At 63.9% G+C, this 55,484-nt stretch carries 54 protein-coding genes, 1 tRNA gene and 1 pseudogene (1 of these 56 running past the window's edge); 25 read left to right on the forward strand and 31 right to left on the reverse strand.

What is annotated here, in order from left to right; all coding sequences use genetic code 11:
- Positions 1–866 (reverse strand): ABC transporter permease (locus tag AC1DJB_RS19290; protein WP_476910735.1); only part of this gene is annotated, 866 nt, incomplete at its 3' end.
- Positions 867–936: 70 nt separating this feature from the next.
- Positions 937–1,932: a substrate-binding domain-containing protein gene (locus tag AC1DJB_RS19295; RefSeq protein ID WP_284754399.1), complete on the reverse strand. Its 996-nt coding sequence runs from the start codon at positions 1,930–1,932 to the stop codon at positions 937–939.
- A gap of 256 nt (positions 1,933–2,188) precedes the next feature.
- On the opposite strand from AC1DJB_RS19295, the gene AC1DJB_RS19300 reads away from it, so the two are divergent.
- Positions 2,189–3,049: a sugar phosphate isomerase/epimerase family protein gene (locus AC1DJB_RS19300; protein ID WP_476910736.1), complete on the forward strand. Its 861-nt coding sequence runs from the start codon at positions 2,189–2,191 to the stop codon at positions 3,047–3,049.
- A 181-nt stretch (positions 3,050–3,230) separates the two neighbouring features.
- Entirely contained in the window at positions 3,231–4,325 is a 1,095-nt protein-coding gene (locus AC1DJB_RS19305) for an FUSC family protein (RefSeq protein ID WP_476910737.1), read from the forward strand.
- Here the strand turns inward: AC1DJB_RS19305 and AC1DJB_RS19310 are convergent.
- On the reverse strand, positions 4,273–5,067 hold the full coding sequence (locus AC1DJB_RS19310; RefSeq protein WP_307053844.1) for an SDR family NAD(P)-dependent oxidoreductase: 795 nt from the start codon (positions 5,065–5,067) through the stop codon (positions 4,273–4,275). The genes AC1DJB_RS19305 and AC1DJB_RS19310 overlap by 53 nt on opposite strands.
- 18 nt (positions 5,068–5,085) lie before the next feature.
- Here AC1DJB_RS19310 and AC1DJB_RS19315 point away from each other — a divergent pair, with 18 nt between their 5' ends.
- Positions 5,086–5,577, forward strand: a complete 492-nt coding sequence (locus tag AC1DJB_RS19315) for a hypothetical protein (RefSeq protein ID WP_476910738.1) — start codon at positions 5,086–5,088, stop codon at positions 5,575–5,577.
- A gap of 208 nt (positions 5,578–5,785) precedes the next feature.
- On the opposite strand, the gene AC1DJB_RS19320 is transcribed toward AC1DJB_RS19315, so the two are convergent.
- The 4 genes from AC1DJB_RS19320 to AC1DJB_RS19335 form a co-directional block, all read right to left on the reverse strand.
- The gene (locus AC1DJB_RS19320) at positions 5,786–6,142 is read right to left on the reverse strand and encodes a GNAT family N-acetyltransferase (protein ID WP_059388386.1); all 357 of its coding nucleotides are present in this window, start codon (positions 6,140–6,142) and stop codon (positions 5,786–5,788) included.
- Positions 6,139–7,485, reverse strand: coding sequence for an acyltransferase family protein (locus tag AC1DJB_RS19325; protein WP_476910739.1), 1,347 nt, complete (start codon positions 7,483–7,485; stop codon positions 6,139–6,141). Before AC1DJB_RS19325 ends, AC1DJB_RS19320 begins: the two co-directional genes overlap by 4 nt.
- 240 nt (positions 7,486–7,725) lie before the next feature.
- On the reverse strand, positions 7,726–8,925 hold the full coding sequence (locus AC1DJB_RS19330; RefSeq protein ID WP_476910740.1) for an amidohydrolase: 1,200 nt from the start codon (positions 8,923–8,925) through the stop codon (positions 7,726–7,728).
- Between the two features lie 31 nt (positions 8,926–8,956).
- The gene (locus AC1DJB_RS19335) at positions 8,957–10,387 is read right to left on the reverse strand and encodes an MFS transporter (RefSeq protein WP_476910741.1); all 1,431 of its coding nucleotides are present in this window, start codon (positions 10,385–10,387) and stop codon (positions 8,957–8,959) included.
- 146 nt (positions 10,388–10,533) lie between these two features.
- On the opposite strand from AC1DJB_RS19335, the gene AC1DJB_RS19340 reads away from it, so the two are divergent.
- Positions 10,534–11,535, forward strand: a complete 1,002-nt coding sequence (locus AC1DJB_RS19340) for an Lrp/AsnC family transcriptional regulator (RefSeq protein WP_441433736.1) — start codon at positions 10,534–10,536, stop codon at positions 11,533–11,535.
- 205 nt (positions 11,536–11,740) lie between these two features.
- On the forward strand, positions 11,741–14,623 hold the full coding sequence (locus AC1DJB_RS19345; protein ID WP_476910742.1) for an aminotransferase class I/II-fold pyridoxal phosphate-dependent enzyme: 2,883 nt from the start codon (positions 11,741–11,743) through the stop codon (positions 14,621–14,623).
- Between the two features lie 104 nt (positions 14,624–14,727).
- On the opposite strand, the gene AC1DJB_RS19350 is transcribed toward AC1DJB_RS19345, so the two are convergent.
- The 5 genes and pseudogenes from AC1DJB_RS19350 to AC1DJB_RS19370 form a co-directional block, all read right to left on the reverse strand.
- Complete coding sequence (locus AC1DJB_RS19350) at positions 14,728–15,120, reverse strand: DUF1304 domain-containing protein (RefSeq protein ID WP_476910743.1); 393 nt, start codon at positions 15,118–15,120, stop codon at positions 14,728–14,730.
- A gap of 73 nt (positions 15,121–15,193) precedes the next feature.
- Positions 15,194–16,069, reverse strand: coding sequence for a class II fructose-bisphosphate aldolase (locus AC1DJB_RS19355; protein WP_476910744.1), 876 nt, complete (start codon positions 16,067–16,069; stop codon positions 15,194–15,196).
- A complete protein-coding gene (locus AC1DJB_RS19360; RefSeq protein ID WP_059388381.1) occupies positions 16,069–17,535 on the reverse strand; it encodes a GntP family transporter in 1,467 nt (488 codons plus the stop codon). Before AC1DJB_RS19360 ends, AC1DJB_RS19355 begins: the two co-directional genes overlap by 1 nt.
- 42 nt (positions 17,536–17,577) lie before the next feature.
- A pseudogene (locus AC1DJB_RS19365) lies at positions 17,578–18,456 on the reverse strand (NAD(P)-dependent oxidoreductase); the annotation flags it as partial.
- Between the two features lie 45 nt (positions 18,457–18,501).
- Positions 18,502–19,989, reverse strand: a complete 1,488-nt coding sequence (locus AC1DJB_RS19370; RefSeq protein ID WP_476910745.1) for a four-carbon acid sugar kinase family protein — start codon at positions 19,987–19,989, stop codon at positions 18,502–18,504.
- A 119-nt stretch (positions 19,990–20,108) separates the two neighbouring features.
- Here AC1DJB_RS19370 and AC1DJB_RS19375 point away from each other — a divergent pair, with 119 nt between their 5' ends.
- A complete protein-coding gene (locus AC1DJB_RS19375) occupies positions 20,109–20,936 on the forward strand; it encodes an alpha/beta fold hydrolase (RefSeq protein ID WP_441438112.1) in 828 nt (275 codons plus the stop codon).
- A gap of 28 nt (positions 20,937–20,964) precedes the next feature.
- On the forward strand, positions 20,965–21,666 hold the full coding sequence (locus tag AC1DJB_RS19380) for a FadR/GntR family transcriptional regulator (protein ID WP_059388380.1): 702 nt from the start codon (positions 20,965–20,967) through the stop codon (positions 21,664–21,666).
- A 138-nt stretch (positions 21,667–21,804) separates the two neighbouring features.
- Here AC1DJB_RS19380 and mmuM read toward each other — a convergent pair whose 3' ends face one another.
- Complete coding sequence (mmuM, locus tag AC1DJB_RS19385) at positions 21,805–22,755, reverse strand: homocysteine S-methyltransferase (protein WP_441438113.1); 951 nt, start codon at positions 22,753–22,755, stop codon at positions 21,805–21,807.
- Positions 22,756–22,947: 192 nt separating this feature from the next.
- On the opposite strand from mmuM, the gene AC1DJB_RS19390 reads away from it, so the two are divergent.
- Genes AC1DJB_RS19390 through AC1DJB_RS19400 form a run of 3 tightly spaced genes read left to right on the forward strand, consistent with a single transcriptional unit; the run spans position 22,948 to position 24,943 of the window.
- Positions 22,948–23,385 (forward strand): YqfO family protein, encoded by a 438-nt coding sequence (locus tag AC1DJB_RS19390; RefSeq protein WP_306972647.1) that lies wholly within the window; start codon positions 22,948–22,950, stop codon positions 23,383–23,385.
- A complete protein-coding gene (locus tag AC1DJB_RS19395) occupies positions 23,382–24,134 on the forward strand; it encodes a cyclase family protein (RefSeq protein WP_332602606.1) in 753 nt (250 codons plus the stop codon). The genes AC1DJB_RS19390 and AC1DJB_RS19395 overlap by 4 nt, the downstream gene beginning before the upstream one ends.
- A 32-nt stretch (positions 24,135–24,166) precedes the next feature.
- A complete protein-coding gene (locus tag AC1DJB_RS19400; protein ID WP_059388378.1) occupies positions 24,167–24,943 on the forward strand; it encodes an IclR family transcriptional regulator in 777 nt (258 codons plus the stop codon).
- On the opposite strand, the gene AC1DJB_RS19405 is transcribed toward AC1DJB_RS19400, so the two are convergent.
- The 3 genes from AC1DJB_RS19405 to AC1DJB_RS19415 form a co-directional block, all read right to left on the reverse strand.
- Positions 24,940–25,740, reverse strand: coding sequence for an IclR family transcriptional regulator (locus AC1DJB_RS19405; RefSeq protein WP_059388377.1), 801 nt, complete (start codon positions 25,738–25,740; stop codon positions 24,940–24,942). The genes AC1DJB_RS19400 and AC1DJB_RS19405 overlap by 4 nt on opposite strands.
- Positions 25,741–25,777: 37 nt before the next feature.
- Positions 25,778–26,179, reverse strand: a complete 402-nt coding sequence (locus tag AC1DJB_RS19410) for an alanine racemase C-terminal domain-containing protein (RefSeq protein WP_332602607.1) — start codon at positions 26,177–26,179, stop codon at positions 25,778–25,780.
- A gap of 96 nt (positions 26,180–26,275) precedes the next feature.
- On the reverse strand, positions 26,276–27,727 hold the full coding sequence (locus AC1DJB_RS19415) for an amino acid permease (protein WP_332602608.1): 1,452 nt from the start codon (positions 27,725–27,727) through the stop codon (positions 26,276–26,278).
- A gap of 317 nt (positions 27,728–28,044) precedes the next feature.
- On the opposite strand from AC1DJB_RS19415, the gene AC1DJB_RS19420 reads away from it, so the two are divergent.
- Genes AC1DJB_RS19420 through AC1DJB_RS19430 form a run of 3 tightly spaced genes read left to right on the forward strand, consistent with a single transcriptional unit; the run spans position 28,045 to position 31,925 of the window.
- Positions 28,045–29,097: a homoserine dehydrogenase gene (locus tag AC1DJB_RS19420; protein ID WP_441433744.1), complete on the forward strand. Its 1,053-nt coding sequence runs from the start codon at positions 28,045–28,047 to the stop codon at positions 29,095–29,097.
- Complete coding sequence (locus AC1DJB_RS19425; RefSeq protein WP_441433745.1) at positions 29,090–30,511, forward strand: aldehyde dehydrogenase family protein; 1,422 nt, start codon at positions 29,090–29,092, stop codon at positions 30,509–30,511. Before AC1DJB_RS19420 ends, AC1DJB_RS19425 begins: the two co-directional genes overlap by 8 nt.
- A gap of 4 nt (positions 30,512–30,515) precedes the next feature.
- Positions 30,516–31,925 carry an aspartate ammonia-lyase gene (locus AC1DJB_RS19430; protein WP_059388372.1) on the forward strand — a complete coding sequence of 470 codons (1,410 nt, stop codon included), beginning with the start codon at positions 30,516–30,518 and terminating at the stop codon, positions 31,923–31,925.
- A gap of 11 nt (positions 31,926–31,936) precedes the next feature.
- Here the strand turns inward: AC1DJB_RS19430 and AC1DJB_RS19435 are convergent, their stop codons facing one another.
- Complete coding sequence (locus AC1DJB_RS19435) at positions 31,937–32,395, reverse strand: Lrp/AsnC family transcriptional regulator (RefSeq protein ID WP_059388371.1); 459 nt, start codon at positions 32,393–32,395, stop codon at positions 31,937–31,939.
- A 75-nt stretch (positions 32,396–32,470) separates the two neighbouring features.
- Between AC1DJB_RS19435 and AC1DJB_RS19440 the strand changes: the two genes are divergently transcribed.
- Together AC1DJB_RS19440 and AC1DJB_RS19445 are read left to right on the forward strand one after the other, a co-directional pair.
- Complete coding sequence (locus AC1DJB_RS19440) at positions 32,471–33,193, forward strand: HAD hydrolase-like protein (protein ID WP_441433746.1); 723 nt, start codon at positions 32,471–32,473, stop codon at positions 33,191–33,193.
- A 146-nt stretch (positions 33,194–33,339) separates the two neighbouring features.
- Entirely contained in the window at positions 33,340–33,549 is a 210-nt protein-coding gene (locus tag AC1DJB_RS19445; protein WP_059388369.1) for a dodecin, read from the forward strand.
- Between the two features lie 82 nt (positions 33,550–33,631).
- On the opposite strand, the gene AC1DJB_RS19450 is transcribed toward AC1DJB_RS19445, so the two are convergent.
- From AC1DJB_RS19450 to AC1DJB_RS19460, 3 genes are all read right to left on the reverse strand, one after another.
- Positions 33,632–33,904, reverse strand: a complete 273-nt coding sequence (locus AC1DJB_RS19450) for a hypothetical protein (protein WP_059388368.1) — start codon at positions 33,902–33,904, stop codon at positions 33,632–33,634.
- Complete coding sequence (locus AC1DJB_RS19455) at positions 33,901–34,107, reverse strand: hypothetical protein (RefSeq protein ID WP_441433747.1); 207 nt, start codon at positions 34,105–34,107, stop codon at positions 33,901–33,903. Before AC1DJB_RS19455 ends, AC1DJB_RS19450 begins: the two co-directional genes overlap by 4 nt.
- A 145-nt stretch (positions 34,108–34,252) precedes the next feature.
- Positions 34,253–35,173 (reverse strand): helix-turn-helix transcriptional regulator, encoded by a 921-nt coding sequence (locus tag AC1DJB_RS19460; RefSeq protein WP_284990830.1) that lies wholly within the window; start codon positions 35,171–35,173, stop codon positions 34,253–34,255.
- A 164-nt stretch (positions 35,174–35,337) separates the two neighbouring features.
- On the opposite strand from AC1DJB_RS19460, the gene AC1DJB_RS19465 reads away from it, so the two are divergent.
- The 5 genes from AC1DJB_RS19465 to AC1DJB_RS19485 are packed head-to-tail and all read left to right on the forward strand — an operon-like array spanning position 35,338 to position 40,137.
- The gene (locus tag AC1DJB_RS19465; RefSeq protein ID WP_441433748.1) at positions 35,338–36,183 is read left to right on the forward strand and encodes an aldo/keto reductase; all 846 of its coding nucleotides are present in this window, start codon (positions 35,338–35,340) and stop codon (positions 36,181–36,183) included.
- 28 nt (positions 36,184–36,211) lie between these two features.
- Positions 36,212–37,183: an aldo/keto reductase gene (locus AC1DJB_RS19470; RefSeq protein ID WP_441433749.1), complete on the forward strand. Its 972-nt coding sequence runs from the start codon at positions 36,212–36,214 to the stop codon at positions 37,181–37,183.
- On the forward strand, positions 37,180–38,184 hold the full coding sequence (locus AC1DJB_RS19475; protein WP_332602617.1) for an SDR family oxidoreductase: 1,005 nt from the start codon (positions 37,180–37,182) through the stop codon (positions 38,182–38,184). The genes AC1DJB_RS19470 and AC1DJB_RS19475 overlap by 4 nt, the downstream gene beginning before the upstream one ends.
- Before the next feature lie 19 nt (positions 38,185–38,203).
- The gene (locus tag AC1DJB_RS19480) at positions 38,204–39,034 is read left to right on the forward strand and encodes an aldo/keto reductase (protein WP_059388362.1); all 831 of its coding nucleotides are present in this window, start codon (positions 38,204–38,206) and stop codon (positions 39,032–39,034) included.
- A gap of 32 nt (positions 39,035–39,066) precedes the next feature.
- Positions 39,067–40,137, forward strand: a complete 1,071-nt coding sequence (locus AC1DJB_RS19485) for a lactonase family protein (protein WP_441433750.1) — start codon at positions 39,067–39,069, stop codon at positions 40,135–40,137.
- Between the two features lie 153 nt (positions 40,138–40,290).
- Here AC1DJB_RS19485 and malQ read toward each other — a convergent pair whose 3' ends face one another.
- Positions 40,291–42,483, reverse strand: a complete 2,193-nt coding sequence (gene malQ / locus AC1DJB_RS19490) for a 4-alpha-glucanotransferase (RefSeq protein ID WP_441433751.1) — start codon at positions 42,481–42,483, stop codon at positions 40,291–40,293.
- Between the two features lie 324 nt (positions 42,484–42,807).
- Here malQ and AC1DJB_RS19495 point away from each other — a divergent pair, with 324 nt between their 5' ends.
- Positions 42,808–43,833 (forward strand): PHP domain-containing protein, encoded by a 1,026-nt coding sequence (locus tag AC1DJB_RS19495; protein ID WP_441433752.1) that lies wholly within the window; start codon positions 42,808–42,810, stop codon positions 43,831–43,833.
- Here the strand turns inward: AC1DJB_RS19495 and AC1DJB_RS19500 are convergent.
- The 9 genes from AC1DJB_RS19500 to AC1DJB_RS19540 form a co-directional block, all read right to left on the reverse strand.
- Positions 43,830–44,873, reverse strand: a complete 1,044-nt coding sequence (locus AC1DJB_RS19500; protein ID WP_441438120.1) for a HoxN/HupN/NixA family nickel/cobalt transporter — start codon at positions 44,871–44,873, stop codon at positions 43,830–43,832. The genes AC1DJB_RS19495 and AC1DJB_RS19500 overlap by 4 nt on opposite strands.
- Entirely contained in the window at positions 44,873–45,688 is an 816-nt protein-coding gene (locus AC1DJB_RS19505) for an urease accessory protein UreD (protein ID WP_441433767.1), read from the reverse strand. The genes AC1DJB_RS19500 and AC1DJB_RS19505 overlap by 1 nt, the downstream gene beginning before the upstream one ends.
- Before the next feature lie 218 nt (positions 45,689–45,906).
- Positions 45,907–46,524, reverse strand: a complete 618-nt coding sequence (gene ureG / locus AC1DJB_RS19510) for an urease accessory protein UreG (protein WP_441433753.1) — start codon at positions 46,522–46,524, stop codon at positions 45,907–45,909.
- A 16-nt stretch (positions 46,525–46,540) separates the two neighbouring features.
- Positions 46,541–47,209 (reverse strand): urease accessory protein UreF, encoded by a 669-nt coding sequence (locus AC1DJB_RS19515; RefSeq protein ID WP_441433754.1) that lies wholly within the window; start codon positions 47,207–47,209, stop codon positions 46,541–46,543.
- 135 nt (positions 47,210–47,344) lie between these two features.
- Positions 47,345–47,830: an urease accessory protein UreE gene (gene ureE, locus AC1DJB_RS19520; protein WP_307053820.1), complete on the reverse strand. Its 486-nt coding sequence runs from the start codon at positions 47,828–47,830 to the stop codon at positions 47,345–47,347.
- A 20-nt stretch (positions 47,831–47,850) separates the two neighbouring features.
- The gene (gene ureC, locus AC1DJB_RS19525) at positions 47,851–49,596 is read right to left on the reverse strand and encodes an urease subunit alpha (RefSeq protein WP_332602622.1); all 1,746 of its coding nucleotides are present in this window, start codon (positions 49,594–49,596) and stop codon (positions 47,851–47,853) included.
- Positions 49,593–49,979 (reverse strand): urease subunit beta, encoded by a 387-nt coding sequence (locus AC1DJB_RS19530; RefSeq protein ID WP_307053818.1) that lies wholly within the window; start codon positions 49,977–49,979, stop codon positions 49,593–49,595. Before AC1DJB_RS19530 ends, ureC begins: the two co-directional genes overlap by 4 nt.
- A gap of 9 nt (positions 49,980–49,988) precedes the next feature.
- Complete coding sequence (locus AC1DJB_RS19535; protein ID WP_284990846.1) at positions 49,989–50,291, reverse strand: urease subunit gamma; 303 nt, start codon at positions 50,289–50,291, stop codon at positions 49,989–49,991.
- Between the two features lie 204 nt (positions 50,292–50,495).
- Positions 50,496–51,104 carry a DedA family protein gene (locus AC1DJB_RS19540; protein ID WP_059388356.1) on the reverse strand — a complete coding sequence of 203 codons (609 nt, stop codon included), beginning with the start codon at positions 51,102–51,104 and terminating at the stop codon, positions 50,496–50,498.
- Between the two features lie 96 nt (positions 51,105–51,200).
- Here AC1DJB_RS19540 and AC1DJB_RS19545 point away from each other — a divergent pair, with 96 nt between their 5' ends.
- A complete protein-coding gene (locus tag AC1DJB_RS19545; protein WP_476910746.1) occupies positions 51,201–52,592 on the forward strand; it encodes a CoA transferase in 1,392 nt (463 codons plus the stop codon).
- A 54-nt stretch (positions 52,593–52,646) separates the two neighbouring features.
- On the opposite strand, the gene AC1DJB_RS19550 is transcribed toward AC1DJB_RS19545, so the two are convergent.
- A tRNA-Lys gene (locus AC1DJB_RS19550) sits at positions 52,647–52,719 on the reverse strand.
- 243 nt (positions 52,720–52,962) lie between these two features.
- Here AC1DJB_RS19550 and AC1DJB_RS19555 point away from each other — a divergent pair.
- From AC1DJB_RS19555 to AC1DJB_RS19565, 3 genes are all read left to right on the forward strand, one after another.
- Positions 52,963–53,622 (forward strand): hypothetical protein, encoded by a 660-nt coding sequence (locus AC1DJB_RS19555; RefSeq protein WP_078106945.1) that lies wholly within the window; start codon positions 52,963–52,965, stop codon positions 53,620–53,622.
- 238 nt (positions 53,623–53,860) lie between these two features.
- The gene (locus AC1DJB_RS19560; protein WP_078106946.1) at positions 53,861–54,478 is read left to right on the forward strand and encodes a DUF47 domain-containing protein; all 618 of its coding nucleotides are present in this window, start codon (positions 53,861–53,863) and stop codon (positions 54,476–54,478) included.
- A 1-nt stretch (position 54,479) separates the two neighbouring features.
- Positions 54,480–55,484 carry the 5' portion of an inorganic phosphate transporter gene (locus AC1DJB_RS19565; RefSeq protein WP_441438122.1) on the forward strand. It continues 9 nt past the right edge of the window, so the window shows 1,005 of its 1,014 coding nt (coding positions 1–1,005); its start codon is at positions 54,480–54,482; its stop codon lies beyond the right edge, outside the window.

The following is a 55,484-nucleotide window of genomic DNA, read 5'->3' on the forward strand; positions in this document are numbered from 1 at the left end:
AGGCAGCCGCCGATCACCGCGGCAATGATGTACAGGAACTCGTTGCCCACGCCCTCACCGGACTGCACCGCGTCGAACGCGAAAAGGTTGTGCATGCCCAGGACCCAGCCGCAGAACCCCACCGCCATGAACAAGCCGATCTTGGTCTTCGTCACCGGGACACCCACCGCACGGGCAGCGTTCGCGTCACCGCCGGCGGCGAAGATCCAGTTGCCCACCTTCGTGCGCAGCAGCACCCAGGACGCGATCGCGACCAGGATGATCCAGAAGAACACCGTGATCTTCACCTCGACCCCGCCGATGCTGACCGAGGACGCGAACACCGCATGCGCCGACTCGAACCCGTCCAGCTTGGAAATCGACGGCGAGGACACGGACCCGCCGATCAGCCGGGTCAGGGCCAGGTTCAGGCCCGTGAGCATCAGGAACGTCGCCAGCGTCACGATGAAGGACGGCAGCTTCGTCTTGACCAGGATCCAGCCGTTGATGAAGCCGATCGTCAGGGACACCAGCAGTGCAATCACCACTCCGACCCATGCGTTCATCGAGAAATACCAGCTGAACAGGGAAGCGGTGAGCGCCGAGGAGATCACGGCCACGCCGGTGGAGAGGTCGAACTCGCCGCCGATCATCAACAGCGACACCCCCACCGCCATGATCCCGATCGTGGAAGACCCATACAGGATCGTTGCCAAAGCATTCGGCTGGGTGAATGTCCCGGACACCGAAGCGAAGAAAATGAAGAGAACAACGGCCCCCACCAGGGCGCCGACTTCAGGACGGGCCATCAACTTGCTCAACGGGCTCCGCTTCGCGACCCGCTCATCCGCGGCAGTTTTGGGTGCCGGGGCAGTAACTAAAGCCATGAAATACCTTTCTTCTCGATCAGCTCGCGCGGCAAGGAAATCGTGCCGCGCGAGCCGAGCGGTCATCGGATTAGCGGATGCCCTGCTGAACGAACTTCAGAACGTCGGAAATGTTGGACTTGTCCACGATCGTCGGGCCCGTGAGGACAGGCTGCCCGCCACCGACCTTGAAACCACCAAGCTTGTTCTGCCAGATCGAGTCAATGGACAAGTAGCCCTGGAGCCACGGCTGCTGGTCCACCGTGAACAGGACCTTGCCATCGTTGATCGCCTGCGCCAGTGCGGGGTTCAGGTCGAAGCTGGCCACCTTGATGGGGCTGTTGGCATCTGCCACGGCTTTGAGAATGGTCAAGGTGAAGGGAGCGCCCAACCCGATGATCACGTCCGCATCCTTGCTGGCCTGCAGTTTCGCCGTCGCAGTGGACTGCACTGCCGTCATATCAGCCCCGTTGACATAGAGGATCTCGGTCCCGGGCACCTTCGTCTTCACGCCTGCGCACCGCTGTTCGAGTTGCACCTGTCCCTGTGACATGATCACGCAGATGGGGTGCTTGTAGCCCTGCGAAGCCAGCTTGGCGCCCACCGCTTCGCCAGCCAGGGTCTCATTGGAACCGAAATGGGTGAACGCCCCCATCTGCGCGGAGACGTCACCGCCAGCGTTGAAGCTCACCACCGGGATGCCGGCGTCGGTGGCCTTCTTCAGCACGTCCTTCATTGCGCCCGGGTTGGCGATGGTGACGGCGATGCCGTCAACCTTCTGGTCGATGGCCTGCTGCACCAACTGGGACTGGCGCCCCGCGTCGGCGTCGCTCGTATAAAGAACCTCGACATTGTCCTTCGCGGCCGCCGCCTCCGCGCCTTTGCGGACGATGTCCCAGAACGTGTCCCCAGCCTCGGCGTGGGTGATGAGCGCTACCTTGATCCGGGGAGTGCTGGCGGCTTGTCCGCCACCGGCGGCGTTGGCGGTGTCAGCCGGCTTCCCGCCTCCGCTGGAACATGCTGCCAGGGCCAGAAGCGGTACTACGGCCAGCGCCACTGCGCCCCGCCGCCAATTGAGCTTTGCCACGTGAAATCTCCTTTGATGTCGCGTACTTCGACCGTCGACCCCGTATCTGTGCCGTCGAAGGCAGGGGACGCCGGAACCATCTAGGTATGAACGGATGTGATCCACTTTTCGCGATGTGATTCAGATCGCTTTGTGGAACGCTCCAACGCTAAATCAAGGCTTGACCAATTGTCAATGGAGCGTTCCAATTAGATTGTGACTGGGTATCCACGCCCTCACCTGCCGTAACTAGCCGCGCACTGTCGCGAGGAGAACGATGATGTACTCAAGCACACCCGAACTAATCGCGACCTGCTGGACCAGCGCAGGAGACGTTGCGCCTTTGACCATTCCCGAGACAAGCCCGGTCCCCCTGGGCGAGCGACTGGAAGCCATCGCCTCTACCGGATGGGCAGGGTTCGGATTGGCGTACGACGACCTGGTGGCCGCAAGCGACACCATCGGCTTCTCCGGGCTCAGGAAACTCATCGATCAAGCAGGCCTCCGCCACGTTGAAGTCGAGCTTCTCAGCAACTGGTGGGACGAATCCCGCTCCCACGAATGGAAGCCGCAATTCGAACTGCTGCTCGAGGCGGCCGAAACACTGGGCGCGCGCTTCATCAAGATAGGAACGGCGTTCGGTGAGCCCCTGGATGATCTCGAATTCCTGGTGGAACCGCTGCGGCACCTGACAAAGGAAGCCTCACAACGAGGGACCCGCATTGCGCTCGAGCCAATGCCGTTTTCGATGGTCGGTTCGATGCCGGCGGCGGCCGAGCTCATGCGATCTGTCGATATGCCGGACTGCGGTTTGGTGGTTGATTACTGGCATGTCTTCCGGGCGGGAACAAGCTTGGATGAACTGTCCCGCAGCCTCACCGCCGAACAGATTTTCGGCGTCGAGCTCAATGACGCTGATGCGGAAATCAAGGGGACGCTCTTCGAGGACACCCGCGACAATCGCCGCCTTTGCGGAGAGGGCGACCAAGACGTCGCGGGGTTCATCACAACGCTCCAGGCCATCGGCTTCAACGGGCCGTGGGGTGTGGAAATCCTCTCCGAACAACACCGCAAACGTCCCGTTCGCGAAGCGCTGGAATCCGCCCGCTCGACGGCGTTGCGATGCTTCCCGGCCTGACTCGCCTCCCGCCACACCCAACTGACTCGCAGTAGTTGTCGTTTCCGCGCCCCAAAACGACAACAACTGCGAGCTAGTTGGGTGGGGACGCACAAGGAAACGTTGTGACCCAGCTAATGGCGCGGATCGTGGGGTGCTGATAACTTCCCAATGATCGGCTGAGTTGATTGGTGGTGTCCCGTTGCGATCAATCATTGCCCATGCCCGTGCGCTTCATACCGTTCCACCGGCAAGCAACGATCACCTGGCTGCCGTCCGCGTCGCACTGAGCGTCGCCGTGCCGGCCCTTGTGCTTCTTGCGATTGGCCGGGCGGACCTCATCATCTACGCCGTGTTCGGCGCCCTGACCGGCATGTACGGTCGTGCCGAATCGCACCAACTGCGGCTCAAACACCAGGCCCAGGCCGCCGCCGTGCTCCTGGCCGGCGTTTCCGTGGGCACGTTCTTGTCCGTCTCCCATATCCACTCATGGGGATTGGTGGTGATCGAAGGGCTCCTGGCGGGTGTGGGCTCGCTGTTCTCGGACAAGGTGCGGCTCAAACCCAATGGCCCGTTCTTCGGAATCCTGGCCCTCGGAGCATGCGCTTCTGTTCCAGCGCACATCCCGTTCCTTGCTGCGGTCCTGATCTGTGCGGCATCGGCAGCGTTTTCGATGGTGGTGGGTTTTGCCGGCTGGCTTCGGTACCGGGTGTGGGAACGTGGCGCCGTCCGGGACATTCCTGCATCCTCGGCGCGGCTGCGCCAAGCAGCCGGACTCCACGCGGCCCGGTATGTGCTCGCCGTCGGCGCGGCAGGTGCTTGCGGAGTGCTCACGGGCAGCGGGCATCCGCACTGGGCGATGGCCGCGGCCGCCGTTCCGCTGGCCGGAGCCGATGTGCCGAGCCGCCTGCACCGCGGCATTCACCGTATCGTGGGGACGTTCCTCGGATTGGCGATTGTCGCCGTCGTGCTCTTTCCAGGACCGCTGTCCCCGCTGCACTATTTCCCCGGGCAAACCACCCTCATCCTTGCCCTGCTGGTGATCGGGTTCCAGTTCCCCACCGAGTTGTTCATGGCCCGGCATTACGGCTGGGCCATGGTGTTCTTCACTCCGGTCATTTTGCTCATGACTCAGTTGGCTGCGCCCGCGGATCCCGGCGTGCTCGTCCTGGAACGCGGGGTGGAGACGTTCGTGGGAGCCGTGATCGGGATCGCGGTGGCGGTGCTGGTCCAGGCGCCCCGGCCTACTTCGCGGACCCGGATTGCTTCGCGGCGAGGCGGGGCGGACCCGACGTAAGCTTCGCCGGCAGGAAGCGCATGACGGCGGTGATCGCTTTGTAGCGCTTCGACGGAATGGAAATCCCTTTGCCCTTGGCGTTGTCTTCCAACCCTTCCCGGACAACGCGCTCGGCGTTAAGCCACAAAAAGCGCGGAGCCACCGACTTGTCCATGCCCATGCGATCGTGGAACTCCGTGTGGGTGAAGCCCGGGCACACCGCGGTGACTTTCACGCCGCTGCCGGCATACGCGGTGTTCGCCCAACGGCTGAAGCTGACCTGCCAAGCCTTGGCCGCCGAATAGCTTCCCCGGTTCGCGAATGCCGCAACGCTCGCAACGTTGATGATCCTGCCCGACTTGCGTGCCAACATCACCCCCAACGCCGCGTGGCACAGCTCCATGGGCGTCTGGACATGCAGCCGCAAATGCCGCTTTTCGTCTTCCACATCGTTCTTCTCGAAAGAATTCAGCAAACCGATTCCGGCATTGTTGACCAGCACGTCCACCGGCCGCGAAGCGTCCCGCAGCCTGGCCACGACAGCCGCAACCCCGACGTCGGAGGTCAAGTCGGCGGGCAGCACCTCCACAGAGATACTGAAGTCCCGTTCAAGCACCTCGGCGCTTGACCTCAGCCGGGTTTCGTCGCGGGCCACGAGGACCAGGTGGTGGCCGGATTCGGCCAGCTGACGGGCGAATTGCGCACCGAGCCCGGCAGTGGCACCGGTGACCAGGGCGGTGAGTTCGTTGGCACGAGTTGTCATGCGCCCAGACTAGCGCCGTTGACGCTCCGTGTGGTGATGCACGTCCCGGCCGTCAAATGCCATCTCGACGGCGGTACTCGTACGTTTTCGGTGCTCGCGGTAGAGTGCCTCAAAAGTGCGCCTTTCGAGCCTCTGTGGGGGCCACGGCACACCAACCGGGAGGAACAGACCATGGACGAGGCTCATGGCAGGATTGAATTCCGCGAAATCGACGAGCACGGGAATGCGCTGGAGCATCACCTAGGCGCGGTCGAGGTACCTCAGCGGAGGGCCGCGGTGAATCCGTTCATCATCGGGCTATGGGTGCTCGAGCTGGCGCTCATCATAGGCATCATGGTGATCATCAATGAGGCGATGGCCCCGCTCACCCCCACTCCGGGAAATACGATGCCGTTCCCGTTCATCCTGATGAACATGACCCCGCAGCTTCTCCAAGCCACCGCTCTGATCCTGGCGACGCTTCTGTTCTGGCACGCCTGGCAATGGCAGAAAAGGAAGGCACAAAAGTAGGCACCTACACCGCGACGGTGGCCCGCCCGGGGCGGCAGTTCGGCCCGATTACAGCAAAGACGGAAAGTGGCGTGCGGCTGGGGGTGTGAATCGTGTCGCGAACTTCGCAAATTGTTTCCGAATCAGAGATCGGCTGGCTCAATGCCGGGGCCATGACTTAGTCAGCAGGGTGGTCTTCCGGCGTTTTCTAAGGCAAAACCGCGTCTGGCTAATCGTTGTCCGGTTCCCCTACCGGAGGTTCCGGCGGCCAATCGACGTCGAGCTCGTATCCCTCATGCCTGCGCAGATAGGCGGCGATGAATGGGCAATGCGGGATGATCCGCTTGCCGGAGGCGACGACGTCGTCCAAGGCAAAATGGGCCAGGACCTTCGCCAGCCCGCGGCCCTTGAACTGCGGGCGCGTCTCAGTGTGGAGGAAGTCGATGTGGCCGGGTTTGTCCATAAACTGCGAGATCACGGCTACTTCACCATCGACAAGAAGCTCGTAGCGGTGGAATTTGTCGTTCCTGACCGTTGTCACGTCCGGGCTGAACGACTCTGCGGTTGAATCCGTGAACTCAGTCATGAGTCGAGATTCGCACGTAAACCGGGCTCTGGCAATGGCCCCGCAGGGGCATCGGGAACGGCCGCGGACGGGAGTCCGGCGGGTATCCGTCCCAGGAGCAACACTCCCAGCGCGAAGCACGCCGCTCCCCCACCCAGAAGGGTCAGCGTGAGTCCGTTGAACGCGGCGTCCACCACTGGAATGAAGACCACGACGCCGGCAGTCACCACCGCGACGTGCGTCCTGCCGCGCGCGTGGCTGGCCGCCGTCGGGCGCTCTTCAAGCCTTCCGCACAGCAGCAGGACCGGAAGCAAGAGCAGGAGGACGCCCAGCAGCACCAGCGGGCGGGCCCACCACCATTCGGCCGTACCTGCCGCTGGCTTGGGGAAGTCCGTAAGCAGAAGCAGCCCGGACATGGCTGCGAGCAGCGGCAAATGCCACAAGTAGACCGTCATGGACCGTCGGCCCGCCACGGCCACCATCCAACGGATCCAGCGCACGCCGGCCGCCCAGGCAAGAGCGGGGCGGAGCAATTGGAGGGTTGCAGCCTGGGACAAACCCAGAAGCAGCATGCAGAAGTTGGGCGGGTTCAGGTCCACGATCATGTTTCCTGAGTAGACCCCGATTCCAGTCACGAACCCCAAGAGCAGGTTGCTGCCCACGATCAACCCCGCGAACCAGCCCCGGCTGCGTCCAGCGAAGATGCCGTCAGCGATGAAGAAGCCGAATTGCTGGACCGCGCACCACACGAAGAGCATGTTGACGAAGGCGAGCATCGGGAACGCCCCGCGCAAGGAGTCCAGGGTGATCACGGCGGCAACGAGCCCGCCGAGGGTCAACCACGGGGAATGTCCGTGCAGCCGGGCCAGCACGGGAACGCTCAGTTGGGTGGCGAGGTAGGCGGCCAGGAACCACAAGGGCATGCCCGCGCCGGTCGCGATGAGCTGGACCACTTCCGGGTCGACGCCAAGCAGGCTCGCGGCCCAGAGCCCCACGAACATCGACGCCAGCAGCGCAGTTGCCGGACGGATGAGGCGCAGGAGCCGCAGTTGCGCGTAGTCGATGCCGGATCCTCCGCGCGCACGCAATCGACGCCACGATTCCAGTCCCGTGATCCCGCCAAGGACGAAGAACAGCGGCATCACCTGGAACACCCACAGGACGGGTTCGAACCAGTGCTGTTCCATGAGTGTGTTTTCGGTGGTGACGGTGCCGTCCGGGTGCAGGACCGGGCTGACCATCATGCAGTGCGAGAGCACCACCAGAACGAGGCAGAAGAACCGGGCGAGATCGATCACGGGATCACGAGGGCGGCCAAATGCGGCCATGCCCGGCGCCGTCTTTTGTTGCCTCGAGAATCCCATTGCACTCCTTCGCGAACTGCTGAGATCATTGTCCGCCCGCTCGACGGCGGGAACCAGAGCGGGCGACGGGGTGAATTCGTGGGTGCGGCCCGCCCTCCCCGACGCTCGCTCACCTATGACCCGAATATCCCCGACGCTCGCTCACCTATGACTGAAAGCCCCGGGACCGTCGCTCAGATGATCTGAGCGAGGGATCCCGATTTTGGCATCATAAGTGAGCGAGCGTCCCTGCAGGGGAGTTCAGTTGGTTCGGCGGGTTAGCAGCCGTTCCCGTTGCCGCGGATCGCTGGCCGCCGCGCAGGCAGCCAAGGCCAGGCCGAACGCGCCGTCCAAGACCGCCCGGTCCGCGGAGGCCGACGAGCCGTAGGCAGCGAACTCGGCGGTGTGGTGGGCGGCCCCGCCGACGTCGTAGCCGAGCAGCGGATGGATGCTCGGGACCAGTTGCGAGACGTTGCCCATATCTGTGGAAGCTACTGAATCTTCGTTGAACTCAACAGCCCTCCCCCGGGTGGACATTGCTGTCCGGTACGCCTCGGAAAGGTACCGGTCCTGCCTGAGTTCAGCGTAGGCATTGCCCGTGGGGGTGACCTTGAGCGTGCTTCCGCTGGCAAGTGCACCCGCTTCCAGGCAGCGCCGCACGCGTTCCTCGATGACGCGAAGATTCTTGATGCTGGGTGAGCGCATTTCGACGCTCGCCCGTGCCCGCTCGGGTATGACGTTGACGGCGCTCCCGCCTTCGGTCACGATCAGCGAAACAACCGAGCCGGGCGGAAGTTGCTGCCGGGCCAAGGCAATCGCCGTCTGTGCGATCACGAGGGCGTCGAGGGCATTGACACCCTCTGACGGAGCGGCGGCGGCGTGCGCAGGCCGCCCTTCATAAAGCACGTCCCACATACCCATGGCCAAGGATGAGCCGCCGATGACGTCCTCGGCACCGGCATGGGCCATCATCGCCAGAGACACGTCCTCGAAGAAGCCCTCACCAATGAGATCGACCTTGCCGCCATTTGTCTCTTCCGCAGGAGTGCCGAGGACCTTGACGGTGATCCCGAGCTCGTCGGCGACGGAAGCGAGCGCGAGTGCCGCCCCCACGGCGCAGGCGGCGTTCACATTGTGTCCGCAGGCATGCCCGATGGTCGGCAAGGCGTCGTATTCGACGCACAGCGCGACCACCAGCTCACCCGTCCCGAACCTCGCGCTGAAAGAAGCCGGGAGCACAGGCTGCGGATCGTCAAAGCTGAAGCCCGCGCTCCGGAGCAGCCGGCTAACCCGCTTGGCGGCCCGGAACTCCTGCCCGCTGAGCTCGGGATCGGCGTGGATCGCGTGGCTCAGGCCGAGGATTTCCGGCTCCCAGCGTTCCAGCGCTGCGGAGATGGAGCGCCCGACGGCGGCCGAAGAGGTCGTGACGGGCGTTGCGGTTTCGAGGGAGGCGGCTTTCATACGGCGACCCCTGCAGTTGTCGCCGCGGCTTTCATACGGCGACCCCTGCAGTTGTCGCCGCGGCTTTGCGCTTCGGGTAGCGGGCGGCAGCTGCCGCGGCGACCAAGGCCGCGATGGCCAGGGCAATCCAGATCGACAGGAGCCCGCCCTCGCTGATGTGCCCGGACTGGACTGAAGACGAGGAGATGAGCTTCACGACGGCGGCGCCCACCGCGATGCCAACGGACAGCGCCAGTTCGTTGAGGCCGGCCGCCGTCGAAGTTTCCTCCAGCGGAACACCCTCAACAGACAGTGCCCGGGTTCCTGCCTGATACATGCCAAGGCTCAAGTTGAACATGGCGAATCCGGTGCAGTAGCCGGCCAGGGAGCCGTGCGCAGCCGCCATGACCAGGAAGCCGCCCGCCAGGAGGAGACCGGCGAACACCAGGGTGGCCCGTTCGCCAAACAGACTGAGCGCCTTTGAGGTCAGAAGCGAGGAGAACAGCGAGAGCACCGATGCGGCAGCTAGGACGATTGCGATGATGAGGGGGCTCAGCGCGAAGCCGTAGCCGGTCTTGTCCGGGTTTGAGTACAGGAAGATCCCGTTGGTGCCGAAGTAGCTGATGGAGGCAAAACCGAAGAAGAAGGTGGCCAGCGAGACCGTCCGGATCCGCGGGATGGCAAGCATCCGCAGGTCCATGAAGCGCTTCCCGTTGACGCGTCGAGCGTCCAGGACCACCCAATAAGCCAACAGCGCGAGCCCGATGATTCCGGATCCCAGGGTCTTGGCATCCAACCAGCCCCAGTCCGGGCCCATCGAAAGCGCCACCACGAAGCCGATGAGTCCTAGGGAACATGCCATGAGCGGCACCAGGGCGAGTCCCTCGCCCGTGGGGGTTCCGGCGTCGGGCAGGACGAAGGAGCAAAGCAGCCCGGCAACCGCGAACGGCACCGCAACCCAGAAACCGAGGGTGGGATCGTCGACGCCGATGATCCCGGCAAGCAGGCCGCCTGCGCCGACCATGATCATGAGCATGCCGATCATCACGCTGACCCCGGTGCGGGTCTGCGCCGGGCTGCTCACGCGCAGGATGCCCATCATCAGAGGGATGAAACCAACCACGCACGTGAGCATGACTACGCCGATCGTCACCGTCCACGGCGACGGCCACATCGCCATCATGACGACGCCGGCCGCGACTACCGCCGTCGACCAGCGCAGGACGAGCCTGTAGCCGTAGCTGTCGCCGAGCCGCGAGATGATCGGCGTGAGCACCGCGAAACTCACGTTCGAGATGAGGAAAATACCGTTGATGGTGGGGTCGTCGATCGAAAAGGCCGGCCCCAAGGCGGGGAGGATGGGGTTCAGGTATCCCTGGGTGACTCCGCTGAGGGATTCGATCAGGGCCATCGCCACGATCATGCCGGTGATCGTCCGGCGGGCGACGGCCGCAGTCGCCGGAGGTGCTGTCTTGCTTGCCATGTGCTTCCTTGAGTGTTGGGGGCTTCGTTGCCTGGGTCTTCGGATGCGAGCGGGTGATGCGAGTCACAACGTTAGGTCCGCCGTCTACACTGGCTAGGAATTTGTTTGAAATCATCTGAGAACCGCGAATTTTGAAGGAATCAGCCATGATCTCCGAAACTGACCTTGAAATCGTCAATGCCCTTCAGATCAATCCCCGTGCCGACTGGAGCCGCGTGGGGGATGTCCTGGGCTTGTCCGGGCCAACCGTCGCGCGCCGCTGGAACTCTCTTGCGGAGCAGGGACTGGCATGGATCACCCCGGCCCCGGGTCCGCGCTACCTGAGCGCGGGGTGGTCTGCGTTCATCAGCCTTTCGTCGCTGCCAAGCGAGAACGAAGCCCTGGTCCACAAGCTGTGCGCGGAGCCGGCCTTCGGCACCGTTTCGCTGGTGTCCGGCTCGCACGATCTCTTCATCGACTGCTTCGCCTCAAGCCACGAAGAGCTCATGGAGATCGTCACCGGCTCTTTTGCAGGCCTCCCCGGAGTGACCCACCGGGAGGTCGTTTTCGTCACCAAGCTGTACCGGCAGGCCTCCGACTGGCGCAGCGGCACCCTCGAACCGGCGCGGGCCCGGCTCATGTCGGCGGAACCCCTGCCCGCCCCGACCGCCTACGCTCCCGACCGGCTCGACGCATCCCTCTTGGAGGAACTAGCACGGGACGGGCGGGCCAGTTGGGCGGAACTGGGCGCCGCCTGCGGCGTCGCTCCGCAAACGGCACGACGGCGGGTGGAGCGCTTCCTCGCGTCCGGCTACATGACGCTGAGGTGCGATACGTCCGCTTCAGCCCAACAAGGACTCAGGGAAGTGAGCCTGATCCTCAACGTGCCCGCCCACCACGTTGACGCCGTCGGGCGCTATTTCGCGGCCCTCCCGAATTGCAGGCTCAGCGCCCAGGTTCTGGGCGCTCAGAATCTGCTCGTGACGCTGTGGGTGCGCGACTACCTCGAAGTCCAAAGCCACGAGCGCGAACTGGCGGAGCGAGCGCCAGGAAGCGCCGTCATCTCCCGGCAAGCCGTGGTCCGCAACTACAAACGCCTCGGGCACGTGTTGGACGAGTCCGGACGCAGCCGCAGCGTGGTTCCGTTGCCCCTGTGGCGCGAAGGCTAGCCGCCCAACCCTCGCTCACGTATGACGGCAAATCCCCCGACGCCCGCTCACGTATGACGGCAAATCCCCCGACGCTCGCTCACATATGACGGGAAGTGCGGCTCCCATCTGGAAACCCAGACGGCAACCCGAACATTTGCCGTACACCGCGACGGCGCGCGGCGTTTAGTAGAGAGTGCTATCAATCCATGACAAAGGAGTCATCGTGGCACGCGCCGATTTCGCGACAGTGCAGTCAGCCCCATTTCCCTTCGCTCCAGCCGGCCTTGCCAGCGGTCAAGCGCTTGGCCCCGGTTCGGCGACGAGGCCAAACGCCGACGACGATTCCGGGTCCGGCGGCGAGGTCCCCAGCAGCGCGTGGCGGGTGCGCGCCGACGCTTGGGAGTTCCTTGGCTACGCCGTCAAACAGCTGGCCGCCGCCCGGTCTCTCACGGGCGCCGGCCGGCCGCCGCGGGAACTGCCAAGGGACGTCCGAAGGTTGTTGCCGCTGCTGGAATCCCTCGAAATGTATTGGGCGTCTCCGGGGCAGCAATATGTCACGGAAATGCGGCGAATCCTGGAGGCTGGAGAATACCTTGAGGCGCTAAGCCTCATCGAACCGGTCGCGCGACGAGTTGCCGGCCACAACCACCACGCCCAGGAACCCGCACAGGACCCGGAACGCGAATCGGAACGGGTGGAAGAACCCGCCGAGTCGCGCAAGCGGTTCGAGGTCCTCGTGATCGATGACGTCTCCAGCGCCGACCGTGAAGCCCTTCAAACAGAACTGCATAGCCAGCGCCGTCCCGCCGACTCCTTCAACTACGAGCTCGTGTTCGTGCCGAGCTTCGAGGACGCCATCGTAGCTGTCCTGCTCAACCCCGACATCCAGGCGTGCGTACTGCGGCCAGGCTTCGTCCCCAACACCAAGCAGCGCCTGGGCCGGGATGTGCGCAGCTTCCTGGACAGGTTCCTGGGGCAGTCGCTCCCCCAGCGACCCCTGGACCGCATCCTGAGCTTGGCGGAGAAGCTGGGCCAACTCCGGCCCGAGCTTGATCTCTACCTTGTGGCGGGCGTGGGGATCGAAGAACTCGCCGGTTCCTTGACCCGCCAATTCCGCCGGATCTTCCGCCGCCAGGATGGGCTGGAGCTCCATTTGTCCTTGCTCGCCGGCATCGCGGAACGGTATGAGGCGCCGTTCTTCCACGCGGTCCAGCAATACAGCCGCAAACCTGCCGGCGTTTTCCATGCCTTGCCCGTGTCCCGGGGCGGATCGGTCATCCATTCCAAGTGGATCAACGATCTGGGTGAGTTCTATGGCCTGAACCTGCTCCTCGCGGAAACCTCGGCCACGTCCGGCGGGCTCGATTCGCTCCTGGATCCGCACGGCTCCCTCAAGCAGGCCCAGAAGCTAGCGGCCCGGGCATTCGGCGCCCAGAAATCGCTCTTTGTCACCAATGGAACGTCGACAGCCAACAAGATCGTGCACCAATCGATCCTGGCTCCCGGCGACGTGGTTCTGGTGGACCGAAACTGCCACAAGTCGCACCACTACGCCCTCATGCTGGCCGGCGCGCAGGTCTCGTATTTGGACGCCTACCCTCTGGACGATTTCTCCTTCTACGGCGCCGTTCCTTTGGAAAGCATCAAGCGGATGCTCCTGGATTACCGCCGGGCAGGCCGGCTCCACGAGGTCAAGATGCTCGCCCTCACCAACTGCACGTTCGACGGCATCGTGTACGACGTCGAACGAGTGATGGAGGAGTGCCTCGCCATCAAGCCGGACCTGGTGTTCCTGTGGGACGAGGCCTGGTTCGCCTTCGCGGGCTTCCACCACATCTACCGCCGCCGTACGGCCATGGCTTCGGCCCGGTCCCTCGAGGCAAAGTTCGCGGATCCGGCCTACGCCCGGCGGCACGCCGAACAGCTTCGCGCGCTGGGCGGTGGGGCGGCCGGCGGTTACGACGGCGGCGGCGAGCCCGACGACGGCGGGCCGGGTTCCGGCGTCGGGCACGTCAGCGATGAGCTGCTCCTGAAGACACGACTGCTGCCCGATCCGGCGAAGGCCCGCGTGAGGGTCTACTCAACGCAGTCGACGCACAAGACCCTGACGTCGCTCCGGCAGGGGTCCATGATCCATATCCATGACCAGGACTTCGGCCAGTTGAACGAGGAGAGCTTCCGGGAGGCGTACATGACGCACACCTCCACGTCCCCCAACTACCAGATCCTGGCGTCCTTGGACATGGGACGGCGGCAGGTCGAGTTCGAAGGATACGAACTGGTGCAACGGCAGGCAGATCTCGCGGTCAGCATCGCCCAGGCCGTGGCGAGGCATCCCTTGTTGAAGAAGTACTTCCGCGTCCTCGGCACCAAGGACCTCATACCGCCTCAGTACCGCGAAACGAGCCGGCAAATGCCGCTTCGCGACGGGCTCGCGGCCATGTCGGAAGCCTGGGAGCGCGACGAATTCGTTGTTGATCCGAGCCGTTTGACCCTGCATATCGGCCTCACCGGCGTGGACGGCGATACCTTCAAGCACGACTTCCTGATGGACAAGTACGGGATCCAGGTCAACAAGACGTCGAGGAACAGCGTTCTCTTCATGACCAACATCGGCACCTCGCGGAGTGCCGTCGCCTACCTCGTTGAGGTCCTGGTCAAGCTGGCCGAAACCTTTGAAGATGAGCAATCCGGCCTGAGCGGTCTGGGTCAGCGAGCGCGCCTTGCCCGTGTCGCCGCGCTGACCAGCACACCGCCACCCCTGCCGGACTTCAGCCGCTTCGCCGAACGATTCCGGGTAGATGCGCAGACGCCGGACGGCAACATGCGGGACGCCTACTTCGAGAGCTACAAAGCCGGATCCTGCGAATATTTCAGCACGGCAGAACTTTTGCGAAGGGTCGCGGCAGGAGAGGAAATGGTCTCGGCGTCCTTCGTCACCCCCTACCCTCCCGGATTCCCTGTCTTGGTTCCCGGGCAGGTGATCACGGAGGAGATCCTGGCCTTCATGTCGGCACTGGACACGCGGGAGATCCACGGATTCAACCCCGAATTGGGGTTCAGGGTTTTGACGGGTGAGCTAGCGTCACGCCAAAAGCCCGTATAAGTGAGCGAGCGACTGGCCTGGAGGGCACACATGTGAGCGAGCGTTTGCCTCGTAGGACGCTCGCTCACATCTCACGCCATTTTCGCCAACGCTCGCTCATATCTTTAGCCGAGCGCCACGGCAAGGATGCCGAGCACGACGGCGAGCAGCGGCGTCGTGCCCTGAAGAACCGCGGGGCGGAGGTACTTCTTGCCGCTCAAGGCGAGCACGATTGCCGCCAGCAGCATGGAGCCGCACGAGCTGAAGACGAGGGTCCAGCCCACCTGCGGATGACCAAGAGCGACGAAGACGATCCCGGCGAGCGCCCCGATGGCAAGGAAGAGGTTGTAGAAACCCTGGTTGTAGGCGAGGCCCTTGGTGGTTTCCGCGTCGGACTGGGAAGCGACGCTAAAGCGCTTCCACGTGGCCGGACGGGTCCAGGTGATGGACTCCATGCTGAAGATGTAGACGTGCAGCAAGCCGGCAAGGAGGGCAAAAATCAGGGAGGCTACGATCATGTGCTGATCCTAGCCTCCCTGCGTTGCGCGGAGGCGCGGCGGCGTGGCGGCGTGGCCGCCCCGCGAGCCGCGCCTAGCGACTCAGCATGTCCAGTGTTGCTCCGGCGAACGCCCCTGCCGAGGAACTCCAGCGCCCCAGCAGGCCCTGGAGGTTCTCGCCGTCGGCCCGGTGCGGGGTTGTCTCGGCTTCGAGCGTGGCGAGGATGCCGGTGCGGAGCTCCGTGTTGAAGTTCACCTTGCCCACGCGCATTGACGTGGCCTTGACCAGGTCTGCCGCGGGAATGCCCGACGCGCCGTGGAGCACGAGCGGAAGCTCAGTGCGCGATGCAATGTCCTCCAGCACATCCCAGTGCAGCCTGGGCTCGCCGGCGTAACGGCCATGCGCATTCCCCACGGCAACGGCCAGGAGCTGGGCACCAGTGCGGTATACGAATTCCAGTACCTGGCCCGGGTCGGTCAGGCCCGCCGGATGGTCACTGGCCGGATGAGCGTGAAGGTCAGCACCGAAGGCCTTGTCCTCGTCGCCCGCCAGCCCGCCAAGTTCCGCTTCGATGACGATGTCCGAAGCACCGGCGTCTAGCACGACCTCATGTACGGAGCGGACCAAAGCGATGTTTTCCTCGAATGGGAGGGACGAACCGTCGGCCAGCACGGCGTCGGCACCGGCTGCCACCGAATCACGGATGACCTCGAGGTCCGAGGCGTGGTCCAGCTGCACCGAGACCGGCACGCGGGCGTCGTCGGCCAAGGCGCGCAATGCCCCAATGAGCCGCAAGCCGGACGGGGTGGCCGCGGTCTTCGGAGCAACCAGCAGAATGATTCCGCGGCCGGACTCCTCTGCTGCGGCCACCACCGCGAGGGCGGTGGTGAAGTCGTAGCAGGTGAAGGCCGGAACCGCGGCTCCTCGCTCCAGCGCGGAGCCTACAAGGTCGTCAAGGCGTACATGCATCAGTGGGCCAGGCCTCCCACCAGGATCCAGGCGACATAGCTGAGCAGGAAGCCCGCGACGCCCAGGATGGTGGTGAGCACGGTCCAGGTCTTGAGGCCGTCGGACACCGTGAGGCCGTAGTAGCGCACCACCACCCAGAAACCGGCGTCGGTCACGTGGGACAGGCCCAGTCCGCCGAAGCCGATCGCGATCACGATGACGGCGATCTGCGCGGGGGTGTAGCCGCCTTGGGCGACGGCAGCCGAGAGGAGGCCGGTGGTGGTGACGATGGCGACCGTGGCCGATCCCTGTGCGGCACGCAGTGCCAGGGAAATGATGAAGCCGAGGAGGATGATCGGCACGCCCAGGGAGTCCAGCGTCTGGGACAAGGCCGCGCCGATCCCGGAGACCTGCAGGACGCCGCCGAACACGCCGCCGGCAGCAACCACCATGAGGATCGAGGCGATGGGAGGCAACGCGCCTTCGAAGATTTCGCCGGTTTCCTTGAGTGACCACTGGCGGCGGACCGCCAGCAGGAAGAACGCGAGCGCAACGGCCACCAGCAGGGCGAAGAACGGGTTGCCCACGAAAGACGCGACGCCGTACCAGTAGTCCTTCTTGTTGATCAGGAGGGTACCGGCTGTGCCGAGCAGGATCTGGACGATCGGGGCGGCGATGAGGAACATGATCAGGCCCGGACGCGGCGGAGCGACTGCGCTGGCACCGGGACCGTCGTGGCCGACGCGCACCAAGGAATCGGAGCCGAATTCTTCGATCTGGTCGCGGACGCCCGGGAGCAGTTCGTAGTCCTTGCGGTTCATGATGCTGGCAACCCAGTAGGACAGGAAACCGAGCGGCACGCAGATGATGAGCGAAATCATCGCGATCAGTCCGATGTCGGCACCCATGACGCCTGCCCCGGCAACGATGCCCGGGTGGGGAGGAACGGCGACGTGGATCGAGAGCATAATGCCGGCCATGGGAAGGCCGAACTTGATGGGGTGCAGCTTGGCGATCTTCGCGAAGGCGTAGACGATCGGCACCAGGACGATGATGCCTACTTCGAAGAACACCGGAATGGCAACGAGGAAGCCGACGGCGGTCAGTGCCACGGCGACGCGCTTGGCACCGAGCTTCTCGGTGAAGTGGTTGGCCAGCGATTGCACGCCGCCGGACACCTCGATCATGCGGCCCAACACGGCGCCGAGGGCAATCAGCAATGCGACTTTGCCCATGGTTCCGCCCACGCCGTTGGCCACGACGGTGAATACGTCCGCCAAGGGGATCTGCGCGGCAACGGCCACCAGGATGCTCACGGCCAGCAATGCCACGAAGGCCTGGATCTTGAAGCGGATGATCATGAGCAACAGCAGCGCGACGCCCGCAACTGCAATGGTCAGCAGCAGCGGGGTCCCAAGGGCTACGGACGGTTTGATGGCGGGGGCATCAGCTGCCCGGACCGCCAAGGAATTGATGAGGGGAATCATCAGGGGTGTCTCCTTTGACAGAGCCGGCCTGGACTCGAGGCCGGCGAGAGGGGCGACGACGGCGGAGGGGGGACCGCCGTCGTCGCCCTGGGCCTGGCCGAGGAGGTAGAGCTGTTCGGCAGCGGCGGCGACCGGGGCGGCGAGGCCGGCGGCACGCGTCGCCTTGCCGACGATGCCCATGTCCTTCACGAAGATGTCCAGACGGCTGAGGACCTCGGGGCCATCCTCGGTGTAAGCCTCGAGGATTCGTGGGCCGCGGTTGGACAGCATGAAGGAGCCAGCGGCACCTGCTTCCAGCGCCGCGAGGGTCTTCGCCTGGTCGAGTCCGAGGGCGTCCGCGAGTGCCATGGCTTCGGCTGCAGCAGCGATGTGCACGCCGCACAAGAGCTGATTGACGGTCTTGAGGGCCTGGCCGTCGCCGGGCTTGTCGCCAACAACGGTGAGCGTGGAGGCCAGCAGTTCGAGCGCGGGGCGGGCCTTTTCCTGGGCCGCCGGCGTCGCGCCAACCACGATCAGGAGGTCCCCTTCGCCGGCACGCTTGGGGCCGCCGGAGAGCGGCGCGTCCACGAGTTCGACGCCGTATTCGGCCAGGCGGGCCACGGCGGCCGGAATAGCCTCGGTACCGACTGTGCTACCGAGGATCACGACGGCGCCCGGCTTGAGCACGGGAGCGACGCCGTTCTCGCCGAAGAGGACGGCGTCGAGCTGTTCGCCGTTGCGCACGGCAAGGAGCAGGGCGTCGGCGCCTTCCGAGGCTTCGCGCGCCGACGCGAAGGTGCGGATCCCGGCGTCGGCGGCGAGCTTCAGGCGCGGCTCGGCGATATCGAAGCCGTGGACGGTGAGCTGGGTCGCCAGGCGGGTAGCCATCGGCAGGCCCATGGCGCCCAGGCCGAGGACGGCGACGGTGTAATTGCTGGTCATGGTGTTCTCCATTGAATGCTGGGGTTGCGTTAGGAAGAGGATCGGCTAGAAGGTGTTGCTGAGTTTGCGCGTGACGTGCGCGAGGGATTCGTCGTCGCCCACGTTGCCGGCGAAGACGATGTACGGGATGCCCTTCGCGGGCCCGTCCACCGGCTCCCACAGCGAGACGATGCCGGGCAACATGGGGCCGCGGACTATCGCGTGGCGGATTTCCAGGCCGTGCGCTGCCACGTCCGAGGACGTGATGCCGCCCTTGGCGATGACGAAGCGCGGCGGGAAGGTCTTGAGCGTCCGGTTCACGATCGCGACGACGGCGGCAGAGACGGTGCGGGCAATCTTCAGGCTCGCCGCGGCGTCGTCGGTCTTGATGAGCAGGCGGCTCGTGTGGACGATGACGTCTCCATTGCGGAGGGCAATGACGACGGCGGCGACCGTCTCGTCCAAGTAGGCCTCCGCGCCGCTAGCGAGCAGTTTCTCGACGTCGATCTCGATGATCCGGGCGGCGCCATGCTGGGCCGTCAGGGCATTGAGCTGGCGCGTGGTGACGCCGACGTGCGAACCAACAACGATGAGGCCACCGGCTGTGGAGGGAGTGTTGCCTTCGTAGGCTTCCTCGCCGCTGAGCGCCTCACGGATTTCCTGGCCGATGCGGCCGCGGACGAAGGGCGGACCCACACGGTAGAGCAGCTTCTTGCCGCGGCGTTCGGCTTCTTCAAGCCCGAGGGCCAGTGCCCGGAAGTCATTCTCGGTGACGATGTCCGCGACGATCGGCGTGGAGTTCGTGGCGGGTTCGATCGCGTCTGCAATGGCCTTGGCGGAAATGGCAGGGTCCTGGGCTGAGGCCCCGGCACGGATGATGTTCAGGTCCAGGACGATCACATCGCTTGCCTGGAACCGGCCCTGCGACTTCTCCTCCACATACCTGGCCATCTCGGAGTTGGCGAAGCCGAAGCTCGCATCCTTGGCGAACTCGGTCTCGGCAACCGGGGTGAGCTTGCCGGCGTCGTGCCCGGTGCCACGCATGTAGTGCACGCCGCCAACGGTGACCCGCCCGGCGTCGGGAAACGCCGGGACGATCACGACGCCGTCGGTCGCCTCGCCGGTCACGTCCGCGACAGTGGCGGCAATGACGTCCGGTTCCAGCGGGTAGTGGCCACGGAGGGTGGAGTCGGAGCGGCTGACGAATCCCAAGCGCAGCTGGGAGCCGGCGGCGGCGAGCGCGTTCCGCACGATTTCCTCGTTGCGGGCAGCGGCCTCAACCGGGTCCAGGCTGCGCGTGTTGGTCAGCACGTAGACGGCAGGCTGAGAATGGCTTTCCGCGATGTGGGCGAACGCCCACGTGAAATCGGCGACCTCCCAGCGGGTGAGGACCGGCAGGTTGGCGACCGACTGGGTGCCGGTGGGGTCGTCGTCGAGGACTACCAGGATGCGGGGCGAGGTTGCGGAAGACGCTGCTACGGCGTCGGCAACCAGCTGAGCGGGGATCTGGACTTCAGCCGGGAAGGCAGCCAGGACATCGGCTTCAAGGGTCACTGTGCACTCCATCGTGGTTTTGAAGGTAAATGTAAGATGTCAGACATCTAATATTTGAATGCTAGTGTGACACACCCGCTTTCGGCTGTGCAAGTGTCAGTCGTCACTATGCTTGGCGCATGCTTCAAGAGCCTCCCGCCGTCGCGGCATTACACGTGGACATGCGCCTCCCGGCGGCCGCCGTTAAGGCAGACTTTCCGCCCCAAACTCCCGTTCTGTTGGTGCACGGCTGGGCGTCGACGTCCGCCTATTGGGAGCCACTCGCCACCGAGTTGCTCGACGCCGGACGAACCGTCTGGATCGTCGATTTGCCTGGGTATCACCGCGGGGACATGTTGCCTCCGGGCTTCCAGTGGACTCTGGAATCAGCTGCCGATTCCGTCGCTGCCGTTGCTGCCGTTGCTGCCAGGAACGCGGCACCGGTCCACATTGCCGGCCATTCGATGGGCGGAAGCGTGGCGCTGGCACTGGCCGCGCGGCACTCGGGGCTCGTGGCCAGCGTGGCCTTGATCGGCATGGTTCCGGCCCCGCCGAACGAAGGCTTCAAATCGATGCTCGAATCCCAGCTGCGGCAAGGCTTCATTGACGACGCGACGCGCGCCAAGTGCATGAAGGCCTGGTTCGGGGCGTTGTCGCCGGAGGACAATCGCTTGCTGAGCCGAGGATTTGAGCTGCCTTTCGAGGTCCTTGGCCCCAGCGGCCTCGCGGCGATGGCCGGAGTGGCTGCCGATGTCCCCGAAAAGGTGACCGCACCGACGCTGGTGATTGCCGGCGTCGGGGACCGATTACGTTCGCTGGACCAAGCGGAAGCCTTCGTGGCAGCCAGCCCGCTGCGGAGGCTCGTGGCAATACCCGACGCCGGGCACAGCGTCCATTGGGAGCAGCCGCATGCTTGCGCCGTGGCGCTCGGCGCGTTTTGGAACGAAAGCCGGCAGCCGCCAGCGTAAGATGTCAGACATCTAGGAACGGAGCACCATGGCACGCAAGTCGCTGGTCGGCGTCGTCGCTGACGAGCTGCTGGACCGCATCGTCGCGGGCGAATTTCCGCCGGGCACAGTGGTTCCCGGCGAACTCGAACTGAGCGCCAAGCATGAAGTCAGCCGCATGACGGTCCGCGAGGCCATGAAGACCCTCGAGGCCCAGAGAATCCTGAGCGTGGAGCGCGGCCGGGGGACTTTCGTCAACCCACTGAACCGCTGGGCTTCCCTCGAAGCTGTGCTGCGTGCGGCTTCGGAAGGAAAGAACGACGCCGCGGCGGCCGTCCAGCTCATCGAGCTGCGCCGCATGCTCGAGACCGGTGCCTGCGAACTGGCCGCCTCACGGGTCTCCCCCGAAGAAATCGACCAGCTGCAGGTTCACGTGTCCGCCATGCAGAAGGCCCACGATTCCAACGATGTGAGCGCGTTCGTCGAGGCGGACCTGGGCTTCCACGATGTCATCCTCCACGCCTCCGGCAACGTCTTCGTCGCTGTGCTCTTCGAGCCCCTGCACCGCGTCTTGGAAACCCGGCGCACCCAGACCTCGCAAATCCCCGATATCCAGCGGCACGCGATCGGACATCACCGGGCCATCCTCAAAGCCCTCGAAGCCGGCGACGCCCCCCGGGCCCGCGAGGCCATGGACGCGCACATGCAGCAGACCCTCGACGATCTCAGGACATACGTCCTGGAGGCCTAGGCAGGCCCGGCTCCCCCGCCCCCCGACTTCCAGGACGCCCGCTCACATATCAACGGTCGCGGGCGGACCCTCGCTCACATATCAACGGTCGCGGGCGGACCCTCGCTCACATATCAACGGTCGCGGGCGGACTCCCGCTCACATATATCGACCGATCCCAGCAATATCCTGCGGTGTCGTCCTGCAGCACCCTCCAATAAGCCGAGCGCCAAGTTCTTGCCAGATGCCGGCTCCTTCCGCAATGCTTGCAGGTTGCTTGCCATCAGCACCGCCCACGGCCGGGCCGGGCGTCCAGGTCTTGGTTAGAGCGTCATAGCTTTCGCCGGAATTCGGATACGCGATCAACGGGATTGAGGTGACTTTGCGGAGGGCTCGAAGCGACGGAGAGACCAGTTCCAGAGGCACGCAATTTACGCCGATCGCGACGACGCGCGGCTGCGTTGCACAGAGCCTTGCGACGTTGGCCAGCGTTGTGCCGTCGCTGATGTGCTCCCCGTCCCGTAGCGTGAAGGAGAACCATGCTTCGACGTTGAACTCTTCTACGAGTGCCAACAGTGCCTTCGTCTCCGAAACCGAAGGCAACGTCTCACATGCCAGCAGGTCCACTCCCGCCTCCACCAGCGCCGCGATCCGGGGCCTGTGGAATTCCATGAACTCGATCCGGCTGAGGGTGTAGTCCCCGCGGTATTCCGAACCGTCAGCGAGGTAGGCGCCATAAGGGCCTACTGATCCGGCAATCAGCAGGGGTCCCGCTTCCGGGTTTTCAGCCAAGTATTCGCGCCTCGCGTCGTCGGCCAGGCGTACGCTCAATGCCACCAGCCCCAAGGCTTCCGCTTCGCCGATGCCGCGCTGTCTGAAGCCTCGCGGCGTGGCCTGGTAGCTCGCAGTGATGGCTACCGTGGCTCCTGCATCGAAATAGTCGCGGTGCACTTGCTTGATCAGCTGCGGTTGTTCCAGAAGCACCTTGGCCGACCAAAGTGGGTCCTCCAGATTGCAGCCCCGCGCCTCGAGCTCAGTGGCGAGTGCGCCGTCCAGCGTCAGCTTCGAGCCGGCGTCGAGCATGCGGGACAGCGTGATCTTACTGGGCATCGTTCGGGGCTCCAAGCAGTTGGTCTTCATTCGTGCCTATGTGGGGACGAGATGGTCCAGCGTGACCACCCTCTCACTATATTGGTCATTATGAGCATTTGAAAATGCTTGTAATGATCAGGCCAGTTATGCCACCATGGCAGTCAAGCAATCGGCGCCAAGCGCAGGGAAGAGGACCCCTTGAAGATAGAAATGAAATCAGTGCGCAAGCTGCGCGTACATTGGCCTATCGCGTCCGAGACTTTCGCTGGGCTCGCTGAGGGCGAGGCCGGTGCGTTCCGGAATGACCACGGCATTACGGCACTGCTTCAGGCCTTGGCGGACTCCCCGGAGTTGGGGGACTTTGGAAACTACAGGCACGTTTTCGAGTCCGGCGTGGGATTCGAAGGATTCACCGTGGCTGAAGGCGCCAACCCCACCTTGGGGCAAGTGGGCCAGCGGACCATTTCGCCGACCTTTGTCTTCACGACGTACTTCGACGCCGCCCTGGACGACGAGCGGGTGGATCGGTTCATGCGTCACCTTGTGGAGATCCACCCTTGGGAAGTCCCTGTCATAGAGCTATCCGGCGTCGTGAGCGTCTCATCCACCGCACTGGCAGAGGCCCGCGAGAGCGGGGTCGCATCATGACCGACAACGCCACGACGGATTTTTGGGACGGGCTCCAGCCCCTCATAGCGGGCAGGACGTTCGCCGACTTGACGCATGCATTCCACCCAGGCCAACCGCACTTCCCCGCTTTCCCCGACGAGATCAGGGAAGCCGTGTTCGATCTGGAGAATGGCGACGGATTCACCGCGCACCGCTATTCGATCATCGGGCAATGGGGAACACACGTTGATCCCCCCTCACATTTCATCCGCGGCGGCCGGTCTTTGGATCAGATCCCGGTAGGGGACATGATCCTTCCGCTGGTCATCCTGGACATTTCAGAACGGGTCAAGGCTGATCCCGATGCCACCCCCACGGTGGCGGACATCCACGCATGGGAAACCCGAAACGGCACTGTCCCGACGGGTAGCTTTGTGGCACTGCGGACCGGCTGGAGCCGACGTTGGCCCGATGCCGACGCCATGGCGAACAGGGACGACGAAGGCATCAGTCACAGTCCGGGCTGGTCGCAGGAGGCCCTCACCTTCCTGATTGAACGACGGTCGATTGCGGCTGTAGGTCATGAACAGACAGACACGGACCCGGGGCTGGCCACTTCCCGCAAGGACTTTAGCCTGGAGACATACGTGCTGGGACAGAACCGTTGGCAGATCGAGCTATTGGCGAACCTGGATGGTCTTCCGGAAAAGGGTGCCGCCCTGGTTGCGACGTGGCCAAAACCCCTTGAGGGCAGCGGCTTTCCCGCCCGGGTGTTTGCTATCCACTGAGTCACGCCCGTCCGGTGGCTAGAATCAGATCCATGCCTAAGACATCCAGCATGGGACGGGGAATCATGGCTGTCCTTGCAGTCGGCTCCCGTAACGCCGAAGGCCTCGCCGGCGGCACGGTCGCCGATATTGCAGCCGATTTAGGCAAGGATCGCAGCCAGGTCTCGCGGAGCCTGCGAGTCGCGGAACAAGAAGGGTTCCTGGAACGCGCCGAGCGGCGGTCCTACAACCTGAACTGGTCACTCTTTACCGACGCCCAGCTTTTGACCGAACAACGGCTGCAGACGGACGGGATCACTGCCCTGGAGGGCCTTGCCGGCGAAACGAACGAAGGATGCTTTCTCGGAGTGCTGAGCGGTGACAGCACGGTGACGGTCGGTGAGCGTATTCCGGCGAGCAGCAACATGGTCGGTTCGTGGTTGGGCCGGCCTTACCCGGCCTACTGCAGCGACGCCGGCCAGGCATTGTTGTGGGAGGCGTCCGACGCCGAGGTCCGAACCGTTTTCGCGTCCTCTGCATTTGTTCGCCACGGCCCCAATACTCCGGTCAATGTCGAGGACTTCCTGACGCGGCTGCATGAGGCTAGGGGGCGGGGGTATTCCATCGTGGATGAGGAAGCAGAACCAGGCTTGTATTCCCTAGCCGTTCCCGTACGGGATTTCAAACGCGAAGTGGTGGCTGCCCTGCAGGTCGTGGGTCCTAAGACACGGCTGGCAGCGCGGCGGGAACTCTGCGCCTCGGCTCTCGTGTCGTGGGGAAAGTGGCTCGAATCGACGATGGGTCAGGGACTGCCGCAGGCGCTGGCCTAGCTCGCAAGGCCCCTTCCTCCCGTATTGTCCCGAGTACTGCGACCGCATGATCCGAGCCGCGCGGCGGCTTCCGTGAGAACCTTCGCGATTTTCCCGGCCCTGGGCTCGATCTGGGGCCGGTTGCCCAGAACACTAAGTGAAGCAAGAATCGCTCCTTCCGGGTCACGGACAGGAACGGCCAATTCGTAGACGCCATGCTCGAATTCTTCGGCCGCCACTATGAAGCCCCGGTTCCGGTCCCTGTCCATCAGCTCGCAGACCTCCTCGGTCGAGTGGGCCGCGCCCGGACCGCCGACACCGATGAAGTTGGCGTCCTTGAGGAGATCCTGAATCGCGGCCTGCTCGTGATCCCACAAGAGTGCCCGGCCTGATCCCGTGCACCATGTCGGCGTCACCATTCCAGGTTTGACGAAGCTGCCAGGGAGCGCGTCATTGCTAGATGCGCGCAGGAGAATTACCCGGAAGCCCTCGCGGACAGAAACCCTGGATCGGAGGCCAAGCGTGGCCACCAGCGCCTCCAACTCGGTTCTTGATTGGCGAACCCAGCCAGTATTAAGCGACGCCGCGAGGCCGAAAAATTGCGGGCCTGTCCGGAACGGACCGCGTTCGACCCTTTCGAGAAGTCCCAGATCACACAATTCCTGGGTCAGCCGGGATACGCGGCTTTGCTCCATGTCCAGCTCGGAGGCGAGCTGGGAGACGCCGAGGAGCCGCCGGCCCCACTTCTCCCGGTCCGCGACCAAGCGCACAATACGAAGTCCTTGTGCCATGGACGACGCTTCCGAGGAAGAATCCATTGTCAATGCTCCTTCCGAGCTTCATCAGGCCCTATTCTCACACGTCCCCGTTGACCGGAACGCGGCTTCCTCCTGCCCACGCGGTGTAGAGATCGGCGAGGATTGCCGAGTTCGCCGCCTCTATCTCCTCAACGGTGATTTCTTCGGCTCCTTGCTTTCCGAACAGCACAACTTCGTCGCCCGGAGCGGCGTCAGCGATGTCGGTTACGTCAACAACCATGGAATTCATCGAAACAAGGTCGACGATGGCGACACGCCGGCCACGGACGAGCACATGGCCTCCACGGGCCAGCGCGCGGCGGTAGCCGTCGCCGTATCCTGCGGTCACCGCTGCCAACTTTGAGTCCCGGTCCAGCGTGTGGGCGAGGCCATACCCGACTTTGGTGCGGGCAGGATAGCTATCGATATGGCGGTTGTCATCTTTGGGGGAGTGGGTCATGACCCCGGCCAGCTGAAGCCTCGGATGGCTGACGATCCGTCGGACAGCCCTCGGCCAGGGACAGCAGTCCCCGGCCGAGAGCTGGGTGAACGATGGTCAGCGATCCAGCAAAGACGGCGCGGCCGTGCGCGCCTTGCGTCCGTACTTGAGATAGAACAAGGCGTAGCAGGCTCCTACGAAGGGGACCCCGAAGTAGAGGGCGGCTACCTGGTTCGGGTCAAACGCGATACCGATCAACGAAATGAAGCAGAGCGAGAACGCCAGGATCGGAACTAGGGGAAACAGCGGGGCCTTATAGGGAAGGGCGGCGACGTTGCCGCCATTCTTGACGAAAGTCCGCCTGTGGAAGAAATGCGATGCGGCGATGGACATCCACACGCCGACGACGGCGAACCCTGCGACGGACACAAGGGCCAAGTACACCGTCTCGGGCGCAACCACGCTGCTGATGAGCGATGCCAGGCCACCCACCATGCTCACGGAGAGCGCAACCATAGGGATGCCGCGCCGGGTCAGCTTTCGCAACACGCGAGGGGCATGTCCTTCGTCCGAGAGAGAGTACAGCATGCGGGCGCACGAGAAGAGACCGCTGTTGCCGGCGGAAAGGAGCGCGGTGATGATGACGAAATTCATGGCGTCGGCGGCAAACGGGATGCCGATGGAGGAAAAGACCGTCACGAACGGGCTCTGGTCCAGGCCGACCTGATCAAACGGGATGGTGGCGGCGATGACCGCGATGGCCCCGACGAAGAAGATCAGCAAGCGGACGACGGTACTGCGCATGGCCTTCGGAATGCTCTTGGCAGGATCCGCGGTTTCGCCTGCCGCTACGCCGATGAGCTCGGAACCGGAGAAGGCATAGAACACTGCAAGCGCGGTGACCAGAACGCCAGTGAATCCGTTGGGGAAGAGACCCCCGGTGGTGTTGAAGTTCTCGAGGAGGAAGGGATGGTTGCCGGTCTCGCTCAATGGGTGGAAACCAAATAGTGCGGCACCCCCGAGCACGATCAGGACGATGATGGCTCCGACCTTGATGATCGCGAACCAGAACTCCGACTCTCCGAAGAACCGCGAAGAGACGGCGTTGAGGCCGAAAAGAACGGCGGCAAAGATGACACACCAGACCCACACGTCGATGTTTGGAAACCATCGCTGCATGAGGAGGCCGGCCGCTGTGAATTCCGAGCCGATGGCCACGGCCCAGCAAAGCCAGTAGAGCCACGCCGTGGTGAATCCCGTGGCTGGTCCGATCGACCGCGATGCGTAGATGTGGAAGGCTCCCGAGACCGGGTACGCGATGGCAAGTTCGCCAAGGCATGCCATTACCAGGTAGACCACGAAGGAGCCAATCAGGTAGGCGATGACCGCGCCGAGCGGTCCGGCCTGGGAGATCGTGTAGCCGGAACTCAAGAAAAGTCCGGAGCCGATCACCCCGCCCATGGCGATCATGACGAGGTGCCTGGGCCCCATGGACCGGCGTAGCCCGGATTCAGACGACGGAGGGGATGAGAGCTGTGGTTCTAGCGCGACGGGTAATGAGGATTCCATGGTGCCTCCGGGGTCGGTGGTCAGGTTGGTGGTCGAATCGGTGCGAAGAATGCGCGTGATACCTCGGGGGTCGAGGGGTGATCCGGATTGCCGGAGGTGCGCAAGGGGATGGTGATGAAGATAACACAGCGTAGTCGAATTGGTCATTAAAAACATTTGGGCATGCACATGTTGCACGCATGTTACTTGCGGGCGCTGATGTCGAATCGCCATGCGGATGGTCGATTCGCCCTATTCTTCGGCCGGAATCACATGCCCTGGCTGACATGGAATCCGGTCAATATTGGAGGACCGATGTAACTGACTGAAGGAGCAGCATGACCACCTATGACATTGCCCTGATCGGCTTTGGCGGCGTCAACAGGACCCTGGCCGAACTGATCGCAACACGCAATGAGGCACTTCGTTCCGGGCTGGGCTTTGGCCTCCGGGTCGTGGCAATCACCGACCTTCGCCTCGGATCCCTGGTCCAGCCTGATGGTATCGACCTCTCCATGGCCCTGGGCCTTGGCGGCGGGAGCGAAACCTTCGCCGAACACGGGGGATCCGCGGACACCAACAATGAGTCGGTCATCCGCTCGTGCACAGCAGACATCATCTGCGAAGCCACCTTCACAAACCCCGACGACGGCGAACCTGCGGTCTCCCATGTGCGGTGGGCCCTCGAATCGGGCAAGAGCGTCTGCACCACGAACAAAGGACCGGTTGCCCTCCGTGGGGCCGAACTGAATTCCCTGGCCGCGCAAAATGGCGTCTACTTCGAATACGAAGGAGCCGTCATGAGTGGCACGCCGGTGATCCGTTTGGCGAAGAAGATGTTTTCAGGACTCCGGTTGAATGGTTTCGAAGGCATTCTCAACGGAACCAGCAATTACGTGCTCGGTCGGATGGAAGCCGGCCTGGACTTCGAAGCTGCCGTCAGCGAGGCACAGGAACTCGGTTACGCCGAGGCGAACCCAGCAGCAGACATCGAGGGCTACGATGTCCAGCTCAAGGTCCTCATCCTCGCCAACGAACTGCTTGACGCGGGCATCGAACTCAAGGACGTCCGGCGGCAAGGGATCTCGACGGTCACGGCGGAAGATGTCCGAACGGCATCCCGGAACGGACGCCGCTGGAAGCTCGTCGGTTCGGCACGGCGGAATCCTGACGGGACCGTCACCGCAGGTGTAGCCCCGGTCGCGGTGCCCCTTGACCACGGACTTGCCGGCGTTTCGGGCGCTACGAACGCCGTCTCCTTCGATACCGATCTACTTGGCCCGGTTACCGTATCGGGACCTGGAGCAGGTCGCGTGGAGACCGCCTACGCCTTGCTCTCAGACATCTTCGCCATCCACTCAGCAAAGACAGGGGCGGCCGCACATGTCTGAGTCCACACTCTGCGCCACGGAAATGGTGCTGCCACGATTCCGTGAAGTGACCAGCCCCTACGATGGCAGGATCGTCGGCACGGTCCCCCTGACCGACGCTTGTGCCGCCGACGCCGTGCTCGAAGTGGCCCGGGCCGGCGCGCGAAAAGCACGGGCACTGTCCCGCAACACCCGGGGGAAAATCCTCGACACTGCTGCCACCGACATCGAACGGCGAAGCGAAGAGTTCGCCCGGACCATTGTTGCCGAGTCAGGCAAGACCATCCGCCAGGCCCGAAAGGAAGTATTGCGAGCCGTCAATACCCTTCGCCTGTCCGCGGCCGAAGCGCGCCGGAACGCCGGAGAGGTCATTCCCTTTGACTCATACGAGGGCTCGGAAGACCGGACCGGATGGTACTCGCGCGAACCGCTTGGCATCATTGCAGCGATCACGCCCTTCAACGACCCCCTCAATCTCGTGGCGCACAAGATCGGTCCGGCCATTGCCGGAGGCAACGCAGTGGTCCTCAAGCCCTCCGCCCTGACTCCCCTGTCGGCCCAACTCCTCGCGGACGCCCTCGTGGATGCTGGGCTTTCGCCTGAAGTCCTGACTGTTGTTCACGGGGATCGGGAGATAGCCGAAACCATCATCCGGTCCCGGGATGTGAGAATGGTGTCCTTTACCGGCGGGTTCGCCACTGGGGAAAGCATTGCCCGCGCCGCCGGCCTGAAGAAGCTTTCCATGGACCTGGGCGGAAACGCACCTGTCATCATCCTGAGCGATGCTGACATTGACGACGCCGTGGAATCCTGCGTCTCCGGAGCGTTCTGGGCCGCTGGCCAGAACTGCGTGGGGGTGCAGCGAATCCTTGTAGCCACACCGTTGTACGCCGATTTCCGCCAGCGCTTCCTGGAAGCGACAGCCCGATTGGTATCCGGAGATCCGTCGGATGAGCGGACGGACGTCGGGCCGATGATCAGCCCCGCTGCGTTAGACGAACTCAAAGCCAAGCTCGATGAGTCCATCCATGACGGCGCTGCACTTCTCGCAGGCAACGTGAGGGTAGGCAATGTGCTTGAGCCGACTGTGCTGGAAGCGGTCCCGGCGGACAGCAGGCTGTGGAGGGAAGAAGTGTTCGGGCCTGTTGTCATGCTGCATGCTTTCAATACGTTCGAAGAAGCCATTGAAGTAGCAAATGCCATCGAATTCAGCCTTCACGCCGGCATTTTCACGGACTCCCTGAGCAACGCCATGGACGCCGCGCGCCGGATCGACGCAGGCGGAGTCATGATCAATGATTCCTCGGACTATCGGTTCGACGGCATGCCGTTCGGGGGTTCCAAATACGGAAGCCTCGGCAGGGAAGGTGTCCATTTTGCTTACGAAGAGATGACCCAGCCCAAAGTCGTCTGCATCAAGAACCGTGGGATATAGAGCCGTGACCAGCCGCATCGAGACCGATTCGCTCGGGAACATTCCCGTACCCGCCAACGCCTACTGGGGAGCACACACTGCCCGGGCATTGGAAAACTTCACCATCAGCGGCATTCCGATCTCCAGGCATCCGCACTTGGTACGCTCCCTGGCAATGATCAAGAACGCCGCGGCGCAGGCCAACTGCGAACTTGGGGTGCTCTCGCCCCGGCAGGCGGCAGCAATCCGCGAATCGTGCCGGGAAATCCAGGAAGGGCATCACCTCGAACAGTTCTGCGTTGACGTCATCCAAGGAGGGGCCGGCACCAGCACGAATATGAACGCGAATGAAGTGATCGCGAACCTCGGGCTGGAAAAACTAGGCCAGCGCCTCGGCGACTACCAGCACCTGCACCCCATCGACCATGTCAATCGTTGCCAATCCACCAATGACGCTTATCCAACCGCCATCAAGCTGGCCCTCATTTTCGCCATCGCGGAACTCAACCAGGAATTGGGCAAGCTTGCCGAAACCGCCAGAAACAAGGGTGCCGAATTTGCCGATGTCGTGAAGATGGGTAGGACCCAGCTTCAGGATGCTGTCCCGATGACCCTGGGGCAGGAGTTCAATGCCTTCGCCGCCACGTTGGAGGAAGATCGCTCCCGGCTCCTGGAGTCCACCGATCTGATGCGCGAATGCAGCCTGGGGGCCACCGCCATCGGCACCGGCATTACCGCCGAACCGGGTTATCAGCAACTGGTGCTGCGGGCACTCTCCGAAGTTTCCGGCGTCGACGTCCTTCCTGCCAACGATCTGGTTGAGGCGACGTCCGACGTCGGAGTTTTCATGCACGTGTCGGGCATGCTCAAACGGACCGCAATCAAGCTATCCAAGATCAGCAGTGACCTCCGATTGCTGTCCAGCGGACCGCAGAATGGCTTTGGCGAGATCACCTTGCCTCCCCGTCAAGCGGGGTCGTCCATCATGCCCGGAAAGGTGAACCCTGTCATCCCCGAGACCATGAATCAGATCGCTTTCGCGGTTGCCGGAGCGGACACCGCGGTAACGATGGCTGCAGACAATGGCCAACTCCAACTCAATGCCTTCGAACCTGTCATCGCTCACGTCCTGCTTCAAGCCGTTTCATGGCTCAAACAAGGAGCTCGCGTTCTCCGCACACACTGCATGGAAGGCATCGAAGCGAACACCGACCGCCTCGCCCGCCAGACGGCAGCTTCGGTGGGCCTTGCAACGGCACTGGTTCCGGCCATCGGCTACGCGGCCGCGGCGGCGGTCGCCAAGGAAGCCCTGCGGGACGGATCACCGGTTCTCGACGTCGTTACCGGCAAGAACCTCCTGGACCGTGCCACCGCTCAATCGATGCTTGAATCGGCTGCGCTTCCGGTCAGGGGTACCCGCATATCAGCGGTCTGATCGCCAACTCCTCACGCGGTCGGCACTGCGCCACGCCGGATGAGACTGGAAAGCGTCATGGCCGTCACGGTATCCGTGACGCCCGGAAGTGCGGCGATCTGCTCCCAGATCTCTTGGATTCTCTCCAAGGACCGGGCTTCAAGCCTCACGAGAAGATCAAAGTCCCCGCTGACGACGTCGCACAAAACCACTTCCGGAATGGACCGCAAAACAGCAATGACATCCGAACCACGCACCCGGTCCTTCCGGTAGACCATAAGGAAAGCCGAGACGGACCCTTGCCCGGGTAGGCCAGCAACCAGCGTATATCCCTGGATGTATCCTTGCCGTTCCATCCGGTCGACGCGCTGGCGCACAGCATTCCTTGAAAGCAGGACTTTGCTCGCCAGTTCGGCATGACTAATGCGTGCGTTTTTGGTGAGCTCCGCAAGGATCCTCTGGTCTATGTGATCGAGACTCACGCGGTCCATGCCCACCCTTCAAAAAGTAAATCCCTGTGCACAACCCAAGCAGAACCCGATCCACAACCGAAAGCTCCAGAAAAGATGATACTTCCGCATCACAGCCATCCAACGTTCGGCGCCATCACCTGCGTCCTGTTCGACATGGACGGAACACTTATCGACTCTGCCCGAGGTGTTACCTCAAGTGCTGCCCGGGCTTTGGAATCCGTGGGAGCGCCGGTCCCGAGGCCGGACGAACTACTCAGGTTTGTCGGGCCACCGATGGTCGAATCGTTCAGGGCAGTCTCCGGGATTGACGAAGCGACTGCCCAGAGAGCCCTCCAACACTATCGCAAGGCATACGCGGATCACGGCGCTGAGCAATCGAGCCTCTACGAAGGAGTCACAGAACTGCTGGAGCAACTATGCTCAGCCGGTATCCCCATGGCTGTTGCCACGTCCAAAGTGGAAGATCAAGCACTACGACTCGCACGACGCTTTGGAATCGAAAGCAACTTCATCACCATATGCGGGGCATCGGACGTTGAAAGACGGGCGACCAAGGCGGAAGTCATCGGTGAAGCACTGCTCCGCCTTGCCTCCCTGGGCATCGATATCTCCAACCCGGCAATGGTCGGCGACAGAAGTTATGACGTCGCGGGAGCCGCTGAGCATGGAATTTCCACCTTTTTCGCGCTCTGGGGGTACGGGGGAAATGAGGAGGCGTTGCACGCTGCTGCCACTGCCATCTCACCCACAGTTTTGCTGCCGATGATCCTGGCCACATCAGTGAGCGAGCGTTCCGCCGTTTGGCGTCATAGGTGAGCGAGCGTCCGCCGAAAGGGCCGTATATGTGAGCGAGCGTCGGAGGGGACCAGACCCCTAGTCCGCCGGCCCTGCGTCGGCTAGTCTGCTTTCACGGCCTGCCAGGCCCGCAGTTCAGGCATCAAGGACGATCATGAGGAGCAAGAATGGCTGACCACACATATAGCGTTTCCGAAATTGTTGGAACTTCGTCCGAGGGCGTCGACGCCGCCATCAGGAACGGGATTGCGGCCGCGAGCCAGACCCTCCGGAACCTCGACTGGTTCGAGGTCAAGGAAATCCGCGGCCATCTTAGCGAGGGCGCCGTTGCCGACTGGCAAGTAACCATCAAGCTCGGATTCCGCCTCGAGCGTTAAGAAGCCCCAAAACCCCCCAAAACGACGATGGCCGCCAGCCTTTCTGTGGAAAGGCTGGCGGCCATCAGTTGCGAGGCTGGACTCACCCGCGGGTCCAGACTTGGACGGGGTCACCGCCACAGAGGAGTCGCCGGCCGCGGCCGGCAAATTCGATCCACAGGAATTCGTGGTCCGACGAAACTTCGTCCACAAGGCCGGCGTCGAAGCCCCATTTGTCCTCGTGGATCCAGACGGTTTCGCCGCGGCTGAGCTCCGACCATTTCGACGGCGGCAAGCGAAGTGCCGCTCCAGCGGGCCGTTGCGCCGACGTCGTGAAGTGGCTTGGGCCCCACGCCCCCAAGGTTTCGGGACTCATCGGGACTCGGCTATCAGGTACTGGCGGTGCCAGACCGTTGCCGCACCGTTATGGGGCGGGAAGACGTGGCCTTCGAAGAACGTGTGCACCACGTGGGGTTCACCTTCGGGGCTCCACTGACCGGATGCCGGGCAATGCGAGCCCGTGGATCCCGCGGACCCGGCGGTGGTTGCCCGTTCCCTCAGCAGCGCGATGCGTTTCATCGTTGAATTCCATCCTTGATATGCGAAAAGGTCTGGATTCAGCGTAAACGCGATTCAAAAGCCGCCCAATGGGCACATAGACAGAATCACGCTGATTCACTATGCAGCAGCACAGTGACGTGGAGCACTTTTGGCTGAAACTCCCTCAGCTCTCGTCCATCGCATGACGCTCGGACAACTCCGCGCCCGGCGCCGTTCCGGCAGCAAACGTCGTTCCGGCACCAAACGCCGTTCCCGCACCAAAGCTGCCCAGCAACTTCAAGGCATCGTCCGACGGCGAACCCGCCTTCGCTGAATAGACCCGCAGGACCTGGTCCGGGTCCTCCGGCAGGGCCAGATTCTCGAAGTTCAGTTCCACGTCCCCCACCGTGGGGTGGTGCAAGCGGACCGTGCCGGCCGAGCGCGCGGCCACTCGATGCCCTGCCCACCATTGGCGGAAATGTTCGCTGTTCACGGCGAGTTCGCCCACGAGCTGGTTCGCTTGTGGATCGTCGGGGTGCCGCCCGGTATCCGCACGCAGGGAGCCGGCGGCTTCCGCGGCAACCGTCTTCCAGTCCCGGAACAGTTCGCGTGCCTGCGGGTCCAGGATCAGCCAGCGAGTGAGGTTCCGCTCGGCGGGAGGCATGGACGGGAAGTCGGCAAACAGCAAGACCGCCATGCGATTGGCTCCGAGCACGTCGCTGCGCCGGCCAAGCAGGAGCGCCGGAACGTCGCCCACGGCGTCCAGAAGTTGGCGCAAGGCCGGCCGCACCCGTGGTGCGGGAGTCGGCGCCTTGGCAGTCGACGCGCAGTGCTCAAGCAGGTCCATCATGTGGGTGTGCTCGCTTGAGTCCAAGCGAAGAGCCCGCGACACCGATTCGAGGACCGCCCGCGAAGGATGGATATGGCGGCCCTGTTCGAGGCGGGTGTAGTAGTCCGTGCTGACATCGGCCAAGCGGGCAATCTCTTCCCTGCGCAGCCCTGGAACGCGGCGCGCGCCGGACGCTTCCGGCAAACCGGCGTCCTCCGGCGACATCCGGGCACGCATGGCTTTGAGGAACTTTCCGAACTCGGCACTTTGACCCATGTGCCTATTCTTCCTTCCCTCAGGGCTTGTTTCTACGGCCAAGGTAGGACTCCGAGTCCTAGGAAAAACAGGGGGCGTCAAAACTACTGATTGTTGTGCCGAAAGTGCATAGGCTCGAAAAAGCCAGTCAGGCAATCCACCCACCAGTGACGAAAGGGCAAGACATGTCCAACGCTCAGAATTCCACCGTTCCCGGGCTCGTCCTGAACAACTCGGTCACCATCCCCCAGCTCGGCTTCGGCGTCTTCCAGGTCCCGCCTGCCGAGACCCAGAAGGCCGTGGAGGACGCTCTGGAGGCCGGTTACCGGCACATCGACACTGCCGCGGCCTACCGGAACGAATCCGGTGTCGGCGCGGCAATCAAGGCTTCCGGCATCGCCCGGGAAGAACTCTTCATCACCACCAAACTCCGCAACGGCGAACAGGGCCGGGCCGCGGCGGCATTCAACCACAGCCGCCGCGAACTCGGCCTGGACGTCATCGATCTCTACCTGATCCACTGGCCCGTCCCGTCTCAAGGCTTGTTCGTGGATGCGTGGAAGGCACTCGAAAAGATCCATGCCGACGGCGGCGCCAGGGCAATCGGCGTCTCCAACTTCTTGCAGGATCATCTCGACACCCTGCTCGAGTTCGCCGACGTCGTTCCCGCCGTCAACCAGATCGAACTGCACCCGACCTTCCAACAGCGGGAACTGGCGGCGAAGAGCCGCTCGCACGGGATCGCCGTAGAGGCGTATAGCCCGCTGGGGCAAGGAGCGGACCTGGGGTCGCCAACGGTCGCCGAACTTGCCGAAACGCACGGTGTCACCCCCGCACAGATCGTGCTGGCCTGGCACCTCGGAACCGGCAACATCGTCATCCCCAAGTCCGTCCACCCCGAGCGGATCCGCCAGAACCTCGCGGCGGCAGCGCTGCAGCTCACCCCGGACGAACTGGCAGCCATCAGCGCGCTCGACGCCGGTACGCGCCTCGGCGCGGACCCCGCCGTCGCGTCCTTCAGCCAAATGTAGAAACCACCAGCGTAAGGAACCCAAAACCATGCAGTACACCCACTTGGGCCGTTCAGGGCTCAGCGTCTCCCGCTTGTGCCTCGGAACCATGAATTTCGGCCCGCAGACGGAGGAATCCGCAGCGCATTCCATCATGGACTCGGCCCTGGAATCGGGCATCAACTTCTTCGACACCGCCAACGTCTACGGCGGCCACGACAACCGGGGTTGGACCGAGGAAATCCTGGGCCGCTGGTTCGCCAAGGGCGGCGAGCGCCGCGAGCGCGTCGTCCTCGCCACCAAGCTCTACGGAACCATGACTGACCGCCCCAACGAGTCCAAGCTCTCCGCCCTCAACATCCGGCGCGCCTTGGACGCCAGCCTCAAGCGCCTGCAGACCGACTACATCGACGTCTACCAGTTCCACCACGTGGACCGGAACACGCCGTGGGACGAGATCTGGCAGGCCATCGAGGTAGCGGTCCAGCAGGGCAAGATCCTGTATTCCGGAAGCAGCAACTTCGCTGGCTGGCACATCGCCCAGGCCCAGGAGGCTGCCGCGCGGCGCAACTACAACGGACTCGTGAGCGAGCAGTCCATCTACAACCTGCTCACCCGCAATGTCGAACTGGAAGTCATCCCGGCCGCCCAGCAGTACGGCCTCGGCCTCATCCCGTGGTCGCCGCTTCACGGCGGGCTCTTGGGCGGGGTGCTGAAGAAGGAACGCGACGGCCTTCGTCGCCTTGAGGGCCGCGCGGCGGAGACCCTGAAGAAGCATGAAGACCAGATCCGCCAGTACGAGGACCTCGCCGACGACCTTGGCTACGAGCCCGGCGACGTTGGCTTGGCCTGGTTGCTCCACCAGCCGGCTGTAACCGCGCCGATCGTGGGTCCGCGCACGCAGGAGCAGTTGGACGCCGCCATCAGGGCTTTGGATGTCACCCTCGACGCCGATGCCCTCAAGCGGCTCGACGACATCTTCCCGGGCCACCGGACCGCGCCGGAAGACTACGCGTGGTGACGTCGGCACCGTTGCGCCTGCTGTTCATCGGCGGGACCGGGACCATCAGCGCGGCGGCGGCGGAGCGCGCCGTCGCGCTGGGTCATCGGCTCACCGTGCTCAATCGCGGAGTGAGCTCGGAAAGGCCGGCCCCTCCGGGCACGGAATTGCTGCAGGCGGATATCCGCAACCCCGCCGAGGTGGCGGAGGTGCTGAACGGCCGCGAGTTCGACGTCGTCGCGGACTTCATCTCTTTCACGCCGGAGCATGTGGCCGCCGCGGTGGAGCTGTTCCGCGGCCGGACCGGGCAGTACGTGTTCATCAGTTCGGCCTCCGCCTACCAGAAGCCGCCCGCACACTTGCCGATCCTCGAATCGACCCCGCTCAGGAACCCGTTCTGGAAGTACTCCCAGGACAAGATCGCGTGCGAAGACTTTCTCGTCCGCGCCTACCGCGACGAAGGATTCCCCGTGACCATCGTCCGGCCTTCGCACACCTACGACCGCACGCGGATCGCCCTCCTGGGCGGCTGGACGGACATCCATCGGATGCGGGAAGGCCTGCCCGTGATAGTCCACGGCGACGGTACCTCGCTGTGGACCCTCACGCACGCGGATGATTTTGCAGTCGCTTTCGTCGGCCTCCTCGGCCGGCCCCAGGCTGTGGGTGAAAGCTACACCATCACCTCGGACGAAGCACTCCCGTGGGACCAGGTATACCGGCTCTTCGCCACAGCGGCAGGGGTGCCGGAACCCGAGCTAGTGCACATCGCCTCGGACACCATTGCAGCGCACTCCCCGGAGCTTGGCCCTGGGCTTCTCGGGGACAGGTCCCACTCCGTGGTCTTCGACAACACCAAGATCAAAACGCTGGTGCCCTGGTATCGGGCAGAAATTCCGTTCGCGGCAGGCGCACGGGAGATCGTCCGGTGGCATGATGAACATCCAGGCATCAAGCACGTGGACCAAGACTTCATGAAACTCAGCGATCAACTGGTCCAATGGGCACGGAGGCCGATCTAGCAACTGAAAGGACAGGACCATGGCACTTGCTCCGACTGTCAGGCTCAACGACGGTAATGCCATTCCGCAGATCGGCCTCGGAACCTGGCCCCTCGACGACGCCCAGGTCGCCACGGCGGTGGTGTCCGCCGTCGAGCTTGGCTACCGGCACGTCGACACGGCGTACCGCTACGGTAACGAGGCCGGCGTCGGGCAAGGCGTGCGGGACTGCGGGGTCCCGCGGGAGGAACTGTTCATCACCACCAAACTGGACGGCACCCACCAGGGCCGCGATCGCGCCGTCGAGGGCCTTGAAGGATCCCTCAAGCGCCTCGGGCTGGACTATGTGGACCTCTTGTTGATCCATTGGCCGCTCCCCCAACGGAATGAATTCGTGTCCACCTGGGAGACATTCGAGCGGCTCCAGGCTGAGGGGAAGGTGCGTTCGATCGGCGTGTCCAACTTCAAGCCCTCGCACCTTGAGCGGCTCCTCGAGGAAACCTCGGTGGTGCCGGCCGTCAACCAAATCCAAATCTCGCCATCCATCACCCGAATCGATGAGCGTGCCTTCAACGGCAACCATGGCATCGCCACGGAATCGTACAGTCCGTTGGGGGCCGGCCGCGATCTCCTGAATGCCCCGGTGCTGGCCGCCATCGGGAAGAAACACGGAAAGACTCCCGGTCAGGTGGTGTTGCGCTGGCACGTCCAGGAGGGGCTCGTCGCCATCCCGAAGTCCGCCAACCCCGCGCGCATGAAGGAAAACCTGGACGTTTTCGGCTTCGCTTTGGATCATGACGACCTGTCCGCGATCGCCACTTTGGACGCGGGCGCCGATGCCGGTGTCGACTCTGACGTACAGGGACACTGATACAGGTTTCACTCACCAACACTGAGGACGGCATGGCAGAGAACATCGACGGAACGCTCATCTGGACGGGCGCGTACACCGCGGACAGCGACGGGAACGGATGGGGCATTGGGGCAGTCGCCGCGCGCGAAGATGGCAGCCTGAGTTGGCTGGGCACCGCCGTCGAAGCGCCGTCGCCGTCGTTCCTTGCCGTTCATCCCACGCTGCCAGTGGTCTATGCAGTGGCCGAGGCCGCGCAGACGGTCCGGGCGTATCGGCGGACCGGGCTTTTCGGCCTCGAGCCGCTCGGCGAGGCCTGGCCAGCCGGAGCCGCGGCCTGCCACGTCGCCGTCGACCCTTCCGCACGTTTCATCGTGGTCAACTGTTGGGGCGACGGCAACGTGCTGATGTACGGGCTCGACGACGACGGCGGCATCACCTCGCGCTTTGCCGCACCGCCGGCGAAAGACCCGCACGCCGGCGTCGAAGGCGGCATCGACATCGCCACGGGCGGCCCCCGGGTGAGTCGCGCCCATGCAAGCCTCATGCTCGAGGACGGCCGGATCATGACCACCGACCTCGGCTTCGACCTCGTACGGGTGTGGAATTACTTCCCCGACACCGGCCTCCTCAAGGACCACGAAGTCGCGCTCCCGATGGGCAGCGGCCCGCGGCACTTAGTCCAGCACCCCTCCGTCGACGCAGTCTTCGTGGTGACCGAGTACTCCATCGAAGTGGTGGTGCTCCTGCCGGGCGCGGACGGCCGCTTTGCGCTCCACCGTCGCGGCCCTGCGACAGCCGGTGGAGCCGCCGACGGCGACGCCGCGGCGGAAATCGCCCTGGCCCCGGACCATCGCTTCGTCTACACGGGCATCCGCGGCTCCAACCGGATCTCGGTATTGGCCGTCGAAGGCAGCGGAACCCGGCTCCGGCCCGTGGCTGACGTGCCCAGCGGAGGTGACTGGCCCCGCCACCACCTGGTGCGTGACGGGTGGCTCCATGTGGCGCACGAGCGTTCCAACCAAGTCACAACCTTTGCACTGAACCCTGCCACGGGTATACCGGGGGATGTCCTCGAGCAGGTGGACGTGGGTTCCCCTACCGTTTTGGTCATCGCCCCCTGACGGGCCAAAACAGCGACGCTCGCTCACAAATGCGGCCAAAATCGGGAACGCTCGCTCACCAAGGTGAGCGAGCGTTCGAGGGAAAAGGCCCAAAGGTGAGCGAGCGCCGTGGGGAGGGCCAAAGAGGCGAGAACTCACGTCTCGATGCGTTGCCTATCCCCGCACAGCCTCGTCCACTGCCGCCAGCAGGGAGTTGAACCGCGGGTTCGCGTCAAGGTCATCGATCAGCACCGCGCGGCCGTGGTCGTCGGCCAGCGGTACTTGCCAATTGGGGTAGACCTCCGACGTCGTTCCCGGTTGGTTCTGCACACGCCGCTCCCCCACGGCATCCACCAACGCAACGCCGAGCAGGACCGATGGCGCGAGGGCCAGCAAGCGATGGAGCGCCTCAATGACCTGTTCCTCGCCAAGCACCTTTCCGTCGGCCGGCAGCAGGCCGCGTTCCCGCAGCAACCCCATCATCTTGTCCAGGCTGGCCTCGTGCTCGGCCCGTTCCTCGGCCACACTCCGTTCAAGCAAACCCAGTTGGCTGCGGAGTTCCACGTGATCGCCGGCGAGGTACCCCGCAGTCGGCGGGAGGTCGTGGGTGTTGACGCTGGCGAGGGCCTGCGTTCGGTAGCGTTCGGGCGGGAGCGGCGAGTCGCCGTCGTACTCGAACCAGAGGATCGAGGTGCCCAGGATGCCGCGGGCGGCAAGGTAGTCCCGCACCCACGGCTCAAAGACGCCCAGGTCTTCGCCGATGACCACGGCACCCGCGCGATGCGCTTCCAAAGCGAGGATGCCGATGAGGGCCTCGTGGTCGTAGCGGACATAGGCGCCGTCGCGGGCCGAGTTGCCGGCGGGCACCCACCACAAGCGGAACAGCCCCAAGATGTGGTCCACGCGGATTCCACCGGCATGGCGAAGGACGGTGGAGAGCATCGCGCGCAAGGGCGCGTAGCCCGCCTCTGCCAAACGGACCGGGTGCCACGGCGGCTGGTTCCAGTCCTGGCCCAGCTGGTTGTACATGTCCGGCGGTGCGCCCACGCTGACGCCCGGTGCGAAGCTGCTGCGCAGGGTCCAGGCGTCCGCGCTGCTCAAGTCCGCCCCGACGGCGAGATCGTGCACTACTCCCAACCGCATGCCGGATCGCTTCGCCGCGACCTGGGCCGACTCGAGTTGCTCATCGCAGATCCACTGAAGCCAGCGGTGGAAAACGATCCGGTCGGCCAAAGCCTGGCGCATCGACTCGACCTTGGGCGAACCGAGGGTGGCCGCGGGGTCCTGCCAGAAGGGGTCGTCCGGCGACCGGTCTTCACGGATCGCGCACCAAAGGGCGAAATCGTCCAGGCCGGGGCCGGACTCGCGGCAGAACTCCTCAAAGGCCCGTTGCCGGGCCGGAGAGAGCTTGACCGTGTGAAGGAGTTCCAAGGCAGCGAGCTTCGCGGCAAAGATCTGGTCCCGGTCCAGCCGTTCGGCGTCCTTGTTGAGCGCGTGGACGTGGTCCAACAGCCGGTCCACCGTGGCGCGCTTGCGAGGCTTGACATATGCCAATTCGGGAATGGACTCGACCCGGATGTAGAGGGGGTTGAAGAATCGCCTGGTGGAGGGAGAGTACGGCGATGCTTGAATGGGAGGCACCGGATCTGCGGCATGCAGTGGGTTCACCAGGACGTAGTCGGCCCCGCGCGCGCCGGCCAACGATGCCAAATCGGCAAGGTCCGCGAAATCCCCGATACCCCATGAGCGCTTCGAGCGTACCGAGTACAGTTGCGTGGCGAGTCCCCAGCCCCGTCGTTCCTCAAGCCCTGCCGCCGTCTGCAACGTGGCTGGAACCACGGCGAGCGCCGCGGTGGCCGTCACGCCGTCGGACTCGGCCGTGAGCGAATGCCAGCCGAGCGGCAAACCGGCCGGAACCTCAAACGTTGCACGGCCTGTGGGCACTCCATCAACGTCGCGCGGCGGCGCCCAGTCCTCCTGTTGAACGGCGGCAAGTTCCGTTCCGTCCTCGAGCGAGATCGTCAGGCGGGCCGGCGAACCGTCGCGGACGTGGACGTGGACAGCCGCCGTCGTTCCTTCTTGGACGACGACGGCGGGCGGCAGCATCCGCCGCCACGGCGCCACTTCCGCGTCCGCAAGGGCCGCTTCGATCTGCTCGTCGGAATGGGCGGCGACCCCCAGGGCACCAAGCACCTGGATCAACGTGGTGGGCGAAACGTCGTGCTGCAGCCCATCCCAGCCATGGAACGACGTCCCGACGCCGTGAGCATCCGCGAGCCGGTGGAGCAGGTCCTCGTCAATGGCGGGGTTGGTAGCGGGTGGAATCGCCGTGGTGTCGGTGGCCTGCTGGATGGGAGTGTTGGTCATGTCCGCCTCGTCTGCGATGTGATTCGTCCGAAGGTGCATACCGCCCCGCGTGCAACTCAAGCGAGGCAACTGGTTCCGATTATTGCAGGGCCGTGGGGGCCGTCCCACTTATTCCGACAGCATGACGCCCCCAACCCGAAACCCTCTCTCACATCATCTGAGCGAGCGTCGGTCGAAACACCCGCATACGTGAGCGAGCGTCCGTCGAAACACCCGCATACGTGAGCGGGCGTCCGAAGTCCCGAACCCTCGCTCACAAACAACCACCAAAATCCGAACCCTCGCTCACATACGTATGGGCGCGGCGTGGTACATGATTGAGCCATGGACGCCATCGACGCGCTCAATGAAACCGCCTTCTGGCTGGAACGGGAACTCGCGGACAGCTTCAAGGTCCAGGCATTCCGCCGGGCTGCGGGCGTCATCGCCGGTCTGAGCCACGAGGAACTGACTGCCCGGCTCAAGGATGGCCGCCTCAAGCGGACCAAGGGAATCGGCAGCCGGACCTTCGAGGTGATCAGCCAGGCCCTGGGCGGCGCTGTTCCCGACTACCTTGAGAACCTCCGCCGTCGCGGCGCCGAACCTTTGGTCAACGGTGGACACGAGCTGAACGCCGAGCTCCGGGGCGATCTGCATAGCCACAGCAACTGGTCGGACGGCGGCTCGCCGATTGAGGTTATGGCCGACGCGGCTCGTATACTCGGCCGGGAATATATTGCATTAACCGATCACTCCCCCAACCTCACTATCGCCAACGGGCTCAGCCCCGAGCGCTTGATGGAGCAGCTCACCGTTGTGGATGGAATCAACGAACGGTACGGGCAAGAGTCGGGCTTTCGGCTATTGGCCGGCATCGAAGTGGACATCCTTGAAGACGGAGAGCTGGACCAGTCCGCGGAACTGCTGAGCCAACTGGACGTTGTAGTGGCCAGTGTCCACTCGAAGCTCAGGTCGGACAAACGGCCCATGACCCGGCGGATGCTCACTGCCATCGAAAACCCGCACACGAACGTCCTCGGGCACTGCACCGGCCGCTTGGTGAAGGGATCGCGAGGAACGCGACCCCCATCGGAGTTCGACGCCGAAGAGGTGTTCGCCTCGTGCGCGGAACACAGGGTCGCCGTCGAGATCAATTCGCGGCCCGAACGCCAGGACCCGCCGGACGAATTGATTCAAATTGCCCTCGATGCCGGCTGCCTCTTCAGCATCGACAGTGACGCACATGCCCCCGGCCAGCTCGACTTCCTGCAGTACGGTGCGGAGCGGGCGGAAGCCAACGGGGTACCCGCCGATCGCATCATCACGACGTGGCCGTTGGATCGCCTTCTGCAGTGGCTCCAGCCCGGCTAGCGGCGCCGCGCCGCCCGGAACCGCAGGGCCGCAACCACCCACACGACGGCGAACAGCCCAATCAGCACCAGCCCGGCGTCACCGAGGTCTATTTCGCCCAGCCACGTGGTGACCGGATCGCTCAGTCCAAAGGCCGCATTGAGGAAACCGCCCAGTGTGATGACCGAGATGAAGAGCGCCGAAAAGGCCGAGATACCGGTGATAATGGCGTTGAATCCAAGCTTGCGCTGGGGATCGTGGATGGCGGATTTGTACATCCGCATCATGGCCACACCGTTGATGGAATCGCAAAGGGTCATCGCCGCGGTGAAGGCCAGCGGCAGCGCCAGGAGGGCAAGAACAGACACGCCCGCGAGCGACGCCGCCGTCGTGAGCACCAGCAGCCCGATGGTGGTGGCGGTGTCGAATCCAAGCCCGAACAAGAACCCGATCACGTAGATGTTCCGCGGACGCTGGACCTTGGATAGCGGCTTGGCCAAGAGCCGCGCCATGAACCCTTTGGTTTCGAGGTCGTCGACGGCGATCGCGCCGCCGGCCTGGGCGGCGCGGTACAGCTGAATCGTACGGAGGAACGCCGACCCGTTGAAGATACCCATGGCCAGCAGGAACATCCCGGACACGCCGCTGCCGATCAGCCCCAGCACGAGGTGTCCGGTGGTGCCGTCCTCCATGAGCTGGCCCACAAGGCTGGCGCCCCCAACCACCATCACACCGGCCAGGATCACCACGGAGCTGTGGCCCAGGCTGAAGGCAAAGCCGACACTCACGGGGTCCTTGCGCTGTGCCACGAACTTTCGGGTGGAATTGTCGATCGCCGCGATGTGGTCCCAGTCGTAACTGTGCTTGATACCGGCCACATAAGCCGTCAGCACGAGACCCAGCGCCAGCGGCTGCCCGCCACTGGCGCCACCCACCAACAGGAGTACGACGGCGGCAAGGTGCAGGAGGACGACGGAGCCGAACATGAACGCAAGGCGCGACTTCATCGGGAGATGCTCACGCCACCGGTACATCGAGGCGAGTTCCGCAAGTGACGTCATCAGTACTTCCTGAGATTCAGCGGGGCCCTGCCGAACCAGCGTCCGCGCAGAAGGCCTGTACATGCACCGAGCAATCGATTCAGTTCCTCGGTGCTGTTCGAGAGGGACCGCAGGACCAGGCCCGTCGTGCCTGCAAGGGTTCGGCTCAACGACAAGCCCGAGTACGCCTCGTACCCCGCCGTCAGCCGGTGCAGTTCATCGGCGAGCGCCTGGTCAAGCCGCGGATCCACCACAACGAGCGAACCCAGGTGGCTGTACCCCTCCATGAAGCCCATTCCGGTCACATCCCCCAGGGGTGGCCGGATCAGGAGGTTGTCGAGCGCAAGCAGCACGGCGCCGTCGTCGCCCTCCACCTGGATCTCGTTCCGGAGCCGGAGTTCCCGGTACTTGAAGGAAGCGCCGTCCGGGGACCAGCCCGGAGTGATGACTTCCGCCATGATGAGGCTCGACGTCGGATGCACACTGATGTGCGTATCCTGCCGATAGCTGGCCTCCCGGTAGGCGATGAGCTGGTCGGGCGCCAACTCCAGTTCCGCCCCCTCCCCCAGCCGGATGGTCATCCGCTGCTCAGCAAACGATCCCGGAGTCCGATAGATCTTCGTGGCCGACTGAGTGGTCAAAAGCAGCGAAGCCCCAGCCTCGACCTCCACATCCACAACATAGAGATCCGCCCCCAAATACGCCCCGCCCGGATTGACCATGACATAACAAACCTGCCCGCTCTCATCCAAGTAATGCGGTCTCAAAACCCGCAAGGCACCCTGATGAAACTGCTGCACGGCCACGGACCGCTGACCACGAAGGGCGACCCGCAGGCTGAGCTCCCCGCGAGGCGAGCTTGCAGAAGAGGCGGCGAAGCCGGATTTGGGGGCCGCGGCGTGGTGGGCACCGCGATGGGCCCACTGCCGCGAGGGCCCCGACTCGAGCTTGCGAGAGTTGGGGGCGGCTGGGGACGGGCACGGCCCCAAATCCGGCGGAGCCGCCGGAGGTGACCCGTCCGCCGACGAGAGCTCAGCCGCCGTCGCCGTCGTGCTCATGACGCCAGGTCGAGCATCAGGACATCGTGCCGCATCCATGCGATGACCTTGTCCAGCCCTTCGTCGGTCTTCAGGTTGGTGAAGCAGAAGGGCTTGTCGCCGCGGAATTCCTTGGAGTCCCGTTCCATGACGGACAGGTCTGCGCCGACGAATGGGGCGAGGTCGGTCTTGTTGATGATGAACAGGTCCGACTTGATCATGCCTTGGCCGGCTTTGCGGGGGATTTTCTCGCCCTGGGCGACGTCGATGATGTAGATCGAGAAGTCCACGAGTTCGGGGCTGAACGTGGCGGAGAGGTTGTCGCCGCCGGATTCGACGAAGATGACCTGCAGGTCGGGGTGGCGTCTCTTGAGTTCCTCGATGGCCGCCGTGTTCATGGAGGTGTCTTCGCGGATGGCGGTGTGCGGGCAGCCGCCGGTTTCGACGCCGAAGATGCGGTCTTCGGGAAGGATGCCGTTGGCCGCGAGGATTTTGGCGTCTTCGATCGTGTAGATGTCGTTGGTGATGGCGGCCATGGAGATTTCCCGGCTCATGTGGCGGGTCAGGCGCTCAACGAGCTGCGTTTTGCCGGCACCTACCGGGCCGCCGATACCGATCTTGATGGGTTCAGACATGTGTCCTCCTATGGTTCTAGCTCATGAACATGCGTGCACGTTGCCATTCGTGCCGCATCTGCGAAATTTCCAGGCCGGGGCTGACGGCTCCGAAGTCGTCCCAGCCGAGGTGCCGGACATGTTCGACGGCGGCAGCGACGTCGTCGTGCGCTTTGCGCAGCAGCCGCTGCCCGGAGTTCTGGCCGAGAGGGATGGCGCGCACGGCGTTCTGGGTCAGCGAGGTGACCGCCGCGAAAAGGTACGCGGCCAGCGCTTCTTCGAACGGCACGCCCAGCGAGCGCGCGACGACGGCGAACGCCAGCGGCTGATGGCCGGCGGCCCCGCCGGTGGTCACCATAGCCCGATAAGCTTCCAGCTCGGCCGAGGGAAAGACTTCGCTCCCGATCTCGATCAGCCGCCCGCCCATTTTGGTACTCGCCTCCCGCAACTGCCGAGGCAAGAGCTGAGCACTCAAATGAGCATCCAACTCCCCCAAATCCACCCCTTCATAAAGGAACCGGATGGCCAGCCCATCGGAATAAGTCAACTGCTGCCCCACAAACGCAGACAGCCAAACCCCAAAACTCCCCTCATCAGCCACGACCCCACGGTCGATGTACGTCTCAAACCCCAAAGAATGAGCAAACGCCCCGGTAGGAAGAGCGGAGTCGCACAACTGCTGGAGGGCGAGCTGATAGGAGCTCACTGCTGCCCCCCGAAGGTGACGTGGACGGCGTAGGTGGGTGATAGGGGCCGCGGCGTGGCGGGCACCGCGGAGCGGGCACGGCCCCTATCACCCACCGGAGGCTTGCCTACCGGGTTAACCGCAGCCGAAGCAGGCTCAGTGCGTGTGTTCAGCATGGCGGAAAGGCACCGGCATTACGCGTTCCTGGCGGTCATAAGGCACGCCGACGTGTTTGAGGTAGTCCTCGACCGTGTGGTCGTACTGGCACACCATGACTTCGGCCCCGTATTCGGAGTCGCCGTCGAAGAACTGGGCCTGCAGGTGCCTGTTGCCGAGGGAGTGCGCCACTACGCCCATTTCGTAGATGCTGCGCGCGGCGATGACCAGGACGTCGCTCGGCAGCACGGAGACCACGATGAGGTTCGCCTCCTCGACGGCGAGGATGTCGCCGTCGCGCAGGTCCCCGGTTCCGGCGGGGAGGCGGATGCCGAGCTCCTTCCCGTGGTCCGTGGTGACGCGTTGGATGCGTTTGACCAGCTGGGCGCTCGGCAGCACGACCTTCTCCTTGTGGAGTTTGGCCAGCGCCGCGGCCTCGGCCTGCGGCAGTTCGTGCAGGTTGCCGAGGATCTTTTCGATGATCATGTGGTTCTCCTCCCGGCGATCTAGAAAAGGAAGTAGCGCTGGGCCATGGGCAGCACGTCGGAAGGCTCACAGGTGACGTCCTCGCCGTCGACCGTCACTTTGTAGGTTTCGGGGTCGACGGCGATATCGGGAGTTTCGCCGTTGAACTTGAGGTCCGCCTTGCGCAAGTTCCGGATACCGGAGACCGCCCGGATGACGCGTTCAAGGCCAAGCTCTTCCGGAACGCCGGCGTCGATGGCCGCCTTGGACAGGAAGGTAATGGACGACTGCTGCAGCGCTTTGCCGTGGGTGGCGAACATCGGGCGCATGGTACGTGGCTGCGGTGTGGGGATGGAGCCGTTGGAATCGCCCATGAGCGCGTAGGCGATCTGCCCGCCTTTGAGGACCAGTTCAGGCTTCACACCGAAGAAGGCCGGATTCCAGAGGACGAGGTCGGCGAACTTTCCCACTTCCACGGAGCCGATGGAGTCTGCCATTCCCTGCGCGATCGCGGGGTTGATGGTGTATTTGGAGATGTAGCGCTTGATCCGGAAGTTGTCGCTCTCCGCGCCCAAGCCGTTCGGAGCGCCGTGGCTTGCACCTGACGCATCCTTGAGGACGCCCCGCTGCCGCTTCATGGCGTCGGCCACTTGCCAGGTGCGGATGACCACTTCGCCCACGCGGCCCATGGCCTGGGAATCCGATGAGGTCATGGAGAAGATGCCCAAGTCCTGGAGCACGTCTTCGGCGGCGATGGTTTCGGCCCGGATGCGGGAATCAGCGAACGCCACGTCTTCCGGGATGTCCGGGTTGAGGTGGTGGCACACCATGAGCATGTCCAGGTGCTCTTCGATGGTGTTGCGCGTGTACGGGAGCGTGGGGTTGGTGGATGCCGGGAGCACGTTGGGCAATCCGGCGATCTTGATGATGTCCGGAGCGTGGCCGCCGCCGGCGCCTTCGGTGTGGAAGGTGTGGATCACTCGGCCGTCGATGGCCTTGATGGTGTCCTCCACGAATCCGCACTCGTTGAGGGTGTCCGTGTGGATGGCTACCTGTACGTCGTATTCGTCGGCTACGCGCAGCGACATGTCGATCGAAGATGTCGTGGCGCCCCAGTCCTCGTGGACTTTGAGGCCCACTGCTCCTGCGCGGATCTGTTCGGCGAGCGGCTCGATGGCGGACGCGTGGCCCTTGCCGAAGAGGCCTATATTGATCGGCAGTCCTTCCGCGGCTTGCAGCATCCGCGAAATGTGCCATTTGCCGGGCGTGATGGTGGTGGCCTTGGTACCTTCGGCTGGTCCCGTGCCACCGCCGACCATAGTGGTGATGCCGCTGCACAGGGCCGTGGGGACTTGGTCCGGGGAAATGTAGTGGATGTGGGTGTCGACGCCGCCTGCAGTGAGGATCTTGCCTTCCCCGGCGATCATCTCAGTACTGGCCCCGATCACGATGTCCACGCCGTCGGCGATCTGGGGGTTGCCGGCCTTGCCGATCTTGAAGATGTGGCCGTCTTTGAGCGCCACATCGGCCTTGTAGATTCCGGTGTAGTCGAGGACCACGACGTTCGAAATGACGGTGTCCGGGACGTCCTCATCCCGGGTCACTTGGCCGTTCTGCCCCATGCCGTCGCGGACCACTTTGCCTCCGCCGAACATGACCTCTTCGCCGTAGACCGTGTAGTCCTTCTCGATCTCAAGGAAAAGTTCGGTGTCCGCCAAGCGGATGGAGTCGCCCGTCGTCGGGCCGTAAAGGTCTGCGTACTGCTTGCGCGAAATTTCGAAGCTCACTGGGCTGTCCCTTCTGTGCTGGCACCGGGCCGGTCGGTGTAAGCGGCAGCGCCGCCGTCGTTCTTTCCGGCGTCGGCGTCAAGGGGACCGTTGACGGCGTTCCGCAGGCCGTAGACTTCGCGGCGTCCCGCAAGTGCAATGAGTTTGACGGTCTTGGAATCGCCGGGTTCGAAGCGCGCAGCCGTTCCGGCAGGGATGTCCAGCCGGCGGCCGAAAGCGGCTTCGCGGTCAAAATCGAGCGCGGGATTCGACTCGGCAAAGTGGTAATGCGAGCCCACCTGGACCGGGCGGTCGCCACGGTTGACGACGTCGACGGCGATTGCCTCGCGTCCGCTGTTGCAGGCGATGGGCTCTGCTTGGAGACGGTACTCACCGGGAATCATGTTGGCCTCCTAGCGGATCGGGTCGTGGACGGTGACGAGCTTGGTGCCGTCGGGGAAAGTGGCCTCGATCTGGACGTCATGGATCATCTCTGGCACGCCCTCCATCACGTCTTCACGGCGAAGCAAGGTGGTCCCGTAGCTCATGAGTTCTGCGACGGTTTTGCCGTCACGGGCGCCCTCGATCAGTTCGTAGCTGATGACGGCCACGGCTTCGGGAAAGTTGAGCTTCAAGCCACGGGATTGCCGACGGCGGGCGAGGTCGGCCGCGACCACGATCATGAGCTTTTCCTGCTCACGGGGCAAAAGATGCATCGGTTCTCCTTAAAAGTTCTGTGCTGCAGAAGCGGACATCAGATCACTCGAGGCTCAGATAAGCCGAGGACGTCGGGGCAGCTACTACGGTTATAACGCCAAACATCAGACATATCCAGTTGGACCATTCACCGCCCCTCCCGAACGAATTGTGACCAGCCTAAAGCCTTTAAGTTTCCGCCGGATTTCCGTGATCCCGCGGCATCAAGCCTTCTTGGCGCGGTGCTTCCTGACCTGCCAGACAAGCACAATCGCCACCACAATTACTGCCACCACGGCCGCTGCCCCCCGGCCCACCACACGGGCCACTTCTTCGTACGAATTTCCGGCCACAAAGCCGAGCGTCACGAACAAGGACCCCCAGATAATGCCGCCGCTGAAATTCCAGAACGCGAAGCGCCGGTAGGGCATGCGGCTGAGTCCGGCGAGCGCAGGCATCACGGCACGGAAGAAGGCGGTAAACCTGCCCAGGAGCACCGCGACGCCGCCTTTGTCCTTGAGGAAGTCTTCGGCCCTCTGCAATTGGGCGCGTCTCTTGTCCAGGATTTTCAAGGCCATCACCCGCGGACCGAAGTGTTTGCCTATTTCGTAACCCACGGTGTCCCCCGTGATCGCGGCCGTGACCACAATGGCGATCATGGCCCACAATTCGAAGAGCCCGCGGCTCGAAATCACCCCGCCGACCACTGCCGCCGTTTCACCGGGGATCACAAAGCCCACAAAAATTGCATCCTCAGCGAACACGAGGGCGAAAACGATGCACGCGATCACAAGCGGGCTGGTATTCAGGAGTCCGTCCAAAAGCGCTTGCATGAAGAACAGTCTGGCAGTTGGAGGCCCACTTGGGCAGGAGGCGTTAGATCCGGCTGCCATTGCTCGTTTCGTGTGGCCCCGTCAAGAATGGTGAGTGTGAACGACAGCTTCGCTGATGTGACTTCCCGAGTGTGGCACGCAATCGGCGCCGATGATGCGGATTGGCCGGCCACTCAGCTAACGACAACAGGGCCCCGGGCCGTTCTCCCGGCCGTTTTCGACGTGACAGGACTGGCGACGGGGGCGGTTGTGGTCGCGACAGTGGCCGCTGAGCAGTTCCTCGCAGCCCGCCGCCAGTCAGGGCCGCGAGCGGTGACGGTAGACAGCCGGGAGTCCTGCGCCGCGTTCGCCTCCGAGCGGCTGTTCACCCCGATCGGCTGGACCCGGCCGCCACTGTGGGACCCCATCGCCGGGAACTATCGCACGGGGGACGCGTGGATCAGGCTGCACACCAACTACGCCAGCCACCGCGCCGCCGTCGAGCGGGTGCTTGGCGCCCATGACCGCGAAACAGTTCAGGCCGCAGTGGCTGGGTTGCCCGCCGAAGAATTGGAGACGGCCATCGTGGAGGCGGGCGGATGCGCCGCCGTCATGCGCAACCGCGGGCAATGGCTCGCCTCGGCTCCGGGGATGGCGACGGCGGACACGCCGCCGCTGACCGTCGTCGAACGCCGTTCAACCGGCGCCGGCCCACCGGACACTGTCGGCGAAATGCCCTTCCACGGGGTGCGTGTGCTCGACCTGACGCGGGTGATCGCAGGACCCGTGTGCACCAAGTTCCTCGCCGGTTATGGTGCCGACGTGCTGCGGATCGATCCGCCGGGCTTTGAAGAGGTGCCGTCGCTGCTGCCTGAGACGACGCTGGGCAAACGAACCGCCGCTTTGGATCTCGCTGCCCCGACCGACCGCGCGATATTCGAGGAACTGCTCGCGGCCGCCGATGTGCTCGTGTCGGGACTGCGGCCCGACGCCCTGAAACGCCTGGGCTACGACGACGGGTCCCTGATCGCCATGAACCCCGGCCTGATCATCGCCAGCTTGGACGCCTACGGCTTGGATGGTCCCTGGCGCAATCGGCGCGGGTTCGACAGCCTGGTCCAGATGAGCTGCGGAATCGCCGACGCCGGAGCCACCGCCAGGGGCCAAGCGGAGCCCACCCCGCTTCCCGTCCAGGCCCTCGACCACGCGACCGGCTGGCTATTGGCCGCGGCCGTCGCCCGTGCCCTGACCCGGCGCCTTAGCCACTCGGTGACGGCCCGCATCCAGGGCTCACTCATCGGTACGGCCAATTTGCTGTACTCGCTGACCCCGCCGACTGATCACCTGTCCGTAGCTGCACCGAATGACTTCACCTTGGTGGAAACCAGCACCGACTGGGGACCGGCGCGACGCGTGCCACTTCCGGGGCGAATCGACGGCGTCGCCGCGCATTGGTCGCAGCAAGCCGGACCGCTCGGCCGTCACCCGGCCGCGTGGGCCACGCCGTAGTTTCGCCTGGCACAAGTAAACCCCCGGAACCGTGCGGTTCCGGGGGGTTTTGGGTGGGCCCTGTGGGGATCGAACCCACGACCCACGGATTAAAAGTCCGATGCTCTACCAACTGAGCTAAAGGCCCCTGCCGACTGTAGAAACAGCCATAAATACTGTACCTCAAGCTCAAGGCCGTTTTGACACGCTCGGCCCCCGAGCGGTCCTGACCTTTTTTGAGCCAACCCCGACGACGACACGCGGCAACTACGGCGTGTCGCGGCACCGGCGGAATCAAACAAGGTCAGGAAGGAACGCCCCGCGCCCGAGGGCCACCACAACAAGCCCAGTCAAGAGTGCACGAGCGAAAACACAGGAGTAGCGTTGGGGCATGAGCGAACAATCGGGACCTCCTGTGTACGGCGGAGCAAACAGGCATCACAAGCCGAAACCCTTCGCGCCGGTTGACTTCGAGCCGTTTGCCGGCGGAGCGGACCCTGCGCGTGTGTCCGAAGCCGCTCACCTTGCCGCCCAGGCGCTCGTGCGGCGAGGTCGGGACAGCGATGACCCCAAGATCACCAGGCGCCTCGTGAAGCTCGCTGACGAGCAAGGCCTGGAGGCCATCGCCGAAATGTGGGCAGAGAGCCCCGCCCGGTCTTTGCCCGGCGCATTGTGGCGGCTTTATGCATTGCGCGCGGCCACCATGCAGAACTCCGAGCGCATTTCCGTGTACTTCAAGGCCGGCCGGGACACCGCCCAGGTTTCCCATGTTGTGGCGGGGGCAGCCGAGCCGCCGGGGGCGGACGAAATGAAACAGATGGCGGATGCCATCCTTTCGGGAGCGTTCGACGGCGATTTCGACGTCGCGCTGGAACGCTCAGCCGCGTTTTGCCGCGTCGTCGCGTTGGGCCAAGCCACCCTGGCGGACAGTGCAGAGCATTCCAACGAAGGCCACGCAAGCAAGCTGACCCGGAACTCCCACCAGCTCGTGAAGACCGCGGAAGATCTCGAGCACGCGGCCAATGCTTGGCGCCTGGGCGAGCTGGACTGACGTGAAATATAAGGGTGCGGGACCGTCACAACCACCCCTGCCGCCAGCTGTCAAGATTGACTTAGCTCGGATGACGTAGAAAACTGAAACTGGTGTCGAACCGCGAAACCCCCGGGCTTCAACTTATAGCCGCTTCGAGCGGCCTACCGCCGAGAGGCGTATCCGGTTCGGCACCATTTTTATGCCCTTCGGCGAAGACGCCGCCCCACCCCTATCCCTCCCGCCTACCGGAAGCCAAATGAAGCTGCGTCTCTTCCCCCAAGAACCCGCCGGGTTGCAATTGTTGTCGCAAATGGCCCGCCAGATTCTTGAGGCAACCGGGACGCTTTCTGAGATCTTCGGAGCTCCTGTCGCGGAGCACGAACGGCTTGTGGAGGAGATGCACGAACACGAGGCGAAATCCACGGATCTGCATTTCGCCCTCTTGACCCACATGCGCACGAGCTTCGTGAACCCGCTCCCCCGCGAGGACATGTACGCCCTCTCCCGCTTCCTCAACGAGGCGATGGAAAAGCTGGATGCCGCGGGCGAGCTCGTGGCCCTCTACAAACTGGATCGGGTGCCCAAGCGCGCGGCGGACCAACTGGAGATCATCAGCCGCCAGGCGGAGCTCACGGTTGATGCCATGCGCCAGCTGGACGATCTGGACGAACTCGAGGATTACTGGATCGAGGTGCTGCGGCTGGCCAAGCGTGCGGAACGCAGCCACCGGACCTGGGTGGCCGAGATGCTCCGCGACATGAAGTCCACCCAGTTTTCGCGGAACCGTGACGTGGCCAATCAACTGGTTGACGTCACCAAGGACATGCGGCGCGTCGCCACCCAGGTAGGCAGCATCATCGTCAAGGAAGCATGAGGTGGCAGTCGCGTTCTTCGCCCTTGTGGTGGTGCTGGCGGCTGGCTTCGCATTCCTGAATGGCTTCCGCGACGTCTCCACCGCCGTCGCGCTCTCCGTGCGGACCCGCGCCCTCACTCCGTCAGTCGCCGTTGTGTTGGCAGCGGTCTTCAATTTTGCCGGCGTGCTCCTCAGCGGCTGTTTCGCGCTGGTTTTCAGCCAGTCCTGGGTGGTTCTCCCCTCGGGAATGAACGGGCTGACCATGCTCGCCGCGGGGCTGTGCAGTGCCATCCTTTGGGGAATCTACGCTTGGTGGCGCGGTGTGCCGCTCTCGTCGACCCATGCCTTGGTAGGAGGCCTCGTGGGCGCCGGAGCCGCAAGCGCAGTGATGGGAGGCAGCTCCGTCAACGGGGTAGACGGTATTTTGCTGGCGCAAGTGGTCCTGCCGTTGCTGCTGTCCCCCGTGATTGCTTTCCTTGGTGCCTATCTTCTCGTGTGGCCTGTCACATGGGCCGCCCGCTACACCCAGCCCGATGTCGTGCATGGCCGCTTCCGCCACGCACAGTCCGTCTCGGCCGCTGCGGTCGCGCTCGGCCACGGACTGCAGGACGGGCAACGAACCGTAGCGGTGATCCTGTTGGGCGCCGTGGCTGCCGGAGTGTCCGACTCCAGCGACCTCCCGTTGTGGGTCATCCTGCTGACGGCCGTCATGCTCACGGCGGGAACGCTGTGTGGTGGTTGGCGCATCTCGTACACCTTGGGTTACAAGCTGACGCGGGTAGACCCGATGCGGGGATTCATCGCCCAGAGCCTGACCTCACTGATGTTATTCATCGGTGCCATCGGCCTCCATTTGCCGCTTTCCACCACGCACACTGTGACGTCGGCAGTGCTTGGTGCGGGAACCAACCAGAACTTTTCCGTCACCAACCGCCGGATGGTGCTGCGGATCCTGGGGTTCTGGGTCGCGACGCCGATCGTTACCGCCGCCGTGGCGTTCGTCCTCGGACTGGCGCTCTCACCGCTT

This window comes from Arthrobacter sp. 01T428, from assembly GCF_056398685.1.

Excerpts from the sequence above, each read along its gene's own strand:
- AC1DJB_RS19300 (WP_476910736.1), top strand. The coding sequence starts at position 2,189 with ATGATGTACTCAAGCACACCCGAACTAATCGCGACCTGCTGGACCAGC.
- AC1DJB_RS19310 (WP_307053844.1), bottom strand. The coding sequence starts at position 5,067 with ATGACAACTCGTGCCAACGAACTCACCGCCCTGGTCACCGGTGCCACT.
- AC1DJB_RS19320 (WP_059388386.1), bottom strand. The coding sequence starts at position 6,142 with ATGACTGAGTTCACGGATTCAACCGCAGAGTCGTTCAGCCCGGACGTG.
- AC1DJB_RS19325 (WP_476910739.1), bottom strand. The coding sequence starts at position 7,485 with ATGGGATTCTCGAGGCAACAAAAGACGGCGCCGGGCATGGCCGCATTT.
- AC1DJB_RS19330 (WP_476910740.1), bottom strand. The coding sequence starts at position 8,925 with ATGAAAGCCGCCTCCCTCGAAACCGCAACGCCCGTCACGACCTCTTCG.
- AC1DJB_RS19335 (WP_476910741.1), bottom strand. The coding sequence starts at position 10,387 with ATGGCAAGCAAGACAGCACCTCCGGCGACTGCGGCCGTCGCCCGCCGG.
- AC1DJB_RS19340 (WP_441433736.1), top strand. The coding sequence starts at position 10,534 with ATGATCTCCGAAACTGACCTTGAAATCGTCAATGCCCTTCAGATCAAT.
- AC1DJB_RS19350 (WP_476910743.1), bottom strand. The coding sequence starts at position 15,120 with ATGATCGTAGCCTCCCTGATTTTTGCCCTCCTTGCCGGCTTGCTGCAC.
- AC1DJB_RS19355 (WP_476910744.1), bottom strand. The coding sequence starts at position 16,069 with ATGCATGTACGCCTTGACGACCTTGTAGGCTCCGCGCTGGAGCGAGGA.
- AC1DJB_RS19360 (WP_059388381.1), bottom strand. The coding sequence starts at position 17,535 with ATGATTCCCCTCATCAATTCCTTGGCGGTCCGGGCAGCTGATGCCCCC.
- AC1DJB_RS19375 (WP_441438112.1), top strand. The coding sequence starts at position 20,109 with ATGCTTCAAGAGCCTCCCGCCGTCGCGGCATTACACGTGGACATGCGC.
- AC1DJB_RS19380 (WP_059388380.1), top strand. The coding sequence starts at position 20,965 with ATGGCACGCAAGTCGCTGGTCGGCGTCGTCGCTGACGAGCTGCTGGAC.
- mmuM (WP_441438113.1), bottom strand. The coding sequence starts at position 22,755 with ATGCCCAGTAAGATCACGCTGTCCCGCATGCTCGACGCCGGCTCGAAG.
- AC1DJB_RS19390 (WP_306972647.1), top strand. The coding sequence starts at position 22,948 with ATGAAATCAGTGCGCAAGCTGCGCGTACATTGGCCTATCGCGTCCGAG.
- AC1DJB_RS19395 (WP_332602606.1), top strand. The coding sequence starts at position 23,382 with ATGACCGACAACGCCACGACGGATTTTTGGGACGGGCTCCAGCCCCTC.
- AC1DJB_RS19400 (WP_059388378.1), top strand. The coding sequence starts at position 24,167 with ATGCCTAAGACATCCAGCATGGGACGGGGAATCATGGCTGTCCTTGCA.
- AC1DJB_RS19405 (WP_059388377.1), bottom strand. The coding sequence starts at position 25,740 with ATGGATTCTTCCTCGGAAGCGTCGTCCATGGCACAAGGACTTCGTATT.
- AC1DJB_RS19410 (WP_332602607.1), bottom strand. The coding sequence starts at position 26,179 with ATGACCCACTCCCCCAAAGATGACAACCGCCATATCGATAGCTATCCT.
- AC1DJB_RS19415 (WP_332602608.1), bottom strand. The coding sequence starts at position 27,727 with ATGGAATCCTCATTACCCGTCGCGCTAGAACCACAGCTCTCATCCCCT.
- AC1DJB_RS19420 (WP_441433744.1), top strand. The coding sequence starts at position 28,045 with ATGACCACCTATGACATTGCCCTGATCGGCTTTGGCGGCGTCAACAGG.
- AC1DJB_RS19425 (WP_441433745.1), top strand. The coding sequence starts at position 29,090 with ATGTCTGAGTCCACACTCTGCGCCACGGAAATGGTGCTGCCACGATTC.
- AC1DJB_RS19435 (WP_059388371.1), bottom strand. The coding sequence starts at position 32,395 with ATGGACCGCGTGAGTCTCGATCACATAGACCAGAGGATCCTTGCGGAG.
- AC1DJB_RS19440 (WP_441433746.1), top strand. The coding sequence starts at position 32,471 with ATGATACTTCCGCATCACAGCCATCCAACGTTCGGCGCCATCACCTGC.
- AC1DJB_RS19445 (WP_059388369.1), top strand. The coding sequence starts at position 33,340 with ATGGCTGACCACACATATAGCGTTTCCGAAATTGTTGGAACTTCGTCC.
- AC1DJB_RS19450 (WP_059388368.1), bottom strand. The coding sequence starts at position 33,904 with ATGAGTCCCGAAACCTTGGGGGCGTGGGGCCCAAGCCACTTCACGACG.
- AC1DJB_RS19455 (WP_441433747.1), bottom strand. The coding sequence starts at position 34,107 with ATGAAACGCATCGCGCTGCTGAGGGAACGGGCAACCACCGCCGGGTCC.
- AC1DJB_RS19460 (WP_284990830.1), bottom strand. The coding sequence starts at position 35,173 with ATGGGTCAAAGTGCCGAGTTCGGAAAGTTCCTCAAAGCCATGCGTGCC.
- AC1DJB_RS19465 (WP_441433748.1), top strand. The coding sequence starts at position 35,338 with ATGTCCAACGCTCAGAATTCCACCGTTCCCGGGCTCGTCCTGAACAAC.
- AC1DJB_RS19470 (WP_441433749.1), top strand. The coding sequence starts at position 36,212 with ATGCAGTACACCCACTTGGGCCGTTCAGGGCTCAGCGTCTCCCGCTTG.
- AC1DJB_RS19480 (WP_059388362.1), top strand. The coding sequence starts at position 38,204 with ATGGCACTTGCTCCGACTGTCAGGCTCAACGACGGTAATGCCATTCCG.
- AC1DJB_RS19485 (WP_441433750.1), top strand. The coding sequence starts at position 39,067 with ATGGCAGAGAACATCGACGGAACGCTCATCTGGACGGGCGCGTACACC.
- malQ (WP_441433751.1), bottom strand. The coding sequence starts at position 42,483 with ATGACCAACACTCCCATCCAGCAGGCCACCGACACCACGGCGATTCCA.
- AC1DJB_RS19495 (WP_441433752.1), top strand. The coding sequence starts at position 42,808 with ATGGACGCCATCGACGCGCTCAATGAAACCGCCTTCTGGCTGGAACGG.
- AC1DJB_RS19500 (WP_441438120.1), bottom strand. The coding sequence starts at position 44,873 with ATGACGTCACTTGCGGAACTCGCCTCGATGTACCGGTGGCGTGAGCAT.
- ureG (WP_441433753.1), bottom strand. The coding sequence starts at position 46,524 with ATGTCTGAACCCATCAAGATCGGTATCGGCGGCCCGGTAGGTGCCGGC.
- ureE (WP_307053820.1), bottom strand. The coding sequence starts at position 47,830 with ATGATCATCGAAAAGATCCTCGGCAACCTGCACGAACTGCCGCAGGCC.
- AC1DJB_RS19530 (WP_307053818.1), bottom strand. The coding sequence starts at position 49,979 with ATGATTCCCGGTGAGTACCGTCTCCAAGCAGAGCCCATCGCCTGCAAC.
- AC1DJB_RS19535 (WP_284990846.1), bottom strand. The coding sequence starts at position 50,291 with ATGCATCTTTTGCCCCGTGAGCAGGAAAAGCTCATGATCGTGGTCGCG.
- AC1DJB_RS19540 (WP_059388356.1), bottom strand. The coding sequence starts at position 51,104 with ATGCAAGCGCTTTTGGACGGACTCCTGAATACCAGCCCGCTTGTGATC.
- AC1DJB_RS19555 (WP_078106945.1), top strand. The coding sequence starts at position 52,963 with ATGAGCGAACAATCGGGACCTCCTGTGTACGGCGGAGCAAACAGGCAT.
- AC1DJB_RS19560 (WP_078106946.1), top strand. The coding sequence starts at position 53,861 with ATGAAGCTGCGTCTCTTCCCCCAAGAACCCGCCGGGTTGCAATTGTTG.